We start from the raw sequence: 57,671 nt of genomic DNA, 5'->3' as shown, positions 1-57,671 counted from the left end.
ATTGCTTGTATCATAACATATTGTGACATGCTGTAAAAAGAAATGCAAATGGAAGGGCATTCGTCTAGTCAAAAAATTGCGCGCGACATACACATATAGTGATCACAAAAAGGAGGCTGAATTATATGGGAGCAGGATATTCTAATGGGTTTGCTTTATTGGTCGTGCTATTCATTTTGCTGATCATCGTTGGTGCAGCATATCTTTACTAATTAAATTGCTGTGACAGAAGGGAGCCGTCCTGCCATGCGTGAGGGCGGTTCTTTTTTCAAACGATGACAGGTGCCTAAACGTTTTTTATTTTTCTGCATACACTGAGCTTAGAACAGAGGAAGAACTGGCAGGAGGTGTTTTCACATGGGAGGAGAAGTCTTTGCAGGCGGTTTTGCACTAGTCGTCGTATTATTCATCTTATTGATCATCATCGGTGCATCTTGGATTTGCTAATGAAAATATACACAAAAAGCTGCCCTCAAACTGGCAGCTTTTGCTTTGATCTTAAATAGAAATGGTAATTTCAACAAATGATGAGATAAGTAAGATCAGTATCGATACATTGATAAAGCGAAACACCTTATCTTGCCGTTCTTCAGGAATCTCTCTGACAAGGCATAATGTATTAGTAAGCCTGTTTATTGAATACACAATAAACGCGGCAAAGACGATGAAGTAAAATAAAACTATCGGAGATCCCCCCTCTCTATGCTATTCCCATACTACATTACCAAATTTTTTATGAAAAAGATAGAAGTTGGCTTTAAAAACCTCATGATGAGGAAGTTTGGTCAACTAAAATATCAAACTCGTCTTGAGCTTGATCAATGATGCAGGATTTAGGTGCTTTGAGCAGCTTCCATGCAAATAAAAAGTCAGGCAAACAATAGCCTGCATGTATACTTGCGATGATGATAAAATAGTGTGCGTACATGGGAAAAGCCGCGCCTAACACAAAGTATACCGGTGAGATGACACAAAACGGGCTGAGAAGTGAAAAAAGCATCACTTTCTTAGGCACGCGCTGCCAGCAATTTCGTTTCATAAATAGCGTCATTTTTTTCTTATTTTTCATCACTGGGATCAAGTGAACCACACGGTGGACAAGCAATGTCACAAGTAAGAGCACGGCAAAAAGCGGTGCGTTATGGCTGCTTAGCCTCGTTTCAGGATGAGTCAGTTGAAAACATAAAAATGCCATAATGAAAAAAAGGATAGTAAGACTTATGGCTGAAATCATCATTCTCGTATAACCATAATCCTTTTCAAGATTAATGGTCTTCCAACAATTCATTTTTCATCCTTCCAATCTAAAAATCGAATTGAATATCTCAAGATAATTTACTCTTCCTGAGGATAAAAATCAATGGTTTTGATGAAAAAAAAATAAAATGCTGCCTTCAAATGGAATAAAGAGAGGAAACTTTGGGTTTTTCAAGAAAAAAGAACAGAAGGGGGAGGTTCGTCTCTTTCGTCAATGAGTAATTTCGGCTAAAATAGAAGGACTAAGAGAAAGAGGGAACGTACATGAGTATTGAGGAACGAATGAGCCAGCTTGAATATTATATGGAACTTTTATTGACGACAGCCGATATGAGCCGTTATCCATATTATGCGTTATTGATCAGGCAGCGTGTAACGAAAGAAGAGGCAGAGGAAATTGAGCGTATTTGTGCTGAGCTTTCAGAGGAAATGGATAAGCAAAAAGCACAAGGCTACGTCATGTTTGACGATCTCCTTGCGCTCTTTGCGGGACAGTTAATTGAAAAGCTGGATGTTCATGAGACGATATTTGCTTTGCATGATCAAGGGCTGTTTCAGCCGCTAATGAATGAATTTATAAAGATCATTAAACAATTTGATTTGTTTTAGCCGCTTTTTCTGCTGCCTCAGCTGAGTCTTCAAGTTCCTCAGACTTTTTCGTGACTTTTCCTCGCTCATTCAAAAAGTCTTTCTCAATGTTTGAAAACGATTTCTCAAAAATCTCCATGAAATCCTCACCATAAATGTTTCGGATGATACACATCATTTCTAAAATCTCAGGGAACTTTCCGTAAATGTCATGAAGCGGCTGTGCGCCTTTGACAATACCAGTTCGGGCCGGGTCATAATCTTCGAGTAGTTTATGGAATGTCTCTTCGCCTTTTGGCGTTAGCTCAATATACGTATTGCGTTTATCGTTTAACTTTTTAGAAAATTTTAAAAATCCTCGTTCCTCCAGTTTCTTGGAGAAGTTAAACGCCGTTGATACATGCATGACGCCAAACTTTGCAATTTCTGATATTGAAGCTCCTTTTAACTGATACGCAATCCACAAAATATGATGTTCATTGATATTTAGGTTATACGGTTTGATCCACTGCTGCCAGTCCTTTTCAATGGATTTCCAAAGAGCTTTGCTCAATTGGGCCATTCTTTGACTGAATAAAAGTGCTTCTTTTACATCGAAAGGCTGTTCCGAATGATTCATCCATTTCACCTACTTCTCTTTTTCTTGTAATTCTATTATGCCAATAAAATAAAGATTAATAAAGCTGAAAATTCAAGAATTTTTAAAAGTCATGAAAAACATTGACAAAATAACCTTTTTTCAACAAAAAAAGTGCGGGATACGCACCCCGCACACTTTTGTAAACGAATATTTTTTTGTGAGTATATTAGTTTTGTAAGGTTTTCTCCAGTTGTTTGAGCTTTTCCTCAATTTCCTGAATTTCCTTTTGTAAGTCCTGCTGATGAGGTTTGATTTCTTCGCGCCATTGCTGAATCGATGTTTGCAATTCAGACCCGACTTCTTTAATAACCTCTGCGCTTTCTTTTGCTGTTTCCACAATTTGCTCTTTTAAAGCTTGTCCATCTCTTTTTAATTTTGTCAGCGTATCTTCGAATTTGTCATAGCCGTCTTTCATCTTTCCGCGCACATCTCTGCCAGAAGAGGGAGTCGTCAGGAGCACTGCCGCACCTCCGAGGAGACCGCCTACAAATAATCCTGTTAATAAAGAACGTCCACTAGCCATTCAAATCACCTCTAATCAAATTTTACACATTCGCATGTTCTTTCTGAGCTGACGATCAGCTTCATTGAACTTCCATACATAGCTTGCTTTATTTTAGCATACTTTTGAAGAAAAGGGAGGGGAGAAGGTTGTCTGTCTTTCTGTTCGTTTTTATGTGTATCGGCATCGTTTTTACAGTTGGTTCTATTCATTATGCAAGACAGCTTGGGTATGCAGGGTCTTATCCGCCAAAACATGTATTAAAGCAAAAAGCACTTGTGTGTGCGGCAGGTGCAGGGATTTCGCTCCTCATTTTGCTGCTGACCCTTTTTCTTTTATAAAAGCATGAAAAAAACCTCTTCATCTATCATGAAGAGGTTCGGTTATTCGTTAAGCAACTTCTATCATTCTTGCACGTCTCAGAATGGACTGAGCAATTGGGAAGACAAATACCATAGCAATGGTATTAATCACGGCTGCTGGCAGGACCACGCCCACAAGAAGTGCCGGTAATGCAGCTGGCAGTCCAGTGATCAGTAAAGCGGCAGATAGGAAAATCACACCGGATACGATGGTTCCAATCGCAGTTAACACAGCGGTCAGCACCACTTTGTTCTTTATCTTCAAGCAAGATAGGAAAAGGGCTAGGAAGATAAAGGCTGTTACTGGCTTATCAATCATATTCGGAATTTGTCCGCCTGGAAATCCCGTTGTTAATGCAGAAATGACACCAGTCACTAGCGCAATCACGACGACATGCTGTACCTTTGGAAAAAGGATGATGCTTAAAAACATCATGACCAGCATCATATCAGGTTTCATTCCGAAAAAGATGGGCGGGAAAATCGTATGCAAAACAGCTCCCATTGCTGCAAGCAATGACATAATCACTAATTCTTTTGTTTTCATTTCTATGCTCTCCTCTGCTAAGCTCTTATAGGACTCTCCAATAATATGGCTCATCATTTATTGCAAGAGTCATGACTTTATATTTCTCGTTATTATAACAAATTTATTTCCCTATAGAAAAGCCTTTTTACTCATTTTCTTGCTGGAACTTTTTCATAAAGTCCGCAAGCTTTTGGCAGTCTTCAATTGAGACCGCATTGTAAATAGATGCTCTGCATCCACCGACAGAACGGTGGCCGGCAAGTCCAACCATTTGCTCTTGCTTCGCTTTTTCTACAAAGGATGACGTAAGTGCGTCATCGCGAAGAGTAAAGGTGACATTCATATGCGAACGGCTGTCAGCACGCGCATGTCCTTTATAAAAACCGCCGCTTTGATCAATTGTATCATAGAGAATGCCTGCTTTTTGTTCATTGCGTTTTTCCGCTGCTTCTACACCGCCAGCATGTTTGACATGCTCAAGGACAAGTGACAGCATATAAATCGCAAAAGTCGGTGGTGTGTGATAAAGAGAGCCAGCTTTTGCGTGGGTTGAATATTTTAATATTTTTGGCGTGCTGCTTTTCTCTTTCTCTAATAAACGTTTGCGCGCAATCACAATGGTGATACCAGAAGGTCCTAGGTTTTTTTGTGCCCCGGCATAGATGAAATCAAATGAAGAAACGTCTATTTTTTTGCTGAGAATATCACTGGACATATCCGCAATGAGCGGGAGTGACGTGTTCGGGAACGTTTTCCACTGAGTGCCGAAGATCGTATTGTTCGATGTGATGTGTAAGTAAGCGCCATCTGTTAAACCAGAAGCATCTACTTCTGGAATATACGAGTAGTTGTCGTCTTCACTTGAAGCAAGCACAGATGTCTTACCAAACCCTTTTGCTTCTGACAATGCTTTTTCAGACCAAGCACCTGTTTGAATGAAATGAGCTGTTTCGCCTTCATGTAAAAAGTTCATAGGAATCATCGCAAATTGAAGACTAGCTCCGCCTTGTAAAAAGAGGACTTCATAATCTTCGGGAATGTCCATCAGTTCCACCAAAAGCGCTTTTGCTTTATTGTGTACTTCTTCATATTCACCGCTGCGATGAGAAAGCTCCATCACAGACATCCCAGTTTGTTTAAAATCAACAAGTTCTTCCTGTGCTTTTTGAAGCACTTCTAGCGGCAGTGCCGCCGGACCAGCATTAAAATTCGTCGTTCGCTTCATCACAATCTCTCCCTATTTCTCGCGTTAATGGATCAAAAGATAAAACCATCCTATCACAAATTTGAAGCATTTGGACAAAAAAATTGAATCGTTCAAAATATCTTACTATTAAGAGGTGGCAGCGATGAAAAAGGGGGCAAAAATAAGAAAACCCCATCTGTTAAGATGAGGTAAGCCGCGTGTGGATGGCAGAAGAAATGTCTTTTAAATCCTCTGACGTGTATTGATCTTGATGTGATTTCCATACGGCACCAAAGCCATCCCCTTTGCCGTAACGCGGAATGATATGCATATGGTAATGGAACACCGATTGTCCGGCTTTTTCACCGTTGTTGTTCAGGAGGTTTAACCCAATTGGTTCAAACTCCTGTTTGATCGCCCTTGCAATTTTCGGAATCGCTTGAAAGTAGTGGTTAGACACTTCTGGTGTCATCTCATAGATGTTTTCTTTATGTATTTTCGGGATTACAAGGGTATGTCCTTTTGTTACTTGGCTGATATCAAGAAAAGCCAATACATGCTCGTCTTCATAAACTTTTGCACATGGAATGTCTCCATCAATGATCTTGCAAAAAATGCAGTCGCTCACGCCATGTCACTCCTCATTATTTTTCCTTTATCGTATCACAAAAAGAAGCAAAAAAGAAAACAGGACAAGCGAACTCCTTTGGTCGCTCATCCTGCTCCTGCAGAAGAAATGCTGATGCTTTCATTCGAATGCCTTTTGAATTCTCTATTTACTGAAATAAAGAATTCATATGCCTGCTATTTCTGCCGTAAACACCTCATTTGACGTTTTGGTTTGTCGTATACATATTGTATAGGACACAAAAATCAAGAATCAGTGAAGCAAAACAGAAGCTAAGGTTTTTAGATGAAAAACCAACTTGTCATGCGGTTCTTTGCCTTTAACAAACACCTCATTTACTTATTGGTCATCAAGTTCATTTCTTCTACATACATTATGATGACCAAAGCGCCTATTTTTTATTCATGACTCGTCTATAGGTAAACATTTCAAATTATCATTCGTTTTTGTTACTATAAAGGAAAAAAGAAAGAAAGGAACGAATTCATGTCCCTTCTCACTGTAAAAGATGTAACGGGTGGATATACGAAGAATCCCGTTCTAAAAAATATTTCATTTGAATTAGAAAGAAATCAAATCGTCGGTCTCATTGGCTTAAACGGGGCGGGGAAAAGTACAACCATCCGCCATATTATCGGGCTCATGAAACCGCATAAAGGTGTCATTGAATTGAATGGACGAACCCTTCAAGACGACCAAGAGGCGTATCGTTCACAATTTACGTTTATTCCTGAAACACCTGTTTTATATGAAGAATTAACGTTAAAAGAGCATTTAGAGCTGACAGCGATGGCTTACGGTCTATCAAAGGAACAATTAGACGAACGCCTGCCATCATTGCTGAAAGAATTTCGAATGGAGAAACGGCTGAAATGGTTCCCTGCTCATTTTTCAAAAGGAATGAAGCAGAAGGTCATGATTATGTGTGCATTTCTTGTGGAACCAGAGCTGTATATCATCGATGAACCGTTTTTAGGGCTTGATCCTCTTGCAATCAATGCACTGCTTGAACGGATGAATGCTGCGAAGAAAAGCGGCGCTAGTGTCCTGATGTCAACACATATTTTGGCGACAGCTGAACGTTATTGTGATTCCTTTATTATTTTGCACGAAGGGGAAATCAGAGCGAAAGGAACGCTGGCAGAGCTGAGAGAACAGTTCAATATGAGAGATGCGACACTCGATGATCTTTATTTGGAATTAACAAAGGAAGAAAGCTATGAGTAAAACAACGCAAACCATTTGGAAATCAAGATTAGAGGAACACGTACAGGAAACAAGAAAATACTTAAAATACATGTTCAACGATCATCTTGTCATTGTGCTCATTTTTTTCCTTGCAGGCGGAGCAAGCTGGTACAGCAGCTGGCTTAAACATATTCCGGCTCACTTCCCATCTTACTGGGTGATGGCAGTTGTTTTCTCATTAGTACTCACAAGCTCATACGTACGTACGTTGATTAAAGAAGCCGATCTCGTGTTCTTGCTTCCTTTGGAAGGGAAGATGGAGCCTTACTTAAAACAAGCTTTTAACTTTAGCTTCATTTCTCAGCTGTTTCCTCTCATTGCTGTATCCATTGTCGCACTTCCGCTTTATTCGGCGGTGTCTTCAGGAGGCATCACGGGGTATGTGCTGATACTTGCGCAAATGATTTTGATAAAGGGTCTTAATACAGCCATTCAATGGAGAATCACTTATTTTCAAGGAAAACACGTGAGATGGCTCGATGCAGCCCTTCGTTTTCTATTAAATGTGATGCTGATCTACACCGTCTTACAGGCAGCCTATGCGATTGCAATCGTTTTTTATCTTATCTACGGTGTCTATCTTGTCTACTTAACAAATGCAGTGAAAAAACAGCCCTTTCAATGGGAAATGCATATTTCAGATGAATTAAAACGGAAGCAGCGCTTTTATCGTTTGGCAAACTTATTTACAGATGTGCCTCACTTAAAGAAACAGGTGAAAAGAAGAGCATACATGGACTGGCTTATGAAGTTTGTTCCGTACGATCAGCGTAAAACTTTTTCTTATATGTATGTGAGGGCGTTTGTACGCTCAAATGACTATTTTGGTCTCGTGTTTAGATTAACGGCCGTGTTTGTCCTGATTATTTTGTATACAGGTGCAGCAGGCTGGGTGGGTGCATTACTTGTCTTGTTCACAGTATTTATCACAGGTGTACAGCTTGTGCCGTTAACGAAGCACTTTGCTCATCTTTCATTACAGGCACTTTATCCAGTTTCTCAAAAAGAAAAGGATCGAAGCTTTTTTGTTCTTGTCCGTAATGTGCTGATCATCCAATCAATCTTGTTGAGCTGTGCGGTACTTCCATCAGGAGGCTGGCAGGGAAGCGGACTTGCCCTTCTCATTTCTTTAGCATTTGTGCTTGTCCTCTTTAAGCCTTACGTACAAAGCAGGTTAAAAAAGATGAGATAAGTGGAGATATGTTTTACAGCGAGAATATGATGACATCAAGGAGGGAACCGGATGAATGCAGCTGAACGGGAGTTGTATGAAGAAGCCATTTTTTTTCAAACACGTTTTTTAAGAAAACCATCAAAGATCGAACGGTTTTCAAAAGGAGTTCAGCAGCAGGTGAACCGCCGAATTCCTGCTCAATTTCATCAAGTCATCACAAGTGCGGTCAAAACAATGGTTGAATCCACCGTATCAGGATCACACTTCACTTCATTTTCAGTGATTGATGAACAATTATCTATTGTAGAACGAAATGAACTGGCAAAGGATAAAGTTAAGTATTACCAAAAGGCGGCTGCCATCGAAGGGATTGGAACAGGTGCAGGCGGTTTATTCCTCGGAATGGCAGACTTTCCGCTGCTGCTAAGCATAAAGATGAAATGCCTTTATGAGCTGGCAAGTATATATGGCTTTGATTTATCTCAAAAGGAGGAAAGACTCTTTTTGCTCTGTATATTTCAACTCGCCTTTTCCAGCAGTGCACATCGCCAAAAAATGATGAAGATCATAGATGATTGGGAAACGAGCCGCGAGGAAATGGATTGGTACAGCTTTCAGCAGGAGTATCGAGATTACATTGATCTTGTGAAGCTGTTTCAATTAATGCCGGTCGTCGGAGCCGCTGTTGGCGGGGTGGCGAATCATCAGCTGACAGGACAGCTCGGAGATGTCGCACGCCATGTGTTTCACATGCGAATATTGAAAGAAATGAAATAGAAAAGCCGCTGATGACAGCGGCTTTTTTTTATTCATTGTAGGAAAGAACGGCGTTAGCGAGTACCTTTGCTGCGACAGGCATTGCTTTTTCGTTGATATCAAACTTTGGATGATGATGTGGATACACGTTCTGGCTGTTTTCGGGCATGGCGCCTGTGTAGAAGAAGGTACCAGGGACATGCTGAAGGTAGTAAGCAAAGTCTTCTCCGCCCATTTGGGTTTCCGCTTCTTTTACTTCTGTGACACCTTCTGTCTGGTTTGCGATGCCAGCAATATATTCAGTCGGCTTTGAATGATTTTTGACAGCAGGGTATCCTCTTACGTATTCATATGTGTAGGCAGCATCATGCATCTGGCACACCCCTTTTACCACCTGTTCAATTTCTCGTTCGATGATATGCCGTGCACTTTCTTCAAAGGATCGTGCAGTACCAGTTAAAACAGCTGAATCTGCAATGACGTTAAAGGCATTCTCCGCTACAAAACCTCCAACAGAAACAACAGCAGAATCAATCGGATTGACTTTACGGGCAACGACTTGCTGCAGGTTTGCGACGATTTGTGAACCGATGAGTACGGCATCTTTTGTTAAATGAGGCTGGGCGCCGTGTCCGCCTTTCCCTTGGACTTGAATGGAGAAACGATCGGCAGCTGCCATAAAGTTCCCGCTTTTATAAAGAATCGTGCCACAAGGCTCTGAAGACCAAAGGTGCGTACCGAATATCACATCGACACCGTCTAAACAGCCGTCTTCAATCATTGGTTTTGCACCGCCGGGAGCATATTCCTCCGCATGCTGATGAATGAGGACGATCTTCCCTTTTAATTGATCACGATGCGTATGCAAGATTTTTGCTAATACAAGAAGTGTCGCAGTATGCCCATCGTGACCGCACGCATGCATCACACCAGGCTTTGTTGATTTGTAAGGCACATCCTTTTCATCGTGGATGGGAAGTGCATCAAAATCAGCTCTGAGGGCAATGGTTGGCCCAGGAGAAGCTCCTTCAATAAAAGCGAGTACGCCATGGCCGCCCACCTGAGTACGTGTAGGGATTTGTAAAGTATCATAGTAGCTGGCGATGAAAGCGGCTGTTTCTTCTTCCTGAAAAGAAAGTTCAGGATTCATATGGAGATGGCGTCTAATTTCAACCATTTCCTCATAATGTTCATCAAGACGTTCATTGATGCTTTTTTGTAAAGTGGATATTGTCATTGAATCGAAAACCTCCTTCATGCTCTTTTACTGATTGTATGGTAATTGTTAGAATCTTTCAACAGAAGAGGATTTCGTGGTCAGTATCAAAAGGTCATTTTACATAAAAGTCGAAGTTGATAGAAGCAGGGAAAGGGAGGCGTAGCGTTGGGAAGCTGTCCGAATTGTTCAAAAACATTTTCTTTCGTCGAAAAATTTCATTTATCACATACGAAAATGATGATGTGTCCAAGCTGCCGGCATCAAATCAAAGAAACATTTGTCTCAAAAATGAGTTTTTTCATGATCTGCTTGATTCCGCTATTGGTGCTGTTGATTCAATTGAAAGGTGCTTCACCGATGTTGAAGTGGCCGGTCTTATTAGGTTGGATATTGCTGAATTTCTATGTGCTTCAGCCGATCATTCATCGGTACGAGCTAAAATCAAGCTCATAAAATGAAGAGCCCAGCGACTGGGCTTTTTTTGATGAAAAAAAGAAGTGCTGAGAGCAGCACTTCCTTAATTGTCTGTGACGGCATGGTAGGATGTGAGGTAAGCTGGACGAGAGAAAATGGAGCCTGTATCCTCGTGTGGCTGAAAGAATGCTTCTGATTCTTGAAAGTCTTGAAATAAGTCCTCTGATTCCCAAAGTGTCAAAATCAAATAAACTTCTTCATCTTTTTGAGGTCTTAAAACGCGAATAGCCTGGAAGCCGCGCTGATGTTCTGAGATGTTCGTCTTTTTCTGAAAGGTGGATTCAAACAGTGCTCTGCTTTCAAGCTTAACAGGGATATGATTCAAGGTGACGAAACCAGATTGGACAAGCTCGCCTTTCGCATAAATCACATCATAGGCATGAGGGGCTTTAAATACAGTCTCACCCTCCGTTTCATGAAAAAGAGCTGCTTGTTCTTTTCCAACCATATAAAGCAGATTTTCCAGATGATGTTTCTTTGCGATTTTATGCAAAAAATCTGCTGTTCCATATGTAATATAGAAATTCATCTAAACCGCCTCCTGCTTGATAGTATAACAAAAGAATGATATATAATTCTTTGGCAGTCAATCCATAAAACATATTATGAAGCAATACATCCCATACTATCCGTATAAAGGAATGAGGTGACCTAATTTGAAGAAAAAGAAGATAATCATTCCATTAGTCATTGCAGGAAGTACAATCGTACTCTCATTTATTGGCTATCTGACGATTTTATTTTTAGGACATTATGTCATAGATGAAAAGAAGCTTGTTTTTCACGCTTCCTCCAAAATCATTGATCAGAATGGAAAAGAACTCACAAGCATGTATTCAGAAAATCGGGACCCTGTGTCCTTAAAAGAAGTGCCTGATAAAGTAGCGAAAGCTTTTGTGGCTGTCGAGGACAAGCGTTTTTATGAGCATCACGGAATTGATGCACAGTCTATTTCAAGGGCGGTTTATCGAGATATATTAGCAGGAGGAAAGGTAGAGGGCGGCAGTACAATTACTCAGCAGCTTGCAAAAAATATTTTTCTCACAAATGACAAAACCTTTCTTCGAAAAACGAAAGAAGTCATTATTGCCATTAATTTAGAAAGAGATTATTCAAAGGATAAGCTGCTTGAGATGTATTTGAATCAGCTTTACTTCGGACATGGTGTTTATGGTATTCAGGCAGCGGCCAATTATTACTTTAGTAAGGATGTCAAAGATTTAACGGTCAGCGAAGGTGCTTCTCTCGCTGCAATGCCAAAGGCACCATCTTCTTACTCGCCTGTTTTACACCCTGATAAAAATAAACAAAGGCGGGACACCATCCTGAATTTAATGAACGAACAAGGGTATTTGTCTTCAACAGAAACAGTAGAAGCAAAAGGGAGAACACTAGGTATTCATTTGAAAAAGAAATCAGAAACCCCTTGGGTGGACAGCTATGTTGATCTCATCATTAAAGAAGCAGAATCAGAGTATGCCATTTCACATGAACAATTGCTTCAAGGCGGCTATACCATTACAGTTCCGATTGATATGAATCTGCAAAAAACCGCATATGATGCGATGAAGAACAACCGTTATTTCCCGGGAAAAAGCGGTTCTCCGGAAGGCAGCGCCGTATTTATTGATAACGAGTCTGGCGGAGTGAAAGCAGCCATCGGAGGACGAGAATACCAGGCAAGAGGCTATAACAGGGTGACGGCTGTTAGGCAGCCGGGATCTGTTTTTAAGCCGATCGCGGTCTACGGTCCGGCAATGCAGGAGAAAAAATTTAGACCTTATTCATTGCTTGAAGACAAAGAAAAAAGCTATGACGGCTATTCACCTAAGAATTACGATGGGCAGTATGAAGGCAGGGTTACAATGGTGGATGCCCTCATGAAAAGTAAAAATACTGCTGCGGTGTGGACGTTAAGCCAGCTTGGCATTGATACGTCGAAATCATATCTTGAGAAAATGGGGATAGATATCTCGGATAAAGGACTAGCCATGGCGCTTGGCGGTTTAGAAAAAGGGGTTTCTCCATTACAGATCGCTGGAGCCTTCCATACATTTGCAAATGAAGGCGTATATAAAAAGCCTTTCTTCATTCAGAAAATCACCAATGATGAAGGAGAAACTGTAGAAAAGAATCGTGGTCAGCAAGAACGAGTGTTTAGCGTGCAGAATGCTTGGAATATGACAAGAATGCTTCAGCAAGTTGTCAAAGGCGGGACAGCCCAGAGCGGTTCATACGCTGGAGATTTAGCAGGTAAAACAGGTACCACCACATATTCGGGTGTGAAAGGTGCAACAAAGGATGCTTGGTTTGCCGGCTATACGCCTAGTACGACGGGGGCGATTTGGATGGGGTATGACAAAACCGATAACAGCCACTATTTAACTGGGGGCAGTCAATACCCAGTGCAGCTGTTTAAAGATATTTTAACAGCAGCTCAAATCACCAATGAAACGTTTGAAAAACCAGAGGGGGTTAAAGAACTTCAATCTCCTATCCATTTAGAGGGACTATCAGGATTTGAAGCCCGCTATGCGTTTAAAATCAAAGGATTGTTTACATTAGAACTGTCTTGGGACAATCAGGAGGATAAACGCGTTGAATACCGTATCTATGAAAAGAGAAATGGAAGCGAGACGCTGATCGACACAGTGACAGGCGTGGGCAGCTATACAATGCCGTATGCCAATGTGTTTTCGAATGCAGAGTATAAGGTTGTTCCATATAATACCCAAACGCAAGAAGAAGGCGAAGGCAGTGAGTATGTCAAGCCAGAGGCTTTTGGACGTTAATATTCGGCGATTTTTTGAACATTGAGCCGCTTTAGTATACCGTTCCTTGAAAACACGGTATAGTAAAAGCAGTGTTTGAGCCTTATACAAAGAGAGTGTAAGGCGAAAGGTGGAATGAAAGGTAATGGGAAAAACGAAGGTTTTTAATGACACGTTCTTAAAGGCGTGTAAAGGGGAAAAAACAGACCATGTACCAGTTTGGTATATGAGACAGGCAGGACGCTCACAGCCTGAATATCGTGCCCTTAAAGAAAAATACGGGCTATTTGAAATTACGCATCAGCCAGAGCTATGTGCTTATGTAACAAGACTTCCTGTAGAACAATATGGTGTAGATGCCGCTATTTTATATAAAGATATTATGACCCCGCTTCCGGCTATTGGAGTGGACGTTGAAATTAAAAATGGAATTGGACCTGTGATTGATGCACCAATTCGATCAAAAGCAGATATCGAACGTCTTGGGGAACTTCATCCTGAAGAAGACCTGCCATATGTGCTTGATACCATTCAGCTTTTAACGAAGGAACAGCTGAATGTCCCGCTCATCGGTTTTGCTGGCGCACCATTTACGATGGCAAGCTATATGATTGAAGGCGGCCCATCTAAAAATTATCATAAAACAAAGGCACTGATGTACAGTGATCCTGAGGCATGGATGCTGCTCATGAACAAATTAGCTGATATGACGATCACGTACATACGCGCGCAGGTAAAAGCAGGGATCAGTGCATTTCAAATTTTCGACTCATGGGTTGGTGCTTTAAATGCAGCAGATTACCGGACATTCATTAAGCCTGTCATGCAGCGAATTTTCACAGAGCTGAAGTCTGAAAACGTCCCAATGATTATGTATGGAGTTGGTGCAAGCCATCTAGCGAAAGACTGGCATGACCTGCCGCTTGATGTGGTTGGACTGGATTGGCGTATGAGTGTAGACGAAGCGAGAAAAGAAGGGCTCACAAAAACGTTACAGGGGAACCTTGATCCAACAATTTTACTTGCTCCTTGGGAAGTCATTGAAGAAAGAGCAAAAGATATTTTAGATCAAGGAATGAAATCAGATCACTTTATCTTTAACTTAGGCCATGGGGTATTTCCTGATGTTTCACCAGATACGTTAAAGAAGCTGACAGATTTTATTCACGATTATTCAGCGAAACATAAAAAATCATCCATCTAAACTATTTCAACTGATCTGAAGGAGTGTTGGTTGTGGAGAAAAAGAAAATGGGACTTCTTGTCATGGCATATGGCACCCCATATAAAGAAGAAGATATTGAACGTTATTATACACATATCCGCAGAGGCAGAAAGCCGGAGCCAGAGATGCTGCAAGATTTGAAGGATCGCTACAAGGCAATCGGCGGTATATCTCCTTTATCAAAAATTACCGAACAGCAGGCAAATGGTTTGTGTGATCATTTGAACGACATCCAAGACGACATTGAATTTCATGTCTACATTGGTTTAAAACATATCGAGCCGTTCATTGAGGATGCAGTCGCAGAGATGCACCGGGACGGTATTACAGAAGCAGTGAGTATTGTTCTTGCGCCGCATTTTTCAACCTTTAGCGTGAAATCGTATAATAAACGTGCACAAGATGAGGCAGACAAGCTTGGCAATCTGAAGATTACGTCTGTGGAAAGCTGGTACGATGAGCCGAAGTTTGTGGACTATTGGGTGAAACAAGTGAAGGATACGTATGCATCGATGAGTGAAGAGGAAAGAGAATCAGCCGTACTCATTGTGTCTGCACACAGCCTTCCTGAAAAAATTATCGCAGCAGGAGATCCATATCCTGATCAGCTCGCACAATCTGCCAAAATGATTGCAGAAGGTGCAGGAATTGAACATTATGAAATTGGCTGGCAAAGTGAAGGCAACACGCCTGATCCATGGCTTGGACCAGATGTTCAAGACTTAACACGGGACCTATTCGAACAAAAAGGCTATAAAACGTTCGTATATGTGCCTGTTGGGTTTGTCGCTGACCATCTTGAAGTGTTATACGACAACGATTATGAATGTAAAGTCGTAACAGATGAAATCGGTGCAGCCTACTATCGTCCAGAAATGCCAAATGCGAAACCAGCATTTATTGATGCTCTCGCAACTGTCGTATTAAAGAAGCTTGACGAAAGCAAGTAATTATATAAAAGAAGGCGATCCTATGCATGACAATCAAAAACACCTTGTCATCATTGGCGGTGGCATCACTGGTTTAGCCGCCGCCTTCTATTTGGAAAAGGAAGTCGAAGAAAAAGGTCTTCCAATTCAAATATCTCTTATTGAAGCGAGCCCTAGGCTAGGTGGAAAAATACAAACATTATATAAAGACGGCTACATCATTGAACGTGGACCTGATTCATTTTTAGAAAGAAAGGTCAGTGGACCGCAGCTGGCGAAGGATGTGGGGCTCGCAGATCAGCTCGTCAATAATGAAACAGGGCAAGCATATGTACTAGTCAATGAAACACTTCACCCGATGCCAAAAGGCGCTGTCATGGGTATTCCAACTCAAATCAGCCCATTCATCACAACCGGTCTTTTTTCAGTTGCAGGAAAAGCGAGAGCCGCAATGGATTTCGTACTGCCAAAAAGCAAACAGACAGAAGATCAGTCGCTCGGTGAATTTTTTAGAAGACGTGTCGGTGATGAAGTAGTTGAGAATTTAATCGAGCCTCTTCTATCAGGCATTTATGCAGGTGACATTGACCGCCTAAGCTTAATGTCCACCTTCCCGCAGTTTTATCAAACAGAACAGAAGCATCGCAGTTTGATTCTTGGGATGAAAAAATCACAACAGCATGCGAAAGCGCAGCAAGTGACAGCGAAAAAACAAGGGCAGTTCCAAACGATCAATCAAGGGCTTCAAGCGCTTGTTGAAGCAGTGGAAAGCAAGCTCAAGCTGACAACGGTTTATAAAGGGACAAAAGTGAAGAAGATTGAAAAAACAGATAGAGGCTACGGCGTACAATTAGACAGCGGTCAAACGCTTTTTGCCGATTCAGCCATTGTGACAACTCCGCATCAATCGATCTATTCCATGTTTCCAAAAGAAGCAGGGCTTGAGTATTTGCATGATATGACATCTACTTCTGTTGCAACGGTTGCACTCGGTTTTAAAGAAGAGGATGTTCATAATGAATATGACGGCACTGGTTTTGTCATCTCAAGAAACAGTGATTTCTCTATTACAGCCTGTACGTGGACGAACAAAAAATGGCCGCATACAGCTCCTAAAGGAAAAACGCTATTGCGTGCATATGTAGGGAAGGCTGGCGACGAATCAATTGTCGAGCAGTCAGACCATCAAATCGTCAGCATCGTGCTGGAGGATTTGAAAAAAATCATGGATATTAAAGCAGATCCAGAACTGACGACAGTGACTCGCTGGAAGACCAGCATGCCTCAATATCACGTCGGTCATCAAAAAGCCATTTCGAACATGCGAGAAACGTTTAAGCAATCATATCCTGGTGTTTATATCACAGGTGCTGCTTTTGAAGGTGTCGGAATCCCTGATTGTATTGATCAAGGAAAAGCTGCTATTTCAGAAGCTGTATCTTACCTATTTTCATAAAACAAACTCCCTTTTCTGTCAAGAAAAGGGAGTTTTTCATGTTCGAATATTTCAAAAAGAGTTGTGAATCATAAAAGTGAACAAAGTTGTTGCATCTGGAGAAAAGGATGTGGTATATTACTTTCTGTACTTAATGACCAAAACGTTCAAATAGTCATTTTGGGAGTGAGATCATGAGTGTTGATAGGAGACAAATGATTTTAGACGGGGCCACGAAGGCATTTACTCAATTCGGGTATAAAGCCACCACAATGGACCTTGTGGCGAAGCTTGCCAACGTCGGAAAAGGAACCATTTATACCTTTTTCAAAAACAAAGAAGAGCTGTTCGATGAAATTTTTACATCCCTTTTAATGGAGATGAGAAAAATTGCGGATGAAGCAATGGATGAGGAGAAAAGTTTCTCTGAAAACCTTCACTTAGCACTCTTTGCAATATTGGAATTTCGAAAAAACCACCAGCTCACAATTAAAATCTTTCAGGAAAATGCGGAGCTTGGCACGTCAGCGGTCAAGGAAATGATTGAGAAGATGGAGCAAATGATCATTCGCTATATTAAAACGAAAGTAAAAGAAGCGATTGATAAAGGCGATATTAAGCCATGTGATCCTGAATTGACTGCATTTGTGATGGTGAAACTATATATTGCACTTATTTTTGATTGGGAAAAGCGATACGAGCCTTTAACAAAAGAAGAGGTGGCCGAGTCGCTGGAGCTTTATGTACTCAAAGGACTTTTAGCAGCACCATAATTTTTTTTAAGTTCAAATGACCAAATTCTAAATTTAGTCATTCATCTATGGGAGGAAAACAGCAATGAATTTAATTCGGAATCAATGGAAAGACATTGTGACGAGCAAAAAACTACTGATCCCGATTTTAGCTGTCTTATTTATTCCGCTGATTTACAGTGGTGTATTTTTAAAAGCGTACTGGGATCCATATGGTACAGTTGATCAATTGCCTGTAGCGGTGGTCAACTTGGATGAAGGCAGTCATTATGACGGGAAAACACTGCATGTCGGCGATGATTTAGTGAAGGAATTAAAGAAAAACGATAATTTCAAATGGAACTTTGTCGATAGTGAAGAAAAGGCAGTGAAGGGATTAAATAATGAGGATTATTATCTCGTCGTGGAAATACCAAAGGATTTCTCGAAAAATGCAAGTACAGTCCTTGATAAACATCCCAAAAAATCGAATCTGAAATATTATACGAATCCAGGCGCCAACTATGCGGCGTCACAAATTGCGAATAATGCCATTATCAAATTAAAAGATTCAGTTTCAAAGGAAGTCACAAAAAATTACGCAGAGGTCATTTTTGATAACTTCAAAACGATTGCAAAAGGTTTAGATCAAGCAAGCGATGGTGCGAAGAAAATTGATGACGGAACAAAAAGTGCAAAAGATGGCAGTAACAAGTTAAAGGACAATTTAGCAAAATTGGCTGAAGGAACATTAACCTATAGCGAAGGTGTTCATCAGTTTGCTGGTAAAATGGGTGAATTGAACACAGGGATACAATCTCTTGACAGCGGACTTGGCCAGCTCTTAACAGGCTATCAAACCATCGATCAGAAATTTGGAGAGCTTGGTACAGGGATTGATACGTTGACTGAAGGGTTAAACACAAGCCGTGAAGGTCATCAGCAGCTCGCTTCTAAAATGCCGCAATTCACAGCGGGCATTGAGCAGCTAAACAACAAAGCACAATCTTTTTCAGAAAAAATTGAAGCAGTAGAAAAAGTCTTGTCGTCACCAGAATTAGCGAATCTTCAAAAGATGGCGCCTAAACTCGATCAGGTGAAAAAAGACGCAAAAACGTTTAGTACAAAACTTGCTTCATTAAAAGAAGCGCTATCGAATCGAGATGCTAAAGTAAAAAGCATCATCCAAAACAGCTCCATGACAGATGAAGAGAAAAAGGCGGCAATGGATCAGCTTGACAGTCTGCCTAAAATCGAACTGCCTGATCTGTCTGGACTTGAACAAAGCTTAGCGGCCTTGCAGGAACTGCCTGATGCAAGTGAGGTTCAATCTGCGGTTGCTTCTGCAAAAGCTCAGCTGCAGCAAGTCAAACAGCTGCCAAAGAAAACGGAACAGCTCTACACATCTACAGTCGCAATACAAAATGCAATTGATCAAATGACATCTGGTACGAATAAATTGTATCAAGGTGCACTGAAGCTTCAAACAGGTCAAGGCCAATTACAAGATGGTCTGCAGACAGCAAATGGAAAGCTTGATACAGCGAAAAGCGGTGCGGATAAGCTTGCGAATGGTTCAAGCCAGCTGAGCGCAGCATTAAATAAGCTCGAAAGTGGTTCAACGAATATTCAAAGCAACACATCTAAGCTTGCTGAAGGCTCAAAATCACTCGATAAAGGATTGGGCGATTTAAAGAGCGGTACAGGTAAGCTGTCCGATAAATTAAAAAGCGCCGCTGATGAAACAGGAGAAATTGATGCGGGTCAAGACAATTACAATATGATTGCAAGTCCCGTTAAAACAGAAAATGATACAGCGAAAAAGATTGATAATTATGGTACAGGGCTCACACCTTATATTTTATCAATGGGACTCTTTGTAGGGGCTCTCATGCTCACCGTTGTATTCCCAATGAAAGACCCTGCTGGACGCCCTAGAAATGCATTTGAATGGTTTGTCAGCAAATATAGCGTGCTCCTCTTTGTCGGTATTCTGCAAGCAGTCATTGCAAGCTCCATGCTCATCTTTGGGCTTGGTCTTGAGGTGGAAAGCCTCTGGCGCTTCTATCTCTTTGCGATCATCGTCAGTCTGACATTCTTAGCGATCATTCAGCTGCTGGCGACAACGATGGGGAACCCAGGACGCTTCATTGCTGTTATTATCTTGGTACTTCAGCTCGCAGCAAGTGCTGGTACATTCCCGCTTGAGCTTGTGCCGAAATTCTTCCAAGTCATTCATAGTCTGCTTCCAATGACGTATACAATCAATGGATTTAGAACGATCATTGCAAGCGGTGATAACAGCTATTTATGGCACCAAGCAGCGATCCTTGGAACAGTTGCGATCATCATGATGGCAGCAACAACAGCATACTTTGCTTGGAACGTAAGAAAAATGAAACAGGACGAAGCTTAATCCATGAATCCTTTCTCTTTTTAGAGAAAGGATTTTTCATTTGAAATTAGACATCTCGAACCTGAAGCGATATATTTTAAGAAGAGATGCTGAAAAAGGCATACATGGAAGGAATTGCTTTCAGACAAAGGAGGAAATGCCGAATGACAACTGAAGTAAACGAAACCGTTCAGCTGATTCAAAAGCTCGTATCAATCCCAAGTCCATCAGGAAATACAGAAAAAGTGATCGGCTTTGTTGAACGTTTTTTACAAGATTTGAATATTGAGACAAAACGAAATCGAAAAGGCGGATTAATTTCCACAATTAAAGGAACAGATGACAAGGAACACCGCATGCTGACAGCGCATGTCGATACGCTCGGTGCGATGGTTAAGGAAATTAAATCAAATGGACGGCTTCGTCTTGCACTCATTGGAGGCTTTCAGTATAACTCAATTGAAGGCGAATATTGTGAAATTGAAACAGCATCAGGCCATACATACACAGGGACCATTCTTATGCATCAAACGTCCGTTCACGTCTATGCGGATGCTGGAAAAGCGAAACGAAACCAAGAAAATATGGAGATTCGTCTTGATGAAAAGGTAAAAAATGCAGACGATGTCAAAGCACTTGGCATTCAAGTAGGGGACTTTATCTCATTTGATCCGAGAGTGGAAGTGACGTCTTCAGGTTTTATTAAATCAAGACATCTTGATGATAAGGCAAGTGTGGCGCTGCTTTTGCGGCTCATTCACCGGATTCAAAAGGAAAAGATCACATTGCCGCATACGACGCATTTCTTAATTTCCAATAATGAAGAGATTGGCTACGGCGGAAACTCCAATATTCCTGAAGAAACGGTGGAATATCTCGCTGTAGATATGGGCGCGATCGGTGACGGTCAATCAACAGATGAATACAGTGTATCGATTTGTGTAAAGGATTCGAGCGGCCCTTATCACTATGGACTACGCAAGCATTTAGCTGCATTAGCAGAAGAGAACAACATTGATTACCGCCTTGATATTTACCCCTATTATGGTTCTGATGCATCAGCAGCCATTAGAGCAGGGCATGATATCATTCATGGACTGATTGGTCCTGGTATAGATTCCTCGCATGCTTTTGAAAGAACACATGAAGATTCACTTGTCCATACAGCGGATCTCCTTTACCACTATGTCCAATCAACATTAATCACAGCATAAAAAAAGAACCCCTTCTATCGGGGTTCTTTTTGATTAGCTGGAAAGCTGTGTTGGCTCAGGTGCATCTTGTCCAGTCATCACACGATGTCCTTTTTCAGGGTCATACTGCCCTTCCCATTTAGACATGACAACAGCTGCAAGTGCATTTCCTGTTAAGTTCACAACAGTCCGCGCCATATCCATGATACGGTCCACACCTGCAATAAATGCAAGACCTTCAGCAGGTACACCGATTGTTCCTAATGTCGCGAGTAATACAACAAATGAAGTACCAGGAACGGCAGCCATTCCTTTAGATGTTACCATCAGTACAAGAACAAGTGTAAGCTGCTGAACGATTGTGAGGTCAATGCCATATACCTGTGCAAGGAAAAGCGCTGCAATGGCTTGATACAAGACGGAGCCGTCCAGGTTAAACGTATAACCGATTGGGATAACAAATGAAACAATCCCTTTTGGACATCCGATGCGCTCCATTTTATCCATGACCCTTGGTAAAACTGTTTCAGAGCTGGATGTACTAAAGGCAAGAAGCATCTCGTCTTTCATGTAAGCAAGAAATCTGAAAATATTGACGCCAATCATCTTTCCGATAATTCCGAATACAACAATAAGGAAGAGAGCGAGCGCAAAATAAACAAGACCTACAAGCTTACCTAATGAAATAAGAGATTCAAGACCAAATTTTGATACCGTCACACCAATGAGTGCGAATACACCAAATGGCGCAGCTTTCATCACAACATTGACGACATGGAACATGGCATGTGATACACCTTCGAAGAAGGCGAGCACTGGTTTGCCGCGTTCGCCAATGGCTGAAACGCCAAGTGCAAATAGCACAGTGAAGAAAATAATCGCAAGCAAATCACCTTCGGCCAATGATTGGAAGAAGTTCGTTGGAACGATATGAAGGAACGTATCAGCAACTGATTTGCTGCTTTGCTCTTTTTCCGTTTCAACATACTGGCTAATATCTTGTTTTTCCGTATTTCCAAAGTCAACGCCTGCACCAGGTTGTACAAAGTTTGCAAGCACAAGACCAAGGACAATCGCAAATGTTGTGATAATTTCAAAATAAAGAATGGTTCTAAAACCAAGTTTTCCTACTTTTTTACCATCACCCGCACCTGCAACACCTAAAATTAAGCTGGATACGACAATTGGTATGACAATCATCTTGATGAGCCTTAAGAAGAAGTCGCCAATTGGTTTTAAGTATGTCTCGACACCTGGGTTACCAAAAAAGATCGCCCCAACAACGACACCGAGAATAAGACCGATTAGGATTTGAGTAGCCAATCCAAATTTTAATTTTTTCATAGATTTCCTCCCTAACATATTCATTAAAGGAATATTCCCACCATATTAAGTTTTAATATATGAATTAAAGTATAACTAAATTTAAAGAGGTTCGTCCACGATTAAATTATATTAAGAAAATACAAAATTATTAGAAAAAATAGACATTTAGAACCCCCTCCATTGTTTCGAGTCAATAAAAAGTGTCTTCAGAACTAAAACTCATCATATGAAAATACTAAAAAACCCTTTTGTGACAGGGGTTTTACCTTTTTACCTATTTTTCAGAAAAAATAAAAAGCACCTTTGACTCCAACTGATGACGGAGGAAAAAAGTGCTTTTTTATTCAATTTATTCCCTTATTTAAGATAACTTACTTGTGAGCATTCCTCACATTCATTACCGTAACACTCGTGCTGTTCCATTAAATCATTTCCACATTTTGAGCATTTCTTTGAGGGCAAATTTCTAAAAAACTCTGTGATTTTTCCTAGCATTTGTCATCCTCCAATACGATTTGTTGCTATCATTGTATTATAACAGATTAGTAATTGTCAATCTGTTTTGTAACAATAGGCAGGAAGAATGCTTTTTCCTTGAAAAATGGGTATATTGTAAGAAGGGGATTTTTAGAAAAGGAGGGAAAAATGACGATGAAATTAACCGTGATTGGATGCTATGGAGGGTTTCCGGCAGCTGGTGAAGCGACATCAGGCTACCTTTTTGAATCAGATGGCTTTCGTCTTCTTGTAGACTGCGGAAGCGGTGTTCTTTCAAAGCTGCAGCAATACATTGATATAGAAGAACTAGATGCTGTTCTCCTTTCTCATTATCACCACGATCATATTGCTGATATCGGACCACTCCAATATGCGAAGCTAGTGGGATATCATTTAGGAAAAAGCAGCGGCCCGCTTCCGATCTATGGACATGCAGGTGATCAAGAAGCATTTGGACGGCTTTCTGATGATGTACATACAAAGGCAAAGCCTTACCAGCCGGAAGAAGGGATTCAACTCGGACCATTTCAAATTGATTTTTTGAAAACGGTTCATCCGGCAGAATGCTATGCTATGAGAATTCACGCAGAGGATGCTGTGGTCGTGTATACAGCAGACTCAAGCTATCAGGACGCATTTATTCCATTTAGCAAGGGGGCAGATCTGCTCATTGCCGAAAGTAATTTTTACGCTGGACAGGACGGATCAGGTGCAGGACATATGAACAGCACGGAAGTAGGGAAGATTGCAAAGGAAGCAAATGTTGAGGGACTCATCATAACCCATCTGCCCCATTTTGGCCGTCATAAAGACCTAGTCAATGAAGCACAGGCGTTATATACTGGCAGTATACAGCTTGCCCATTCAGGGCTTAGATGGAACAAGGAAGGAAGATAGAGATGCTGTTTATCGATAACGAACAACATTATGATCCAATGATTAATTTGGCAATTGAAGAATATTGCTTAAAATATTTAGATCCAGAAGAAACATATTTACTGTTTTACATCAATCAGCCGTCGATTATTATTGGAAAGAACCAAAATACAATAGAAGAAATCAACACGAAGTATGTGGAAGACAACGGAATTAAAGTCGTGCGCCGCTTATCCGGCGGTGGTGCAGTTTACCATGACAAAGGAAACTTAAACTTCAGCTTTATTACAAAAGATGATGGGGACAGCTTCCATAACTTTAAAAAGTTCACGGAGCCAGTCATCAAAGCGCTTGAAAAGCTAGGCGTTAAAGCTGAATTGAGCGGCAGAAATGACATCATGGCAGATGGACGTAAAATTTCTGGAAATGCCCAGTTCGCAACAAGAGGACGTATTTTCAGCCATGGCACACTGCTATTTGATTCAGAAATTGAACATGTCGTTTCGGCTTTAAATGTGAAAAAAGAAAAGATTGAATCAAAAGGCATCAAATCGATTAGAAGCAGGGTCGCCAATATTAGTGAACTGATGGATCAAAAAATGACAACAGAAGAATTTAGAAAAATTCTTTTAAGCTACATTTTTGATACAAATGGGGACGTGCCTCAATATCGCCTGACTGAAAAGGATTGGGAAAAGATTCACGAAATTTCCCGAGATCGCTATCAAAAATGGGAATGGAACTACGGTCGTTCACCGAAATTTAATTTGCAGCATTCTAAGAGATTCCCTGCAGGCTCCATTGATTTGCGATTAGAAGTGAAAAAAGGGATGATTCAAGATTGCAAAATCTTTGGTGATTTCTTTGGCGTTGGAGATATTGCCGATATTGAGAAGCGGCTCATTGGACAGCAATATGATCGTAAAACGATCAGCGACGTCTTAGAAGATATGGACATGCGTCACTATTTCGGCAACGTATCAAAAGAGGATTTTCTTGATTTAATTTATTAATCGCGGGAAAGCACGGCTAGGGATAGCGGTGCTTTTTTGATTGAAAGAAATGAAAGCGATTTACATTTGATCTTGTGGATTTTTTCGATTGTCTATTATAATAGAAAGGAGGAATGTTTGGCTATAAAATGAATGGTCATTCATTCATTGATGACACGTAAGGGGTGGGAGAATGGATTTGATCAAAAATCTTCAGCAGACGGCGATGACGAAGGGAGAAAATATCGCACTGATCTTTGAAGGAAAGAAGTGGACCTATCGAGAGCTGATGACAAGTATCGAGCGTTTTGCAGATGGATTAGTCAACGAAGGGTTTCAAGCTGGGGATCATATCGCGCTAATTTTAGGAAATTCACCGCATTTTGTCATTTCTTTTTTTGGCGCATTAAAGGCAGGAATTGTCGTTGTACCTATTAATCCAACATACACACCTAGTGAAATTGGATATATGCTCGTCACAGGCGATGTAAAAGGCATTGTGGCGCCTGAACAGCTTCTGCCAGTGTACGAGCAAGTGTATGAACAGCTTCCGTCCATTGAAAGAGTCATTATTTGTGCAGAAAATGAATCGGCGTGCAGATCAAGCTTTAAGGAAGTATCTGATCGGCTTGTTTTCTTTGGGAAACTTGTATCAGGTGCTGCGAATGAAAACGTACATCCTTCCATTCAGCCAGATGATACCGCAGTTATTTTATTTACATCTGGCACGACAGGAAAACCAAAAGGCGCCATGCTCACTCATCTCAACCTTTATTCAAATGCCAGAGACACCGCTGAGTATTTATCGATTGACGAAAAGGACAAGGTCATTGCCGCTTTGCCAATGTTCCATGTTTTTTGTTTAACAGTCTGTATGAATGCACCGTTAATTCATGGCGCGACGATTTATGTCTTGCCGCATTTCAGCCCATCAGAGCTTTTGCACATGATGGAAAAAGAGAAGCCAACGCTATTTGTTGGTGTTCCTACCATGTATAACTATTTGTACCGCCAGGAGGGGCATAATGAAGCGATGTCTTCTGTGAGGATCTGTATATCAGGCGGTGCCTCAATGCCTGTTGCCTTACTCCATGGATTTGAGAAAAAGTTCGGAGTTACGGTCCTTGAGGGCTATGGGTTATCAGAGGCATCTCCAGTGACTGCATTCAATCCTCTTGACGGAAAAAGAAAACCGGGTTCTGTCGGGACTGACATTATGAATGTGAAGAATAAAATTGTGAATGAACTTGGAGAAGAAGTCGGTCCTAATGAAGTCGGAGAGCTGATAGCAAAAGGGCCAAACATCATGAAAGGCTATTATCAAATGCCAGAAGATACGGAAGCTGCACTAAGAGACGGCTGGCTGTATACTGGTGATTTGGCGAGAAGAGATGAAGAAGGATATATTTATATTGTCGATCGGAAAAAAGATATGATTCTTGTTGGCGGTTATAATGTTTATCCAAGAGAAGTAGAAGAAGTACTTTATCAACATGAAGCAGTAGCAGAAGCCGTTGTCATCGGTGTGCCAGATCCAAACACAGGAGAGGCAGTCGTCTGTTACATTTCCCCTAAGAAACATGCTCACATTAATCAAGAAGACATCATCACACATTGTTCACGCTATTTAGCGAAATATAAGCAGCCCCAAACGATCCATTTCATAGATGATATTCCAAAAAACACAACAGGTAAAATTTTAAGAAGAGCGCTAAAGGAAAAGTATCAAGCAGAAGAAAGTAAATAAAAAAGGGAGTCTCTGATGAGGAGGCTCCCTCAGCATGTAGACACCCCCTCGCATTCAAAGTTTTCTCTCAAAGATCATTTTAGCTCTTTTGAATGGCTTCTTTTAACTGTCTCTGAAAAGATTTCGACTGGTTTTGATTCAGTTCATAAAACGTCCCATCTACTAAAAAAACGACCTGTGATCGGTTGGTCCAAAGCTGAAAGGTGGTACCATTTGTTCGTCCGAACATCACCTTGGCGATATAATCGGGCTTTTTTAAATTTTTCTTGAGATGATTGCTTGTTTGTTTGCCTTTATTTAATTCTTCAATTAAATCTTCTGCTGTGTCCTTATCATCTATTTCATAAGAGATGGATTCATTCGCTGGGGAGAGTAGCAATTTTTCTGCTCGATTCTCATCAAAGATTTCGCTCGTCCGGCTGAACACATAAAAGAAGGTGATTAATAAAAGTCCAAAAATCACAACTCCTGCAAGGATTTTCTTCATTTTGATCCTCCAACTCACTGTTTTACATGTAGCTTCTCCGATTTTTGAGCCGCATAATCATTTTTTTCGCGAAAGCTTTTTCAGATGGGGCATGCTATGATGGAGCCACATGAGACAGGTTCTAAACGAAAAAATGCGTGATTAGAATAGAGAGAGGAATGGAAAGGAGGCTGGCCTGTGCGAGTACGCAAGTGGGTAGCTCTTGCAACGGTAGCATACATATTGTACGGTCTTTTTATTTATTCTTATTTGTTTTTAATGGGGGATTCATCTGTTCCTGAAAGTGTGAAAGGGACAAGTGCAGACCCGCATACCTTTATGACAAACCATGAGCTTGTGATTAGCGAGAATTTCTCGAACATACGAAACCTGCTGTATTTCATAACAATTCCATTAGATTGGTATGTCTTTTTCCTTTTGCTCATTTCAGGGTTTTCACGGAAAATAGCAGACTGGAGCCTGGCAGCAGCTCGTTTCACGTTTTTAAGTAAACTTGTGTATGTGTTTGTGCTGTCGCTTCTAACAATGCTCATTTCATTGCCAATTAAGTGGATTGGCTATCAGCTGTCTTTGCACTACGGAGTATCTGCACAAAGTACGGCAAGCTGGTTGAAAGATCAAACACTGGATTTTTGGATTCAATATCCGCTCCTTGCCCTTTGTGCTATTGTGTTCTTTTGGCTGATTCAAAAAAGAAGAAAGCGCTGGTGGCTGTATGCGTGGTGTTTGACAGTCCCAGTCACGCTGTTTCTCTTCTTTATACAGCCGGTCGTCATTGATCCGTTATATAACAATTTTTATCCACTAAAGGATCAAGCTCTTGAGAAGAAAATATTAACGCTGGCAGACAAAGCGCATATTCCGGCAGATCATGTATATGAGGTCAATATGTCTGAGAAAACGAACACGATGAACGCATATGTCACAGGAATTGGTGAAAATAAGCGTATTGTCTTATGGGACACAACACTGCAAAAGCTGAAAGACCGCGAAATTTTATTTATCATGGCACATGAAATGGGACATTACGTCATGAAACATGTCTATATTGGGTTAGCAGGATACTTAGTGCTGTCACTGGCCGGATTTTTTGCCATCGACCGTCTTTATTTTTATCTTTATCAAAAAGGAGCAGCCTCATTTCGACTCAAGGTGTCACACGACATCGCTGCTCTTCCGCTTCTTTTAATCATTGTATCGATGCTGTCATTTGCAGCTTCACCTTTTACAAATGCGGTGTCAAGGCATCAAGAACGGACAGCCGACGAATATGCGGTGAACATGACAAAAGACGGGGAGGCAGGCGTAACGTCTTTTCAAAAGCTTGCAAAATCAGGGCTGTCCCAGGTAAATCCACCGTTTTTAGTGAAGATCTTCCGCTATGGACACCCCACGATGATGGAGAGAATCATGGATATGGAAAAAGCGGCGGAAAAAGAGGATGCATCGAAAAAGCAATAAACAAAAAATCCGGCTCAGTCAGCCGGATTTTTTGTCACAATTATTTTAGTTAGAAGCCGCTTGAACGTTGATTAACCCTTTTCCATAATAGAATGAGTCACCAAGCGGTGTCGCTGTATTTTCTAAGCGCTGGCGAACCTGTGAATTTGTTAGGTTCGGGTTTTTAGAAAGAATAAGCGCTGCTGCTCCTGCTACATGAGGAGACGCCATAGATGTTCCAGTATAAGAAGTGTATCCGCTGCTTGGTACTGTACTTAAAATAGAAGTACCAGGTGCAGAAACATCTAATTCAGGACCTGCGCTAGAAGATGAGTTTCTGACATTGTTACTGTTTACATTGGCAACAGCAATTGTAGAATCGTATTTTGCTGGATAGCCAACGGTGCTAGTAGAACCAAATGAACCTGAATTTCCTGCTGCGGCAACGACAACTACTCCGCGGTTATTCGCTGTGTCAACAGCATTTTTAAGTGCTGTGGAGCCGTTTGGTCCGCCTAAGCTCATATTGATGACATCCATGTTATTCGCTACAGCCCATTCAATACCGCTAATAATCCAGCTGTATTGTCCGTCGCCATTACGGTCTAATACTTTCACAGCATATAGGGAAGCGCTTGGAGCGACCCCGAGTACACCAATTGTGTTATCAAGGGCAGCAATGGTTCCAGCTACGTGAGTTCCGTGTGATTGAAAGTCTTGGGTGGCATTTGGCTCTGAAGGGACAAAGCTCGCACCGCCTGCAACATTTAAGTCAGGGTGTGCTGCGTGGATTCCAGTATCAAGGACAGCTACTTTGACATTAGCACCTTTATAACCTTGAGCGTGTACAGCTGGAGCTTTGATTTGAGGGATTCCATAAGGGACGGTTTGTGCATATGCTTCTGCTTTATGGTCTTCTTCTACGTAAGCAATGCTAGGGTCATGTTCAAGTTTTTTGGCGGCTTGTTCGGACATTTTCACTTGTGCAGCATTAATGAGGCGGTATTGTTTTTCTAGTTTTCCACCATTTTGAATGACAGCTTGTTTCTTAGAGCTGTTTGTGGTGGCAGAGGCTTTAAAACCAACAATATAGCTTTTTTCACTATCTGTTTTGGAGACCGTCTCGGCATTTGCCATGGATCCTCCAAACCCTGCTGAAAACAGAAGAGGGACAGCCAATAAAACACTTGTCATCACATTTTTCTTTTTCACGCACATTCCACATCCCTTTTTTCTTATTTCAGAATAATCATCCGTAGTCTATAAGAATGACCCGTTTGATTATTCTGTATATTCAGTTTAAGGGAAGTAGGCAAATAAGAGTAGACCCGAATTTTTGTGAAAGTCCTAGCGAAAATTGGGGAATTAAGCCACTTGGAATCGATGGTAAAATATGTTTATTCTATCATTTCAGCGATGATCTATTAAAAAGGGAGTGTGCTTTTTTTCTCATGATCCATTTCCGGTTAAATATTCGATACCCGAAATGCCATAAAATAGGTAGAATCGTCTAGCATCTATTTCGAATTTCGATATAAAAAAATATTATTTTATCATTGTTTTTGTCATGAAAAAAAGAACCTGCTAAGATAACAGGCTCTTTAAGAAGGGGCGGATTGAGTTAAATGGCTGACCACGTTGTAATCACGGACCTTCCATTTACCATCTGTCCATTCCACATAATTTAAGCAAGCATTGACAAGTCTCGTGTTCTGTAGACCCATATGTTCATCAGCCAAAGTGGTGAGTAAAGCATGGATAGCAGCACCGTGAGCCACGATCAGGACATGTTGATCTGGATAGGCTGCTCTGACTTTCTCAATTCCTTCTAACATTCGGTTTTGAATCGTCTCTAGTGGTTCCATATTTGGATACTGTTTATCTGGAAACAGCTTTTGCCGCTCCTCAAACGACATGCCTTCAGCGTCACCGTAATCTCGTTCAATGAAATCATCCATGATGACAAGTGGGGCATGAACATAATTTAAAATCAAGTGTGCCGTTTCTTTTGCCCTTGTTAGTGGACTGGAAATGACAACATCCCAATGGACATCCTTTAAGTAAAGTCCAGTTTGTTCAGCCTGCCATTTACCTGTGTCGTTTAAAGGGATGTCTGTTCGTCCTTGAATTCGTTTCGCTGCATTCCAATCTGTTTCCCCGTGTCTGACTAGGCAAATTGTTGTCAATCAAATCCCGCCTTTTCTATCTTTTCTTCTATTATACTAAAGCAGAAGAAAAAAGACTGTATTAGCGATTTGTCAGGCTTGTTAAGGATTCGACGGAGCTTGCAACTTGAGACACCGTTTGTTTGACTTCCTTCAATTCGTTAAGGAAGGTCTGAAGGTCAATTTCAATTTTTCCGTTTTGGTTTTTGCTTAAGTTCATGCTGCTGACGATATCATCGAAGAGTGAATTGATTTGTGTCATTTTTTCTTTACTGTCTGTCACAAGTAAATTCACGTCTGCAATGTGCTGAGACACAATGGCGATTTGTGAATTGGTATTGTTGACGAGTTCAGATACAGTTGAAACCGTTTTCTTTGTGTCCTCAGATAATTTGCGCACCTCGTTTGCAACGACAGCAAAGCCTTTTCCATGTTCTCCTGCTCGTGCAGATTCGATTGAGGCATTTAAAGATAACAAGTTCGTCTGTTCTGCAATGCCTGTGACAATCCCAAAGATTTGTTCAATTTGTTTGGCGATTTCTTCAAGGCGCTTAATTTCTGTTTCAATCTTTGTCATGCTGCCATCAATTTGATTCATTTGTGTTTGCTGAATTTCTAATTCTTTTTTACCGCCGATTGATTTTTCTTCGACCTGTGCTGAAATTTGTGTTCCAGCTTGTGACATGTCCGCCATCTCATCCGATTTTGAGACAAGCTTGTCGACTGCACTTGTTGTGTTTGAGAAGAGCGAAGCAAGCGAATTTGAAGTCTCCGTGATTTTTGTATGAAGCTCCTGCTGCTGCTCTTCTGCTTCATCACGAATTTTAGAATACTCATTTTGGAATGTATCTAGCACAAGCTGCTGCTCTAAATTTAAAATTTTCGTCGTCGCTTTGACTGCTGTCTGATATTCTTTGAAATCTTGGATATGATGAGCGAATAAATCCATAATTGATAGCAGAAGGTCTTGGAATGCTGCCATATACCATTTAGGCTGGAGACCAATCCGTAAATGAACTTGCGCAATTTTAATGCGTTTTGCCACATAGGTTTCGTCAATCACACCTGCAAACATTTCGCTAATATGAATGCGGAGTGTTTTTTTCAAACGATCGACAGAACTATTGTCTTGAATGATATGCATCAAGGAAGACTCGACTTCTAAATTTTTATAAAACTTATCAACAATATGTGCAATATCATCCTGAACAATTGGATTGAGCTGCTTTAATATCAATAGGTCATGCTGCGTCAGGTCGATCATTTTGATTTGTTTGGCGATGTCCGTATTGTTCGAGAAGTTGATTCGTTTTATCTCATCATCCTGCTGTGTGAAAAAAGCAGTGTTTTTTCTTTTCGGTTCTTTTTTAAATAACAATGTGTTTGTCCCCCCATAATCATCACAAATATCAGACTTTATGTTTTTTATCGGATAATATTGGATTTTTTAAAGGGAAACGAGTGAAATTTTACTGTTCTGTATATGACCTTTTTAGTGGTTTCTTTGCAGGCCCTTCTACTACTTCTCCAGTAATGGAAAAACGTGAACCGTGACATGGACAATCCCAAGTACGGTCACTATTATTCCAAGCGACTTCACAGCCTAGATGAGTACACGTTGTGTCGACAAGAAAGACATTCCCATCCTCTGATTTAAAGGCGCCGCACTTTTTATGTTCATACGAGATAATGCCGCCCTCGCCAGGTTTTAAATCATCGATTGTTTGATCAGTTCGTTTGAATTTACCACTGATCAGTTTAGCAGCGACATTGGTATTTTCTTTAACGAAATCTTTGACGAAAGTGTCAGTAACAGCTCTAGAAGGCGTAAAGATTGATTCGTACGGATTCGATTTTCCTTCAATTAAATCACCGATAAGAGTAGCTGCGACGTGGCTTGTGGTCATGCCCCATTTTCTAAAGCCAGTCGCTACAAAGATATTCTGGTGGTGTTTGGTCAGGCGGCCAATGTAAGGGATTTGATCCATTGTGACCATATCGTGTGTCGACCAGCGATACAGCACTTCTTCTATTCCAAGGGTGGCGTCTCCAAACGTTTCTAGTCCTTCATAGTGAGCGGATTCATCTCCGCCTTGTCCTGTTTTATGGCCTTCTCCTCCGATGAGGACTACTTCTTCACCGTGCCATTCTGCCGTTCTTAAAGAGTGAGCAGGCTGGTCAATTCCTAAATACATTCCGTCTGGGAGCGGTTTGGTTGTTTTAGCTGCTACGACATAGGACTGCTCTGGATGAATTCGGGTGAAATAAAGTCCTTTCCCATCATAAAAAGGAAAGTGTGAGCATGAAATGACATAGCGCCCTGTCAGATGATGTCCGCTTTTTGTGACGACAGCAGGCCGGTTCCCTTCTTTTACATCAACAGCGGTTGTTTGTTCAAAGATACGTACACCTCGCTCTAGGAGCTTGTCGATTAGTGCATTGAGATAATGAAGGGGATGAAACTGTGCTTGCTTGGTCATTGCAAGGGCTGCTTTGATGTCAGCGTCAAAAGGAAGCTTTGTTTTCCATTCCCGGTCAATACCAAGCTGTTTGTAGGCATCTAATTCCTTCTTTAACTTTTTTACACCGCTTTCTTCCTTTGTATAAAGGTAAGCATCTTTTATCTCTAATTGACAATCGATGTCGTGCTCTTTGACACGAGCTTGAATGAGGTCTTTTGCTTTCTCATTTGCTTCTACATACAAACGTGCTTTCGGCATCCCAATCTGTTGAATCAGCTCATGGTAGTATACATCATGCTGTGAGGTGATTTTAGCTGTTGTGTGTCCGGTCGTGCCTTGCAGCAATTGATCGGCATCAATGATGATCACTTCTAGTCCTCGCTCTGTCATTTCAAACGCCGCCGCGATACCGGTAATACCGCCGCCGACAATGATCACATCTGCTGTGAGATCCTCACTGACAGCAGGAAAAGAATGTTTCTGACTGTCCGCCAGCCATAGCGATTTTGCCTGTTCCATTCCTTTATGTTCTTGTTCCATGTTGTCGCCTCCATTGACTTGTTGTGTATAATTTTTCCACAATGCTGAAAATCATACATCTGAAAGGAAATAGGGGCGCCATACATAAAAAAGCAGCCAGCACATAAAAATAAACAAGATAAAAGGAAGGAGTGGACTAACGTGTCAACAAAGCAGCCGAAGAAAACATTGCCGCCTCAGCACCAAAATGAACGTCCGGGTCTTGAATATAAAATGAACCCTAGACCTGTCTTTGATCGTGAGGTGCAGGACAAAAAGTTAGCAGGAAAAACAGCCATTGTGACCGGAGGAGACAGCGGGATCGGAAGAGCAGTCTCTGTCTTATTTGCGAAGGAGGGAGCCAATGTCGCCATTGTTTACTTAAGTGAACATCGCGATGCCGAGGAGACGAAGGACTATATTGAAAAAGCGGGAGGCCGTGTCATCTTAATTGCAGGTGATTTAGGGGATGAGGCTTTTTCAAATGAAGTCGTCAAAAAAACAAAAGATGCCTTCGGTTCCATTGATATTTTGGTGAATAACGCCGGGGAACAGCATCCGCAAAAAAGCATTGAGCAAATTACCTCGCATCAGCTTCTTCGGACATTTCAAACGAATATTTTTGCCATGTTTTATTTAACAAAAGCAGTTCTTCCTCATTTAAAAAAAGGAAGCAGTATCATTAATACAGCATCTGTCACCGCCTATAAAGGGCATGAAACATTGATCGATTATTCATCTACAAAAGGGGCGGTCGTCACCTTTACGAGATCATTATCCTTATCGCTCATTAAACAAGGGATTAGAGTGAACGGGGTAGCACCCGGCCCTATTTGGACACCGCTGATTCCATCAACCTTTACGGAAAAAGAAGTTTCTGAATTTGGCGGAGATGTCCCGATGGAACGTCCTGGTGAGCCAGTAGAGCTTGCGCCAAGTTATTTATTTTTAGCGAGCGAAGACTCATCTTATATGAATGGACAAATGCTGCATGTGAATGGCGGGACCATTTTAAATGGATAAACAAAAAACTTGCGGTAAAGAGACGAGTTGCTGTCTCTCTGCCGCAAGTAAAATCATCATGATTGATGTAAGCAGTGTTCTGCATATTGAGCTGACAGGTCATTGAATCGCTTTTCATCACGCTGATCCAGTGCCTTATCAATCTCTTCTCTTAGGAAGGTTAAGCGCTGTTTATAAAGCGCTTCATCTAAAACCATTTGAATATAGATGTCTAAAATGGTGACGCCGTTTTCTTCGGTTTTTTGGGTGTTGCGGGACTTCATGAGCTCAGCATACGTTTTTTTCTCTTTCATAAAGAATCCCCCCGATGCCTTTTTTATAGTATATGGATTGGCGGAGAAAAAATCAACAAGAATTTATAATTTTTAGACAATTTATTTTTGAGCAGAATCGACACCTCTTGTCCAATCGACAGGATGTGATATATCTTTAAAAATGACTTTTCGATAGATCGAATGGACTAAAAAATATGATAAAAAGATGATTTTTAATAAATTTTGAAAAAATCCTGTCGTTTCTTATATGTTGGTGATAGATTAATAGTATCTTAATAACCAAATATTAACACAGGAGGAAATGAAGTGTCAGGAATTAGTGAAACACCTTTAGATTCATACGTCATTAATCAAACAACAATGGCGGTCCTTCCAGTTGAAGAAGGAAAAAGAGTATATTCAAAAGTCATAGAAAGAGAGACAAGCTTTTACGTTGAATTAAAGCCCCTGCAAATTATTGAACGCAGCTGCAGATTCTTCGGCTCAAGCTATGCAGGCAGAAAAGCGGGAACATACGAAGTAACAGGAATTTCTCACAAGCCTCCAATTGTGATTGACTCATCCAATCACCTGTATTTCTTCCCAACTTATTCATCCAACCGTCCTCAGTGCGGCTGGATCTCCCACAAATACATTCATACCTTCCAGGAATCATCCCTCGGAGACACGGTGGTCACCTTTACAAATGAGCAAACTGTCAAACTTGATGTCTCATATAAATCATTTGAGAGTCAGGTGCACCGGACAGCATATCTCCGAACGAAATTTCAAGATCGTCTTGACGGAGGTCTTCCTAAGAAACAAGAATTTATGCTGTATCCAAAGGAACAGCAGCTCAATCTCGTATACGATTTTATATTAAGGGAGCTTCGTAACAGATATTAGTCAAACGCCAGCGGCAGAGCAGCCGCTGGGCCTCTTATCAAGCGTGGGTTTAGCATATATGGATTTAATGCAATGCAAAAAGGCGCCAAAAGGGGGGAATGCATCATAAAGATAAATCCATTGAAACCAAATACGTATGTCTCGTCGTCTATTGGTTGTATTGGAAAATGACAGGGGAATGTGAATCCTTAGACGTATTTTCATCCATTTACTCATAAATCACAGAAGTGACACGAGCTTGTCTGTTACAATAAAAGAAATCATTTCTTGCAAAGAATTCTTATGTGGTAAAGGATGCATATATTTGACCGATATGAACGAATGGGATAAAGAAATGGAGGCTCTGTATGAAAAAACAATCACATTTGGTGCTGCTATTTATCCTAACAGTGACATTACTAGCAGCCTGTCAGCAAGCAGGTCAATCGCCTTCAAAGCAAGACGCAAAAGAAGCTGCTTATGAACAATGGGTTCAGTCTTATATGGATGAGTTAAATGAAGCATATGAAAAGATGACCGATCAGTTTATCTCAGATGGACATGGAAAGATCCAAACAAATAAAAAATTGACAGAAGCGACGAAAGCATTTGATCGTGTGATTCAAAAAGGGCTTGATCATCAAGAAGTTCCAGCCGCTTATCAAAAGGCTGATCAACAATTAAAGACAGGCCTTGCTTCCTTTGAAAAAGGGGTCAGTAAGGTGGAGAAGCTCTTGAAGCATCCCGATCAAGAGAAGCTGTTTATTTCCGCTACCCATCATTTTCAGGATGGCTTGCAGCAGACAGCCGCATTTATTGAAGAAGTAGGTCAGATTCAGCAATCATCCTAAAAAAGCTTGGAAGGTTTACTTCCAGGCTTTTTTAGATGTGAATTATTTTCTTTAAACGGCGAACGCCTTCTTGAATCATGCTTTCGTCGGTACAGGCGAATCCTAGCAGTAATCCCTTTCGATTGCTTTCAAAACAATAAGGACTTAATGGATAAATGCCAACGCCAGCTGCTTTTGCTGCCTCAATGCTCCCTTTTTCATCAAAGTCTTGCGCTCCTTCTAAAAAGACATGAAGGCCCGTATCGGTTCCATAGATACGGAAGTGTTTGTCAAAGTGATGTGTCATAAGGGCATTCATCATGGCTGCCTGTCTTTTTTTATATAGCTGTCTCATTCGCCTGACATACCGCGTGAATTCTCCTTCTTTGAAAAAAGAAGCGAGTGTGATTTGTTCCATAATGGGCAGCTGTCTTTGAATGAGTGATTGCAGTGCGGCCATTTCTTTCATGACTGCTTTGGAGCCGATAATGGCAGCCAGGCGGATGCCAGGTGCCAGCACTTTTGAGAAGCTTAAGATGTAAATCACATGCTCGGGTGCTTCTGAAAATAGGGAAGGGAGCGGCCCGCCATGGTAACGATAATCCCCATCAAAATCATCCTCTAATATATAAGACTGATGGCTGACAGCAAACGTCAGCAGCTGCTGCCTTCTGTTTACACTCATACATACACCAGTTGGACGCTGATGGGAAGGCGTCACAGCAATCAGTTTTGTTCGCCGGGGCAATGTATTCACCACCATTCCTTCTTCATCAACTGGTGCGGGGTGAATGTTCATTTCGCGATGCATAAACGACAGCCTTGCCCCAGGGAAACCTGGATCTTCAACAGCCACTGTATCACCTTTTTTAAGCAATACCTGTGAAATTAAATCAATGGCTTGCTGCGTGCCACCCGTTAACACCATTTGATCTTCTTCTACATCGATCCCGCGTTCAACAGATAAGTATTGGCGTATTTCTGAACGCACTTCCCATAATCCATGCGGAGAGGAATAGCCCCAATCCTTCATATCTAATCGCTGTAATGCTTTCATGAGCGAGCGTTTCCATATGTTTTGAAAGTGGTCGTCGATGGCTGGCTCCTGATGACGAAAATCAATATCAAGCTTCTCATGAAATTGATTGGCTGACAGCCAATGATCCATTTGTTTTTCGGCCTCTTCAAAGTGAGGTCTTATCGGAGGTGAGAAAGGCGGTTCACTTTGATGGGGAGGGGAAGCTGTATATTGATCACTTGAAATGACCTTTGTACCACCTCTTCTAGATGTGCTGACGTAGCCTCTTGCCAGCAGCTCATCGTAGGCAAGCTGTACGGTTGATCTTGATACATTAAGCTCCTGTGCTAACACTCTTGTCGGTGTTAACTGATCGTCGGGATGCAGTTTTTGTGAATGAATTTTTTGAATGATCTCAGTCACGATTTGCTGCCAGAGCGGGGTAGCGCTTGAACGGTCTAAATGAATATACATCGTGCACCTTCTCTCATTGTCACGTCATAACATGATGATGACACGGAATTATGGACTGGTCAATAGTGTCATTTTTGGATATAGGAAGTAAGCCAAATGATGTGTACACTGTTCTCATATGCAATGATATAGAGGAGAGAGTCAAATGATCCCAGCATCCAAAGAAGAAACGGCACACCTATCCATCATTCCATTTATTTTCGTTTTACTTGGTCTTTTTATGATAACGATTGCTGTGAATCTGCAAGTGCCCCTTTATACGGCGTATGCAGAACAAGCAGGGTACGGAAAGGCGGCAACAGCACTTGTATTTGCCGCGTATGTCTTCGGACTCATTCCAGTTTTGCTTTTTCTTGGCGGCATTTCTGACCGGGCAGGTCGCAAACCGATTTTATTGGTCGCCCTTAGCTTTTCGTTATGTGCCACCTTGTTGATGATTGTGCATCCTTCCATCCAGATGCTCTTTGCTGCCCGGCTGCTGCAAGGTGTCGGACTTGGTCTTAGTGTTGGAACATGCACCGCATATTTGATTGCTTTATATCCAGAGAAATCAGGCTGGATTCCAACTTTTATTACGCTATGCAGTTCGGTTGGATTTGGGGGCGGTGCTCTTTTTACGGCACTTCTATCTTTTCAGCGTGTGTCACTCACGCCGCTTAGCTATTGGATTGTGCTGGCCTTTTTGATCTTAACCATTGTGGTTGTCTTCTTTTTCGTGCCGCCTGTACAAGGAGATTCAGGTAAACCGATGATGAACATGCCAAGATTTCCAAAAGGAACAATGCCGGCGAATGCAGCCATTGCTATCGCGTGGTCGGTGTGCGGCCTTGTCATTTCGATTTTGCCAGCACAGCTTAAATTAAATGGTTATGAATTGTGGGTAGGGCCGGCGCTCTTTTTAATTAATATGGCAGGTGTCCTGATGCAGCCCTTTGTGCGCAAGATGAATAGCAGTATAGCGCTCCTTGCGGGGTTTATCTGTCTTCCATGCGGATATGGCCTCTTGCTATACGGTGCAAGCAGCGGGTCTATTTTCCTTGTGCTTGCCGGAACGATGCTGGCGGGTACTGCCTGCTATGGATTTACTTATTTAGGTGGACTTCAGCTCATTGTTGAGCGAGGGAAAAAGGAGGCGGCTAGAGCCGTTGCAGGGTATTACTTGTTTGCCTATTTAGGACTTGGTATTCCGAGTGTTTTTGTTGGCCTCTTCGCTGATATTTATGGTACTCAGCTCGTATTAAACCTCTTTTTCTTGCTCGTTTTGGCTGCCTGCCTCATTCTATTGATCTCAGGTGTCAGACAGAAACAAAAGTAAGATGTCCATCTTTCTCTTTCTCCTCCAATTCGTTTAAAATATAGGGAAGAGAGGGGAAGATGAACATGAAAAAAGTGCAGCTTGATGGCGCAGCGTGCAGGTCGCAAGAAGAGCTTCATGACCAGCTAAAAACAGTTTTACACCTTCCTGACTATTACGGAAAAAATCTTGATGCCCTTTGGGACTGTTTGACAGGAGAGGTGACTCTTCCAGTAGAACTAACATGGGTGAATTTTCAAACGAGCAAAGACGCTCTTGGTGATTATGCTGAGAGCTTGCGTCAGTTATTTCAAGAAGCAGAAGGGGAATTGAAAGGACAATTCCAATTTGATATTCAATCATGATGAAAAAGCAGCCGCTGCCGCAGGCTGTTTTTTTGATTTTGATTGGTTTATAGATGAGCCGGCTGATATTTAAGTGATTTTTATTGTGGATTCATAAAAATATGTTGCGTGAAGGAAACTTTCTTCGAATTATGTTATAGTGGAACCTACATTGATAGACTAAGATAGAGTGAGGGTTCGGAAAGGATGAAGGAAAAAACAAGATCAAAAAGAAGACTGAGACCTTGGGTAAAAGCCGTGCTGTTTATGATGGCATTTGTCATGGTGATGGCAGTGTCCGTGACTGGATACGCATACTATAAAATTTCAAAAGCGTCGAACAAGGCGCAAGTATCATTAGAAAGAGGAGACACCTCGCAAAAGCGTGTGAAAGCTTTTGATCCAGGAAAGGACAGCTTTTCGGTGCTGCTGCTTGGAATTGACAGCCGTCCAGGTGAAACGGTAGACGAAGCAAGAAGTGATGCGGTCTTACTGGCGGCGGTGAACCGAACAGACAAAACCATTAAGCTTCTCAGTATTCCTCGTGATTCCTATGTGGATATACCGGGAAGAGGATATGATAAAATTGCTCACGCCCATGCGTTTGGGAGTGCAGATTTGTCAGTCAAAACGGTCGAAAGCCTATTGAACATTCCTGTAGACTATGTGATTTCAGGGAACTTTAAGGCGTTTCAAGACATTGTGGATGAGCTAAATGGAATTGACGTAACGATTGAAGATGAAAGCATCGCAAAACAAATGAAAAAGGATTCAAAGGGAAAAGTTCAAGTGCAGACAGGCACTCATAGACTGAATGGCGAAGAAGCTTTAGCCTTTGTGAGAACGAGAAAAGCAGACAGTGACCTCATGCGCGGAAAGCGCCAAATGGAAGCACTTCAAGCCATCTTTGAAAAATCTAAATCGATTTCTTCGATCCCGTCATACGACAACATCATTGATACGCTTGGTGATAATGTCTCAACCAATCTTTCCATGAAACAGTTCATCGGTCTTTTTCCATTACTGAGCTCATTGAAATCAGTGGATACCATTCAGCTAAAGGGCCATGATTATCAGCCTGGGAATGTGTATTACTTTGAGTTAGATGGACCAGGATTAGAAGAAGTTAGAACAGAGCTGAGAAAACAGCTTGAATTATCATAAATAAGAAGGAGCCTGCCGCCGCGGCAGGCTTTTTTCTTTGAATGGGTACCACGCCGTATTTCAGCAAGAAGTTAATTTGCTTGATGCAGAAAATATCCAGTCAGCAGTTCCTCTACTCGATGTCGTATACGCGGATTAAAGTATTTATGCTTTTCTTCATAGCCATTTATGATAAATAGATACGTTGTAAATCCTTCGTCGTGTTCAATTTGCTGTACCTTCATGTTTTCTTTACGTAAATGCTGCTTCAGTTCGTAAAGTGCTTTCTGTGCTTCCTTTAACACAGAGGTCACAAGCTGAATGTATGGTTCATTTAGTTTAAATGTTTGATGTTGTTTTAAGTGTGTCAGATCACGATTGAGGATGGAGATGACCATAGGAAGAAAGATGGCCTGTTCCATCATTTGAAGCTGTATTCTTGATAGTCTCGTCATGTCCAAGCCTGCTTTCTTTATAAATAGAACAAGTGTTCTTGTTTTATTATATCGAATGAGTCAAACAATCTCAAGGGGGAGAGTGGGATTCATTTGTATATTTTTATGTTTTCCATGTAAAATGAAATGTAGACAAACCTTGAAGGAGTCAAACAAGTTGACATCATTTCTTTCTCTATTTACTCATGAAAATATCACATCATTTTTTGAAAGCTACAAGGCCTTTGGACCAATTGTCGCTATATTGCTTCCTATGATTGAAGCATTTCTTCCGTTTTTACCACTCGTGGCGTTTGCGGTGGCCAATGCAAATGCATTCGGCCTTTGGGAAGGCTTTTTATTAACCTGGATCGGTGCAAGTGCAGGGTCTATTCTTGTCTTTTTACTGATCAGAAAATTTGGACAGATGAGAATGCTGAACTTTATCAGCAGACACCCTTATATTAAGAAATTGATGCTCTGGGTGGAGAAGCGGGGATTTGGTCCGTTATTTATTTTACTCTGCTTTCCTTTTACACCTTCTGCTGCCGTCAATGTTGTCGCAGGCTTATCAAGAATTAGCATGTGGCAATTTTCACTAGCTGCTTTAGCTGGTAAGTGTGTCATGCTCTTTATCATTAGTTTTATCGGTTATGATCTTTCTGCTTTAGTAAAGAATCCGTTAAGAAGTGTTTTTGCGGTTCTAGTTATCGTTTTATTATGGTATGTTGGAAAGAGAGTAGAAAATAGGTTAAACATTCGAATGAGCAAGCGTGAGGACAAAGGAGGCTCTTAATGAAAAAGAAGCCATTGCTATGGTTGATGATTATTACATGCATCGTCTTATTGTTCCAGGTAAAGAATTTCATGTTTGTGAAGTATAAAGTAGAAGGGGTTAGTATGGACCCGACATTTACAGATGGAACAGAATTATTAATCAACAAGTTCTCACCAAAACTCACGAAAATTAACCGGTTTGATTATGTGTTATTTCACGGACCCAAAAATCAAATTTTGATTAAACGGGTCATTGGGCTCCCAGGAGAATCGATCAAGTATGTCGATGATCAGTTATTTGTCGATGGTGCAAAATGGAAAGAGCCCTATTTAAAAGAGCAGAAAAAACATAAAATGGGGAATGTCCTGACAGGAGATTTTCAGCTGAAAGCCATCACAGGACAAGATAAAATCAAAAAAAACCATTACTTCGTGATCGGAGATAACCGAATACATAGCTTCGACAGCCGGCATTTTGGAACGATTTCAAAGGATCAAGTAGTTGGTGTCAAAAGAAATCATGGTGAATAAAAAAGAGGCGCTCTGCACATGCAAAGCGTCTCTTTTTTTATTTTGCGGCTTTATAATCAGGATGTTTTTTTGCCCAGACATGATGTAAGAATCGAAAAAACGATGGCAGCATAGCAATGACAAGAATGATTCTAACAACTTGTACAGCCACTACAAAGGTTGAGTCCTCATGGAGTGTAACTGCTGTTGTTGCCATTTCTGCAATACCGCCAGGCGAAAAGGCGAGAATGGCTGTAATGACAGAAATGCCTGTGACCTCTGCAATGGCAATTGAACTGAGAACCGTTGCAGCAATCAGTCCAGCTGAGCTGACGACGGCTACAATTAACGTGTTTTTAAGCCCGACAAACATCTGTTTATTCATTTTTGAACCGATGGTTGCACCTAGAAATACCTGTGATGCGATATTCGCTTGTGCTGGCCAGTAAGGAATTAAATCATGACCTATGAGCGCACCTGCACCTACTTGAAGAGCTGCAACTCCTAACATGCTGCCAATCAGCCAAGGGGCAGGGAAATGAAGACGAACCGCCAAGCGTGACATAAGCCAGGCACCTAAAATAAGTGCAGCAGTCCATGAGATATTTGACAGGGTGAAAACGCCGGATGAAAAGGCGCTCCCTTGCACGCCGGCAGCTGCATCCGCTGAATTTTTTGTATTTAAATAGAACACCGTAAATGGGATGGTGAGTACGACCATTAATACACGTGTTGTTTGTACGAGACTGACAACGGCGGTATTTGCTCCAACCTCCTGGGCAATCCCTGGCATAGCAGATAAACCGCCTGGTGCTGTTCCGACAAAGCTGGTCAGCATATCTGTTTTACTCAGCTTCCATAAGGCAAAGCCAGAGAGCATCGCCAGTAGAATAGAAAAAACGAGCATGAAACTCACAGGGAGCCAATGTTCAGCGAAAATATGAAGAACTTTCATGTTCATTTTTTGTCCGAGTTCGATTCCGAGAATAAATTGACCAAGGAGTAGCCATCTGCTGTGAATACGCAAGGTGTTGTTTCCTTTACGCTGAAACAGGGTTGGACGTCGCATGGCAATAAATGCAGCTGTGATTAATGTACCGACCATCCAGCCAATAGACATTCCTGTTAAAGACAAAAGAAATCCACCTAAACCGCTTATCGCGATCAAAATGAGATCGGTTCGAAGGCTGTTTCCTTGTTTCATCACATGTAAACCTTCTTCCTATAAATTTGTTCAGTAAGTGAAATGTTGTTATCTTCACTATAATACAAAAGTCTCTATAAATAAAATACGAATTTTTTTACCATTTTCATAAGATTATCTTATCATGAATCGGATAGCCTATTGATATAAATAGGGATATAATTTTTACCAAAAAGCAAGGTAATATGCAACGATTTTCCCCTATTTTAGTTATCTGTTGACTATCATTTTCAATTACACTACAATCCTTAGTGTGAGGTGATGACATGAAGATTCCTTCTTTTAAATATAATGAAAAGGGATTGAATCGTTTTTTCGGTCCTTTAGAGGGAAGAATTATGGAGATCCTTTATCAAGGTGAGGATATGCCGATTAAAGAAGTGCAGCAGAAGCTGTCAGATGAAAAGCCGATTAATTTCAACACGGTGATGACTGTGCTGAACCGCTTAACCGAAAAGGGAATTGTCGAGAAGAAAACAAAAGGGCGTTCATCTATTTATAATCCCATTTTAACAAAAGAAGAATTTCTAAATGAGCAGACAAAATGGATTACGCAAGGGCTGATGGACGATTTTGGTCCACTGGCAGTGAATCATATGGTGGATGCAATTGAAAGTGCTGACCCTGAATTACTCAAAGTGCTTGAAGCAAGGCTGGCATCTAAAAAAGAGGAGCAGCAAAATGAATAAAATGAAATCGAGTCTGCTGTTTTTAGGCGGTATATTGATTGGTTTAACGATTTTTTATCAGATGGGGTATTACGTGCTTTCAAGCTTTTTTGGCTGGAATCAAGCATATAATCTCATTCATGTATGCCAGTCTGTTCTCGAATTCTATGGATTCACTCCTTTGAAATATTTTCTAGATGCTTTAGTCATCTACACATTGGGATTTGCGATTTTCTATATGACGAAGCAAATCAAAACGTACATTCAATTCAAGCAAAATCTGATGCTTGCAGTCGATCACCAGTCGACCGAATCTTTATCTGAGAAATATGCAAACGACATCATTGTGTTTCATTGTCATGAACCGCTTGCTTTCGCCATGGGGATGCTTCACCCAAAGGTCTACTTATCAACGTCTCTCATGGACATGCTGGATGAAGAGGAGATTGACGCTGTTGTTCATCATGAATTGCACCACAAATACAGCTATGATCCTTTAAAGGCCTTCACATTCTCAATGCTCACAAAAGTTATTTGGTACATTCCAGTGTTAAAGCATATGAGACAAAGCTATTCCGTTTTTCGTGAAGTGATCGCAGATGACTATGCTATTCGGCAGACAGGCACTGAGCTTGGAGTAGGGCAAGCCCTTTTGAAACTCATTAAAAAGAGAACTCAATTTCAAAAACAAACGAAGTTTGCGGTATCCTTTGGAGATCGGGCATTGAATTTAAGAATACAGAAGATCTTAAATCCAACTTACAATATTCCTTTCAATGTACCCATCATTCCCATTGTCACATCAACCATTCTCATGGTGGTCTTAATGATTATGCTTAACCTAAATTACTAATTTTTTTACTTATTAACATTACATTATGTAGTGTAAAAACAGGAGGAAATCACTATATGAAAACGAATCAAGAAATAGGAACACTTTTCGTACGTGTTATTTTAGGTATTATCTTCTTTCTACACGGACTTCAGGCATATCAAGGAGGTCTGGGAGGAACAGCTGCATTCTTTGGACAAATCGGAATACCGGAATTTATGGCCTATATTGTGAAGACAATTGAACTGGTCGGTGGTATCGCCTTGATTTTAGGTCTAGGAACACGTATTTTTGCAGCATTATTTGTACCAATTATGGCTGTGGCGATTATTACGGTTGGTTTTTCTAAAGGATTTGTTGGCGGTTATGAATTTGAACTATCGCTGCTCGTCATGGCGCTTTATTTAACACTTAGCGGCAGTAAGATGCTGTCCATTGATGGGATGCTAAAACATCAGCAGCAAAGCAATGAAGCAAAATTTCATTAAACGATCATGAAAAAAACTCCTTCTGCTATTTGTGGCAGAGGAGTTTTTTTATTTATCAAATTGTCGTTTTCACATTTGAAAAAGTGAAAGAGATGAGAGATTTGCTGAGAATAGTACTTTATTTTATAGATTGAATGAATAAAAAGACAATTTCATTTTTTGACGGAACATACGATCTCCTATTAAAATAGGACTATCTAAGACACATGGTGCGTTAAAAGATATAAAAACCATACAGCATGCTGCTGTTCATCTTGAGCGATACGTTTCATCAGCTCTTTTGTTCCTTGATCCCGGACATAATCTGATACCGTTAAGTAAAAATCGACCGTTTTTTGTTCATCTTTAAATGCGAAAACAAGCCCTTCTCTAAATTGATCTGGACAAGGTTCTGTTACGCTTGGTTTGTGGTTTTTACCTGTTAAAGAATAATATAGCTTTGAAAATAGTTGATAGTGTCTGACTTCATCCTGGCGTATTTCTTGAATGATTTTTTTTGCCTCAGGAGTTTTTGCTCTTTGGGCAAGTTTTTCGTAGCATTGGATCGCAGAATATTCACCATTGATTGCTTTTTCAAGGTCTGAAATGATTCTTGTGTTTTGGCGCATGTCATATGGCGAGTAGTCATAATAACCGTAATACATGATATTGCCAGCCTCCTTTGAGTTCATGATGGTTTATGATATGAGAAGAGTGAGGAAAGGTGCCTATATCTTTTTTAGGAAGGAGAAGGGGAAAATAGCTATTTACTTTTATTTTCGCTAGAATATGAGTACATAAGAAAGGTGTTGTGGAGCGTGGAGATTCAGTTTTTAGCAGGCAGATCGGGGAGTGGAAAAACGACTGCAATCTTAGAGGAAATCAAAGAACAGCTTCGGCTTGATCCGTTGGGTCCGCCAATCATTTTTTTAGTCCCGGATCAAATGACATTCTTAATGGAATACGAGCTTGCAAAAACGTCTGAAGCTGGCGGGATGATCAGAGCCAAAGTATTTAGTTTCACGCGTCTTGCTTGGTCTATTTTACAGCAGACTGGCGGAGCGAACCGGCAATTTGTGACAAGCACAGGAATTCAAATGCTTTTAAGAAAAGTGATTGAAGAGGAGAAAGAAAAGTTTAAGGTATTCAAAAAAGCGAGTGATAAGCCGGGGTTTGTGGAGCAAATCGAAAAGACGATGGCTGAGTTCAAAAGATACTGTATGCTGCCGGAGGATATTGAAAAAATTTCATTATCGAGCATGCATTCAGAGCATACAGAAGAAAGACGGGCAGCCGATAAATTGCATGATCTGCATGTTCTTTATCAGCAGATGGAGCAGCATTTACAAGATGAATATGTGCACTCCGAAGACTATTTGACGCTTCTCACGCAGCAAATTCCTTTATCTGAAGAAATTAAAGGAGCACACATTTATATAGATGGTTTTTATCAATTTACACCGCAGCAGCTTCTCGTCATTGAACAGCTTCTGCTGCATGCTGAGAAAATAACGGCTGCTTTCACAGTGGATCGTTCCTATCATGATAAGCAGCCAAATGAACTTGATTTATTTCGTATGACAGGTAAAACGTATTTCCAGCTCTATCAGCTTGCCAGAGAGTGCGGAGCAGCCATTTCTGAGAACATTTTGGAGGGAAATAACCGTCATCTTCATACGCCGGATCTTGCTTATTTAGAACGCCAATATGAGCAGAGACCGGTGCAGCCATATCAGGAAGTAACCCCTCATCTCACAGTATCTAAAAGTGCAAGTAAACGAGCTGAAATTGAGGGAGTAGCGAGAGAAATTCTTCATTTAGTGAGAGAAGAAGGACTCAGACTGCGAGATATTTCGATTGTAGCGCGGCATGTAGACGACTATAAAGATACGTTAAAAGAGGTTTTTCGAGATTACGATATTCCTTTTTTTATTGATGGAAATGAATCGATGCAGTATCATCCGCTCATTGAATTGATTCGTTCGAGCTTGGATGTCATAAAAGGAAACTGGCGGTATGAGGCTGTGTTTCGCTGCGTGAAGACAGAGTTCTTATTTCCGCTCGAACTTGCCAAAAACAAAGCGAGAGAACAAGCAGATCAGCTTGAAAACTACTGTATTGCTTATGGTGTAAAAGGAGAACGCTGGACAAACGGCTCCCGTTTCCATTACAGACGATTCCAATCCTTAGATGAGGATTTTGGACAAACAGATCAAGAAATTGAAATGGAACAGATGCTGAATAATGTAAAGGAATGGATCGCACCCCCGCTTTTCCAATTGCAAAAAAGGCTGAAAAAAGCGCAAAAGGTCAAAGACATGGTGGAGGCAGTCTATGTCTTTTTAGAGGAAATACAAGTGCCGGATAAACTTGAAAAGGCCAGGCTGGAGGCTGAGGAAGCAGGTAGATTAGCTGAATCCATGCAGCATGGACAAGTATGGGATGCTGTTATTCAATTAATGGATGAATTTGTTGAAATGCTCGGTGAGGAGGAGCTCTCATTTCCTTTATTCCAACAGATGATGGATACAGGATTGGCCTCTCTAAAATTCGCTTTAATTCCGCCTTCACTCGACCAAGTATTTATCGGAAGTATGGATTTATCAAGAATGTATCAAGTGAAGTGTATGTTTATCATTGGGGTAAATGATGGCGTTATTCCCGCACGCCCTTCTGATGAAAGTGTTTTGTCTGAGGATGACCGGGAATGGTTAAAACGAGCAGGAGCAGAGCTGGCAGAGACAGGAAAGGAACGGCTGCTAGATGAGCAATTTTTAATTTACCAAGCGCTGGCGAGTCCATCCTATCATTTGTATCTGTCTTATTCGGTGTCAGATGAAGAGGGGCGCTCTCTATTGCCTTCGACTCTTATCAAGTATTGTCAGGAGCTTATGCCGAATCATCAGCATGCTTTGTATGTGTTAGACCCGGAACAGCTGGATGACGAGGAGCAATTAAAATTTGTAGCGAATGAGCATGTCTCGTTATCTTATACCGTCTCGCAGCTGCAGCAATGGCTCAACCAATATCCCATCAGTGGTGTATGGTGGAGTGTCTATAATTTTTTGATGACGTCATCTCATCGGGATGTATCAAAAAACATCTTGTCGAGTTTGTTTTTTACAAATCGAGCGAAGCGCTTAAAACCAAACGTCACAAAAGAACTTTACGGTGATCACATTCAAGGCAGTGTTTCAAGAATGGAGAAATTCAATGCGTGTGCGTTTTCTCACTTTGCTTCCCACGGGTTAAAACTAAAGGACCGGCAATTTTATAAATTGGAAGCACCCGATATCGGCCAGCTGTTTCACTCAGCTTTAAAGCATGTTTCAGATACGCTTGTTGAACAAAAAAAGGATTGGAAAAACCTAACGAAGGAAGACTGTGTCACTTATTCAAGACATGCAATCGAACAGCTTGCTCCGCGTCTTCAAAAGGAAATTCTATTAAGCTCTAATCGGCATGCTTATATTAAAGAAAAGCTCCAGAAAATCTTGATTCGAGTCTCTTCTATCTTAAGTGAGCATGCAAAAGTGAGTGGATTTTCTCCCGTTGGACTTGAATTAGGCTTTGGCGGTCAAGGACCTCTGCCGCCGTTTACTTTTCAATTGAAAAATGGCTGCACGATGGAGCTTGTCGGAAGAATTGACCGGGTGGATAAAGCAGAAGGTTCAAAAGGACTGCTGTTGAGAATCGTCGACTACAAATCGAGTGAGAAAGGTCTTGATCTAGCAGAAGTATACTATGGGCTGGCCTTGCAAATGCTTACTTACTTAGACCTGACCATTACGTATTCGAAGGAATGGCTCGGCGTAGAAGCAACGCCAGCTGGCATTTTATATTTTCATATTCATGATCCGCTCATTCAAGCTCCGATTCCGCTTGCAGAGGATGAAATTGAACAGGAAATATTCAAGAAATTTAAAATGAAAGGTCTATTGCTTGAAGATGTAGAAGCGGTAAAGCTAATGGATCAAACGCTTGAATCAGGAAGATCACAAGTCATTCAAGCCGGCTTGAAAAAGGATGGGTCTTTCCGTTCTGACTCTGCTGTTTTAAGTGAAGATCATTTTCATATACTCACACAGCATGTTCGGCGCACGTTTGAAGAGGCAGGCGAAAGAATTACAAATGGCGAGGTAGCCATTAATCCATATAAATTGAAGGATCAAACACCATGCCGCTTTTGTTCATTTAAGTCTATTTGCCAATTTGATGAATCAATAGAGGATAATGAATTTAGAGTGCTTTCATCTGAAAAGGATGATGTTGTGATAGACCGGATCAAAAAAGAAGGGGATCAGTATGCAAATACCAAAACCGAATAACAGTACTTGGACGGATGACCAGTGGGAAGCCATCGTTTCAGAAGGACAAGATATCCTTGTTGCGGCGGCGGCAGGGTCAGGTAAAACAGCTGTTTTGGTTGAACGGCTGATTCGAAAAATGACCCGTCCTGAAGATCCAGTTGATGTGGATCGTCTGCTCGTTGTGACTTTCACAAATGCATCTGCGGCAGAGATGAAGCATCGGATCACAGAAGCACTTGAAAAGGAATTAGCCAAGAACCCCGGGTCCCTTCATATGAGAAGACAGCTGTCACTCATGAATCGTGCCAATATTTCTACCTTGCACTCCTTTTGCCTGCAGGTTCTGCGCACCTTTTACTATGAGATTGACCTTGATCCAGGCTTTCGTTTGGCTGATCAAACAGAAGGAGAATTATTAGGAGATGAAGTGTTAGATGAACTGTTTGAGGATGAATATAAGGCTGGAAAGCCAGCGTTCTTTGAACTGGTTGATCGTTACACTTCTGACCGTCATGATTTAGACTTGCAATGGCTTGTGAAGAGAATTTATGAGTTTTCCAGATCTCACCCTTTACCTGAGCAATGGATGAGGGCATTCCTTTCTCTTTATGATGTAGATGCTCAAACAAAAGTAGAACAATTACCGTTTTACCCATATATCAAAGAGGATCTTTCTCTCGTTTTTCGAAGCTGTCTGGAACTGCTCGAACGAGCTCTCGCTCTATCAAAAGAACCGGGCGGCCCAGCACCGAGAGCAGAAAATTTTATAGATGATTTAGAGCAAGTCAATGAATTGATTAGGCATCAAGATGATTTTGAGAAGCTTTACGAGCTTTTGCCAAACATCAATTTTAAAAGGCTCAAAACATGTAAAGGGGACGAATATGACCCTGTGCTGTTAGAAAAAGCCACAGATGCACGCAATCAAGCAAAAAAACAATTAGAAAAGCTCAAAGATGAATACTTTATGCGAAGTCCCGCCCAGCATTTGAAAAGCTTAGCTGAAATGAAGCCGGTGGTCGAAACACTTGTGGAGCTTGTCATCCAATTTGGACAGCGTTTCGAAAGAGCGAAGCAAGAAAAATCAATCGTGGACTTTTCTGATTTAGAGCATTATTGCTTACGCATTTTAGCGGAGCAGGACGCGGAAGGAAATTTGATCGAAACAGAAGCGGCCAAGTACTATCAACAGCAGTTTGAAGAAGTGCTCGTTGATGAATACCAAGATACAAACCTTGTACAGGAAACGATTTTAAAGCTTGTATCTAAAGGGGAACATTCTGCAGAGGGCAACCTGTTTATGGTTGGTGATGTAAAGCAGTCCATTTATCGTTTTAGACTGGCTGAGCCCATGCTCTTTTTAAACAAATATAAACAATTTACACCAGATGGCAAAGAAACAGGGAAGAGAATTGATTTAAATAAAAACTTCCGCAGCCGTTCAGATGTGTTAGACAGTACGAACTTTTTGTTTAAACAGCTGATGGGGGAAACAGTTGGAGAAATTGAATATGATGAACAAGCTGAATTAAAGCTTGGAGCGAGTTATCCAGAAAGTAAAGATACAACGACAGAAATGCTCCTTGTTCATTTAGAACAACAGGAAGCAGAAACTGACGAAGAGCGAGAAGAACTAGAGACCGTACAACTAGAAGCGAGAGTCATTGCTAAAAAAATAAGACAATTGGTAGAGCAGCCATTTCAAGTGTACGATGCAAAACAGCAAATGACCCGTAACTTGCAGTATCGGGACATTGTGATTTTGCTCCGCTCTATGCCGTGGGCCCCTCAAATGATGGAGGAATTGAAGAAGCAGGGAATCCCTGTGTATGCGAATCTTTCCTCCGGTTATTTTGAAGCAACAGAGGTGTCTGTGATTCTTTCTCTGTTAAAAGTCATCGATAATCCATATCAGGATATCCCGCTTGCAGCTGTATTCAGATCACCAATTGTTCATTTAGACGAAAATGAAATGGCACTAATCCGCACGAGTGATAAAAAAGGCACTTATTATGATGCTGTGAAGGCATTTATGAGTGTGACTCATTCAGATCACCCTACATGCAAAAAACTAGAACGGTTTTTCAGGTTGCTGCGTAAGTGGCGTGATTTCTCCATGAATCATTCAGTTGCGGAATTGATTTGGGAAGTATACCGCGATACGCAGTATCTAGATTACGTCGGCGGGATGCCTGGAGGCAAGCAGAGACAGGCGAACCTCCGTGCTCTTTATGATCGAGCGAAGCAGTATGAAAAAGCTGCCTTTAGAGGGCTGTTCCGTTTTCTTCGCTTTATTGAAAGAATGCAGGAGCGTGGAGATGATCTTGGCGCGGCAAAAACGTTCAGTGAAACAGAGGACGTTGTTCGCATGATGACGATCCACAGCAGTAAAGGATTAGAATTTCCAATCGTCTTTACCGCAGGACTCGGCAGGAACTTTAATATGAGGGACTTAAACCAGTCTTACTTGCTTGATAAAGAATTAGGCTTTGGAAGCAAATATATTCATCCAGAGCTGAGAATTAGTTATGCAACATTACCGCTTGTGGCGATGAAAAAAAAGATGAGAAAAGAGCTATTATCTGAAGAGCTGAGAGTTCTATATGTGGCGCTCACAAGGGCTAAGGAAAAATTATTTCTGGTCGGCTCTGTCAAAAATCAGGAGAAAGCATTAAGCAAATGGAAAAATGCTGCAACCGGAGAGGACTGGCTGATCCCTGATTTTGAACGTTATCAATCGAAAACATACTTAGATTTTATTGGTCCTGCTCTTATCCGTCACCAAGCAATGTCATCTATTTTAGAAGAAACAGGTGATGTTGTTCTGTCGCATCCATCAGCATTCACGATCTCATTTACTCAAGCTTCCGATCTTCTAAAAGAAGATATGTCACTTGAAAAGAAGCAGCAGGACGAGGTGGTACAAGCATTGATGGACGGTCTGCCTGTTGAAGGATATGGTGATGCTGATGAGAAAGTAGCAGAGAGACTTTCATGGAGATACCCATATCTAGCGGCCTCACAAGTCGGCACAAAGCAGTCTGTTTCTGAGATAAAAAGAATGAAAGAAATACAGGATGAGTACAGTGTTCCTTCTTCTCTTCGAAAAGCTCGTACAACGTTGTATGACCGGCCGGCTTTCATGAAGAAAAAAGCACTCACTGCTGCAGAGCAAGGCACCGCAATGCACACAGTCATGCAGCATATTCCGCTTCCTTATGACGAGCCCTATGATGATTTACGTATACACCAGCTGCTCGATTCCTTACAGCAGAGAGACTTGCTAACAAATGAGCAAGTCCAGTCAATTGATCAAGAAGGAATTACAGCTTTCTTCTCTACATCTATTGGTCAAAAGCTGCAAAAAGCGGACTGGGTGAAACGAGAAGTGTCATTTAGTATGGTGTTACCTGTTAAAGAGGTATACAGCCATATTGATGCAGAGGGGGAGCCTGTCCTTATTCAAGGGATGATTGACTGTTTATTTGAAACGGACGGAAAGCTATATTTACTAGATTATAAAACCGATAGAGTGCAAGGCAGATTTACAGGCGGCCTTGAAGCAGCTGCACCTATATTGAAAAAGCGCTATGAAACTCAAATAGCGTTATATGCAAAAGCAGTAGAACGTTTAACAAACAGAACATTAGAGGAGAAAATTCTTTATTTCTTTGACGGGAATTTAGAAATTTCTTTATAAATGTATCGGAATGAGAGGTGAATCACATGAGGATTCTGCATACGGCGGATTGGCATTTAGGAAAAACCCTTGAAGGCCGAAGCCGGCTTGATGAGCAAGCACAGTTTTTAGATGAGCTGTATCAAATCGTGAAAGACGAACACATTGATGTCATTGTGATGGCTGGAGACGCCTTTGATACAGTGAATCCGCCTGCTAGAGCAGAGCAGCTTTTTTATGAAAGTCTATCCGCCTTATCTGATAAAGGAAAACGTCAGGTAGTGGTCATCTCAGGCAACCATGATAATCCGGATCGCTTATCCGCCGCATCCCCTTTAACAAATGATCAGGGGATTCATTTAATTGGATATCCGACAAATGATATCATCCGTGTCGATGTTCCTTCTTCGAGTGAACGTTTATCCATTGCAGCTCTTGCTTATCCGTCTGAGGCGAGATTAAACGAGGTGCTGGCTGAAACATTTGAAGAGAAATTGCTTCGTGATCATTACAATTTAAAAATACAACAAGCATTCCAACATTTAAGCACTCAATTTCAAGCGGGTACGGTCAATATCGCAACGAGCCATATTTATGTGGCAGGAGGAAGTCAAACAGATTCAGAAAGACCGATTGAAGTAGGCGGCGCATATACCGTTGCGGCTGAAAGTCTGCCAGAAGCAGCCTGCTATGTTGCCCTTGGTCATTTGCACCGCCCGCAAACCATCAAACGTGCCAAAACGATTGCCCGCTATTCCGGGTCACCTCTTGCTTACAGCTTTTCTGAATCAGGATATGCCAAATCAGTCACGATTGTAGAGGCAAAACCTAATGAAAAAGCAAGCTGGAAAGAAGTGTTGTTATCAAGCGGAAAACCACTTGTGAAATGGAAGGCAACTGAGGGACTGAGTCAAGTACACGAGTGGCTGGATGAAAAACGGGATCTTCAGGCATGGATTGATTTAGAGATTCATTTAACAGATCAGCTCTCTATAGAAGAGATCCATCAGCTCCGAAAGCAGCATAGCGGGTTTGTCCACATTAGACCAAAATTTAAAGAACTGCAGCAAATGGAAGAACAAAAGCAAGTCGAAAAGCTCTCAATCGAAGAGCGGTTCGTGAAATTTTATGAGCGCCAGACAGGCGGCGGTCTTCCTGATGAAAAAACAGTCAAGCTGTTTTTGGAGCTCGCCAATGAAATGCAAGAGGAGGAAGCGATTTGAAGCCGATTACGCTAACCATTAAAGGACTTCATAGCTTCAGAGAAGAGCAAACAATTGACTTTAGCTCATTATGTGATGCAGGTGTGTTTGGCATTTTTGGACCGACAGGAAGCGGAAAGTCGTCCATATTAGACGCCATGACCCTGGCACTCTATGGCAAAGTGGAACGTGCGTTAAATAATACACATGGTATTTTGAACCAAGCGGAAGAAAAGCTGTCAGTTTCCTTTACGTTCGCTTTGCAAAAGGAACATCACATTTCTTATAAAGTCGAACGTGCTTTCAAGCGGGCAGATGAAATGAAAGTCAGAACGACACTATGCCGTTTGATTGAAATTAGTGATACGCAGACAGTTCTTGCAGATAAAGCGAGTGAGGTCAATCGTAAAATAGAAGAATTACTCGGGTTAACCATTGATGATTTTACGCGAGCGGTTGTCTTGCCTCAAGGGAAGTTTGCAGAATTCCTTTCCCTAAAAGGAACCGATAGACGACAAATGCTACAGCGTTTGTTTAACCTGGAAAAGTATGGGGATCAGCTCGTCAAACGTTTGCGCGCGAAGGCGCAGAATCAATATGGACAAAAAAATGAACTGCTTGCTGAGCTGAATGGTTTAGGTGAAGCTGGCCCAGACGCGCTGGCAATGGCAAAGGAAGCGGCTGAGCAGGCAAAGGCTATTTTTCATGAGAAAAAACAAGCGCGGGATGAAGCGTTCACTGCTTTTACAAAGGCGCAAACGATTTGGCAGTATCAAAAGGAACAAGAAGCCTATGAGACGGAACTTGACCATCTGAATCAACTGGCACCATCAATGGAAGAGAAAAAGGCCAAGCTTCATATTGCTGAGCAGGCAGAGGCATTAAAGCCCTATGCGGATGCATTAACAAAGGCTGAAAATCAGCTTTCTCAAGCATTAAAAGAAAAGCAGGAAGCAGAAAATCAGCTTCTGCATCAACGAACGATCTATGATCAAATGACGCAGGACTATGAGCAAGCCAGACAAAAGAAAATAGAAACTGAGCCAGAACTTCTTCAAAAGAAAGAGCAGCTGATTCAGCTAAAGGAAATTGAACGGAAAAAAGAGGCGGCTCTTCAGGAAAAGACGTCAATCGAACAGCGAAAAAATAATACAGCGCAGCAATTATTACAAAAAAAAGAAGAAGCAGACAATCTCCAATCTTTGTTAGAACGTGCACTGGCAAAACAAACACAGCTGAAGCGTGAGCTGGAGCAATTGCAAGTCTCTGTAAAAGAACGGAAAAGTGTACAGGATGCTTTGCGTTTAAGCGAAAATGTTCAAAGAATACATCAGAGCATACACAAAGAAGAACAAAAGATGGAGGAGCTCAAAAAGCGATCATCACAGACTGCAGCAGCATATGAAAAGCTTCAAAAACAGCAAAAAGACCATCATGAAAAAATAGACCAATCGTTTCAAGCGATTGAACAGCTCTATTTCTATGTATGTGAATTCGAACGCGCTTTTACAGAATGGAGTAAAAGAGAACAAAGTCAGAAGCTCGAAAAATTAAAACAGCGTGACGCTGTTAGGGCGGCAGAATTAAGAAAAGAATTAGCAGCAGAGCTCGTAGATGGTGAGCCATGTCCTGTTTGTGGATCGATTCATCATGATCCAAAGGCATTGGAAAACAATGATCATGAAGAAACTGTGGCACAAATTGATGAAGTGATTCAAAGGATGGACAAAGAGCTCAAGCTGGCAGAGGAATATGCAAGAGACATGTATGCCGCCAAGCAGCTATTAGAAACGCACGCCAATCAATTAGTAAAGCAGTTTGCCTTTTTATCTCAGAAAGCGCCTGGTGCAGAAGTTGCTGCAGCAGTAGAAGCAGTGCAAAATCCGGAGTCCTTGCAGTATCTCATGCAAGAATGGAAAGGCTTGAAACAAGATATTCAAGAAGTTGAACATAAACGAGCTCGCTTAATGGATGAAACACATGATCAAGCAGCTGAGATAAGCAAGATGAAAGATCAAATGACATTTGAACAGCAGCGAATCGAAGAATTAGACAGGCTGATCAAGGAGCTTCAATCTGAGCTGACAGAGCAAACGTCTCAATTTAAACAGACCTTCCCGCACTTTACATTGCATCAAGTACAAGAGATGCAAAAGCAGATCGATGAAAAGGACCAGCAAGCGGAAGGCTATAAAGAGCGTATAGAGAAAAGTATTTCATTTTTGGAAGAAAAGCAGCAGGCAAAAGAACAGCTGCAAACAGCCATATACGATGTAGAGAAGGAACTTGATATACTAGCGCATCAGCTAGAAAGCCAGCAGCAGCTCATTCATCAATATGAAACAGATTTAGGGAGGTATCCATTAAAAGCTGTCTCTATTTCTGATGAACTGATCGAGGTTGAACACATGCTTGCTCGTCTTAAAGAAATGGAACAGCAATCGTTCAAGCAATTACAGCACGCGCAGGAGCTCTTTAGTGAAGCACAAAGTCATTTTTCAAGCTGTGAGCGTCAGCTTCAAGAGGCTGACCGGAGAAAACAAGAAGCAAGTGCAGCATGGGCTAAAGA

At 41.3% G+C, this 57,671-nt stretch carries 55 protein-coding genes and 1 pseudogene (1 of these 56 only partly in view); 34 read left to right on the top strand and 22 right to left on the bottom strand.

The genetic code is table 11. The features are described from left to right. The first annotated feature begins 125 nt into the window (after positions 1–125). Complete coding sequence (locus NSS92_RS09445) at positions 126–212, top strand: YjcZ family sporulation protein (RefSeq protein ID WP_008361129.1); 87 nt, start codon at positions 126–128, stop codon at positions 210–212. Positions 213–357: 145 nt separating this feature from the next. Then, complete coding sequence (locus tag NSS92_RS09440) at positions 358–447, top strand: YjcZ family sporulation protein (RefSeq protein WP_017360317.1); 90 nt, start codon at positions 358–360, stop codon at positions 445–447. A 51-nt stretch (positions 448–498) separates the two neighbouring features. Here NSS92_RS09440 and NSS92_RS09435 read toward each other — a convergent pair whose 3' ends face one another. Next, positions 499–684 carry a hypothetical protein gene (locus NSS92_RS09435; protein WP_072368131.1) on the bottom strand — a complete coding sequence of 62 codons (186 nt, stop codon included), beginning with the start codon at positions 682–684 and terminating at the stop codon, positions 499–501. A gap of 82 nt (positions 685–766) precedes the next feature. Then, the gene (locus tag NSS92_RS09430; protein WP_340867467.1) at positions 767–1,288 is read right to left on the bottom strand and encodes a DUF3267 domain-containing protein; all 522 of its coding nucleotides are present in this window, start codon (positions 1,286–1,288) and stop codon (positions 767–769) included. 233 nt (positions 1,289–1,521) lie between these two features. On the opposite strand from NSS92_RS09430, the gene NSS92_RS09425 reads away from it, so the two are divergent. After that, complete coding sequence (locus NSS92_RS09425; RefSeq protein WP_267585935.1) at positions 1,522–1,866, top strand: YhaI family protein; 345 nt, start codon at positions 1,522–1,524, stop codon at positions 1,864–1,866. Here NSS92_RS09425 and NSS92_RS09420 read toward each other — a convergent pair. Together NSS92_RS09420 and NSS92_RS09415 are read right to left on the bottom strand one after the other, a co-directional pair. Then, a complete protein-coding gene (locus tag NSS92_RS09420; RefSeq protein WP_048238392.1) occupies positions 1,844–2,464 on the bottom strand; it encodes an HTH-type transcriptional regulator Hpr in 621 nt (206 codons plus the stop codon). The two genes, NSS92_RS09425 and NSS92_RS09420, sit on opposite strands and share 23 nt — an antisense overlap. A 187-nt stretch (positions 2,465–2,651) precedes the next feature. After that, the gene (locus NSS92_RS09415) at positions 2,652–3,008 is read right to left on the bottom strand and encodes a YtxH domain-containing protein (protein WP_048238393.1); all 357 of its coding nucleotides are present in this window, start codon (positions 3,006–3,008) and stop codon (positions 2,652–2,654) included. 128 nt (positions 3,009–3,136) lie between these two features. Here NSS92_RS09415 and NSS92_RS09410 point away from each other — a divergent pair, with 128 nt between their 5' ends. Beyond that, positions 3,137–3,328: a hypothetical protein gene (locus tag NSS92_RS09410; RefSeq protein WP_041117013.1), complete on the top strand. Its 192-nt coding sequence runs from the start codon at positions 3,137–3,139 to the stop codon at positions 3,326–3,328. A 49-nt stretch (positions 3,329–3,377) separates the two neighbouring features. Here the strand turns inward: NSS92_RS09410 and NSS92_RS09405 are convergent, their stop codons facing one another. The 3 genes from NSS92_RS09405 to NSS92_RS09395 all read right to left on the bottom strand — a co-directional run bounded on the left by NSS92_RS09405 (position 3,378) and on the right by NSS92_RS09395 (position 5,692). Beyond that, the gene (locus tag NSS92_RS09405; protein ID WP_024425455.1) at positions 3,378–3,896 is read right to left on the bottom strand and encodes a tryptophan transporter; all 519 of its coding nucleotides are present in this window, start codon (positions 3,894–3,896) and stop codon (positions 3,378–3,380) included. A 127-nt stretch (positions 3,897–4,023) separates the two neighbouring features. Then, complete coding sequence (gene serC / locus NSS92_RS09400; RefSeq protein WP_267585937.1) at positions 4,024–5,103, bottom strand: 3-phosphoserine/phosphohydroxythreonine transaminase; 1,080 nt, start codon at positions 5,101–5,103, stop codon at positions 4,024–4,026. Between the two features lie 160 nt (positions 5,104–5,263). Then, positions 5,264–5,692 carry an HIT family protein gene (locus NSS92_RS09395; RefSeq protein ID WP_024425457.1) on the bottom strand — a complete coding sequence of 143 codons (429 nt, stop codon included), beginning with the start codon at positions 5,690–5,692 and terminating at the stop codon, positions 5,264–5,266. 486 nt (positions 5,693–6,178) lie between these two features. Between NSS92_RS09395 and NSS92_RS09390 the strand changes: the two genes are divergently transcribed. The 3 genes from NSS92_RS09390 to NSS92_RS09380 are packed head-to-tail and all read left to right on the top strand — an operon-like array spanning position 6,179 to position 8,891. After that, positions 6,179–6,919: an ABC transporter ATP-binding protein gene (locus tag NSS92_RS09390; protein WP_073979228.1), complete on the top strand. Its 741-nt coding sequence runs from the start codon at positions 6,179–6,181 to the stop codon at positions 6,917–6,919. Beyond that, on the top strand, positions 6,912–8,132 hold the full coding sequence (locus NSS92_RS09385) for an ABC transporter permease (RefSeq protein WP_340867458.1): 1,221 nt from the start codon (positions 6,912–6,914) through the stop codon (positions 8,130–8,132). Before NSS92_RS09390 ends, NSS92_RS09385 begins: the two co-directional genes overlap by 8 nt. Positions 8,133–8,183: 51 nt before the next feature. Beyond that, positions 8,184–8,891, top strand: a complete 708-nt coding sequence (locus tag NSS92_RS09380) for an EcsC family protein (protein ID WP_340867456.1) — start codon at positions 8,184–8,186, stop codon at positions 8,889–8,891. 28 nt (positions 8,892–8,919) lie between these two features. Here NSS92_RS09380 and NSS92_RS09375 read toward each other — a convergent pair whose 3' ends face one another. After that, complete coding sequence (locus NSS92_RS09375; RefSeq protein WP_340867454.1) at positions 8,920–10,107, bottom strand: M20 family metallopeptidase; 1,188 nt, start codon at positions 10,105–10,107, stop codon at positions 8,920–8,922. A gap of 282 nt (positions 10,108–10,389) precedes the next feature. Here NSS92_RS09375 and NSS92_RS09370 point away from each other — a divergent pair, with 282 nt between their 5' ends. Beyond that, a complete protein-coding gene (locus tag NSS92_RS09370; RefSeq protein WP_224426392.1) occupies positions 10,390–10,542 on the top strand; it encodes a hypothetical protein in 153 nt (50 codons plus the stop codon). 64 nt (positions 10,543–10,606) lie between these two features. Here the strand turns inward: NSS92_RS09370 and NSS92_RS09365 are convergent, their stop codons facing one another. After that, positions 10,607–11,092: an antibiotic biosynthesis monooxygenase family protein gene (locus NSS92_RS09365; protein ID WP_024425462.1), complete on the bottom strand. Its 486-nt coding sequence runs from the start codon at positions 11,090–11,092 to the stop codon at positions 10,607–10,609. 127 nt (positions 11,093–11,219) lie between these two features. Between NSS92_RS09365 and NSS92_RS09360 the strand changes: the two genes are divergently transcribed. The 7 genes from NSS92_RS09360 to NSS92_RS09330 all read left to right on the top strand — a co-directional run bounded on the left by NSS92_RS09360 (position 11,220) and on the right by NSS92_RS09330 (position 21,263). Then, positions 11,220–13,355 (top strand): transglycosylase domain-containing protein, encoded by a 2,136-nt coding sequence (locus NSS92_RS09360; RefSeq protein ID WP_267585941.1) that lies wholly within the window; start codon positions 11,220–11,222, stop codon positions 13,353–13,355. A gap of 124 nt (positions 13,356–13,479) precedes the next feature. Next, complete coding sequence (gene hemE, locus NSS92_RS09355) at positions 13,480–14,538, top strand: uroporphyrinogen decarboxylase (protein WP_111290207.1); 1,059 nt, start codon at positions 13,480–13,482, stop codon at positions 14,536–14,538. A 32-nt stretch (positions 14,539–14,570) separates the two neighbouring features. Continuing rightward, a complete protein-coding gene (gene hemH, locus NSS92_RS09350) occupies positions 14,571–15,509 on the top strand; it encodes a ferrochelatase (RefSeq protein ID WP_048238403.1) in 939 nt (312 codons plus the stop codon). Positions 15,510–15,531: 22 nt separating this feature from the next. Continuing rightward, positions 15,532–16,944 carry a protoporphyrinogen oxidase gene (gene hemY / locus NSS92_RS09345; RefSeq protein ID WP_340867445.1) on the top strand — a complete coding sequence of 471 codons (1,413 nt, stop codon included), beginning with the start codon at positions 15,532–15,534 and terminating at the stop codon, positions 16,942–16,944. A 173-nt stretch (positions 16,945–17,117) separates the two neighbouring features. Further along, a complete protein-coding gene (locus tag NSS92_RS09340) occupies positions 17,118–17,696 on the top strand; it encodes a TetR/AcrR family transcriptional regulator (protein WP_267585945.1) in 579 nt (192 codons plus the stop codon). A 64-nt stretch (positions 17,697–17,760) separates the two neighbouring features. Beyond that, the gene (locus NSS92_RS09335; protein ID WP_267585946.1) at positions 17,761–20,070 is read left to right on the top strand and encodes a YhgE/Pip domain-containing protein; all 2,310 of its coding nucleotides are present in this window, start codon (positions 17,761–17,763) and stop codon (positions 20,068–20,070) included. 143 nt (positions 20,071–20,213) lie between these two features. Next, positions 20,214–21,263: a M42 family metallopeptidase gene (locus NSS92_RS09330; protein WP_340867442.1), complete on the top strand. Its 1,050-nt coding sequence runs from the start codon at positions 20,214–20,216 to the stop codon at positions 21,261–21,263. Between the two features lie 33 nt (positions 21,264–21,296). On the opposite strand, the gene NSS92_RS09325 is transcribed toward NSS92_RS09330, so the two are convergent. Both NSS92_RS09325 and yhfH read right to left on the bottom strand, forming a co-directional pair. Continuing rightward, positions 21,297–22,586 carry a cation:dicarboxylate symporter family transporter gene (locus NSS92_RS09325; protein ID WP_142944432.1) on the bottom strand — a complete coding sequence of 430 codons (1,290 nt, stop codon included), beginning with the start codon at positions 22,584–22,586 and terminating at the stop codon, positions 21,297–21,299. A gap of 339 nt (positions 22,587–22,925) precedes the next feature. Then, on the bottom strand, positions 22,926–23,063 hold the full coding sequence (gene yhfH, locus NSS92_RS09320; protein ID WP_081279451.1) for a protein YhfH: 138 nt from the start codon (positions 23,061–23,063) through the stop codon (positions 22,926–22,928). A gap of 156 nt (positions 23,064–23,219) precedes the next feature. Here yhfH and NSS92_RS09315 point away from each other — a divergent pair, with 156 nt between their 5' ends. The 3 genes from NSS92_RS09315 to NSS92_RS09305 all read left to right on the top strand — a co-directional run bounded on the left by NSS92_RS09315 (position 23,220) and on the right by NSS92_RS09305 (position 26,681). Continuing rightward, positions 23,220–23,963, top strand: a complete 744-nt coding sequence (locus NSS92_RS09315; RefSeq protein WP_340869973.1) for an MBL fold metallo-hydrolase — start codon at positions 23,220–23,222, stop codon at positions 23,961–23,963. Positions 23,964–23,965: 2 nt separating this feature from the next. Beyond that, positions 23,966–24,955: a lipoate--protein ligase gene (locus tag NSS92_RS09310; RefSeq protein ID WP_024425472.1), complete on the top strand. Its 990-nt coding sequence runs from the start codon at positions 23,966–23,968 to the stop codon at positions 24,953–24,955. Between the two features lie 172 nt (positions 24,956–25,127). Beyond that, entirely contained in the window at positions 25,128–26,681 is a 1,554-nt protein-coding gene (locus tag NSS92_RS09305; protein ID WP_267585948.1) for a fatty acid--CoA ligase family protein, read from the top strand. 79 nt (positions 26,682–26,760) lie between these two features. On the opposite strand, the gene NSS92_RS09300 is transcribed toward NSS92_RS09305, so the two are convergent. Then, the gene (locus NSS92_RS09300) at positions 26,761–27,168 is read right to left on the bottom strand and encodes a sporulation protein (RefSeq protein WP_142944435.1); all 408 of its coding nucleotides are present in this window, start codon (positions 27,166–27,168) and stop codon (positions 26,761–26,763) included. 177 nt (positions 27,169–27,345) lie between these two features. Here NSS92_RS09300 and NSS92_RS09295 point away from each other — a divergent pair, with 177 nt between their 5' ends. Beyond that, on the top strand, positions 27,346–28,629 hold the full coding sequence (locus NSS92_RS09295) for a M48 family metallopeptidase (protein ID WP_340867432.1): 1,284 nt from the start codon (positions 27,346–27,348) through the stop codon (positions 28,627–28,629). Between the two features lie 45 nt (positions 28,630–28,674). Here the strand turns inward: NSS92_RS09295 and NSS92_RS09290 are convergent, their stop codons facing one another. The 5 genes and pseudogenes from NSS92_RS09290 to NSS92_RS09275 all read right to left on the bottom strand — a co-directional run bounded on the left by NSS92_RS09290 (position 28,675) and on the right by NSS92_RS09275 (position 33,775). Further along, a complete protein-coding gene (locus NSS92_RS09290; RefSeq protein WP_267585950.1) occupies positions 28,675–29,820 on the bottom strand; it encodes a serine alkaline protease SapB in 1,146 nt (381 codons plus the stop codon). 389 nt (positions 29,821–30,209) lie between these two features. Then, entirely contained in the window at positions 30,210–30,794 is a 585-nt protein-coding gene (locus NSS92_RS09285) for a histidine phosphatase family protein (protein WP_267585951.1), read from the bottom strand. Between the two features lie 61 nt (positions 30,795–30,855). Next, the gene (locus tag NSS92_RS19475) at positions 30,856–31,371 is read right to left on the bottom strand and encodes a methyl-accepting chemotaxis protein (protein ID WP_394336034.1); all 516 of its coding nucleotides are present in this window, start codon (positions 31,369–31,371) and stop codon (positions 30,856–30,858) included. A 240-nt stretch (positions 31,372–31,611) separates the two neighbouring features. Then, positions 31,612–32,151 (bottom strand): annotated as a pseudogene (locus NSS92_RS19470) (protoglobin family protein); the annotation flags it as partial. Positions 32,152–32,242: 91 nt separating this feature from the next. Next, positions 32,243–33,775, bottom strand: coding sequence for an FAD-dependent oxidoreductase (locus NSS92_RS09275; RefSeq protein ID WP_340867424.1), 1,533 nt, complete (start codon positions 33,773–33,775; stop codon positions 32,243–32,245). Between the two features lie 141 nt (positions 33,776–33,916). Between NSS92_RS09275 and NSS92_RS09270 the strand changes: the two genes are divergently transcribed. Beyond that, positions 33,917–34,777 carry an SDR family oxidoreductase gene (locus NSS92_RS09270; RefSeq protein ID WP_024425480.1) on the top strand — a complete coding sequence of 287 codons (861 nt, stop codon included), beginning with the start codon at positions 33,917–33,919 and terminating at the stop codon, positions 34,775–34,777. A 56-nt stretch (positions 34,778–34,833) separates the two neighbouring features. Here NSS92_RS09270 and NSS92_RS09265 read toward each other — a convergent pair whose 3' ends face one another. Continuing rightward, the gene (locus NSS92_RS09265; RefSeq protein WP_008348804.1) at positions 34,834–35,070 is read right to left on the bottom strand and encodes an IDEAL domain-containing protein; all 237 of its coding nucleotides are present in this window, start codon (positions 35,068–35,070) and stop codon (positions 34,834–34,836) included. A gap of 288 nt (positions 35,071–35,358) precedes the next feature. On the opposite strand from NSS92_RS09265, the gene NSS92_RS09260 reads away from it, so the two are divergent. Together NSS92_RS09260 and NSS92_RS09255 are read left to right on the top strand one after the other, a co-directional pair. Further along, the gene (locus NSS92_RS09260) at positions 35,359–35,937 is read left to right on the top strand and encodes a competence protein ComK (protein WP_024425481.1); all 579 of its coding nucleotides are present in this window, start codon (positions 35,359–35,361) and stop codon (positions 35,935–35,937) included. Between the two features lie 347 nt (positions 35,938–36,284). Then, positions 36,285–36,767 carry a hypothetical protein gene (locus NSS92_RS09255; protein ID WP_267585954.1) on the top strand — a complete coding sequence of 161 codons (483 nt, stop codon included), beginning with the start codon at positions 36,285–36,287 and terminating at the stop codon, positions 36,765–36,767. Between the two features lie 31 nt (positions 36,768–36,798). On the opposite strand, the gene pdxR is transcribed toward NSS92_RS09255, so the two are convergent. Beyond that, positions 36,799–38,238: a MocR-like pyridoxine biosynthesis transcription factor PdxR gene (pdxR, locus tag NSS92_RS09250; RefSeq protein ID WP_340867420.1), complete on the bottom strand. Its 1,440-nt coding sequence runs from the start codon at positions 38,236–38,238 to the stop codon at positions 36,799–36,801. Positions 38,239–38,383: 145 nt separating this feature from the next. Here pdxR and NSS92_RS09245 point away from each other — a divergent pair, with 145 nt between their 5' ends. From NSS92_RS09245 to NSS92_RS09235, 3 genes are all read left to right on the top strand, one after another. Then, positions 38,384–39,553 (top strand): MFS transporter, encoded by a 1,170-nt coding sequence (locus NSS92_RS09245; protein WP_340867417.1) that lies wholly within the window; start codon positions 38,384–38,386, stop codon positions 39,551–39,553. Between the two features lie 65 nt (positions 39,554–39,618). After that, positions 39,619–39,897, top strand: coding sequence for a barstar family protein (locus NSS92_RS09240; RefSeq protein ID WP_267585957.1), 279 nt, complete (start codon positions 39,619–39,621; stop codon positions 39,895–39,897). 186 nt (positions 39,898–40,083) lie between these two features. Further along, entirely contained in the window at positions 40,084–41,040 is a 957-nt protein-coding gene (locus tag NSS92_RS09235; protein WP_267585958.1) for an LCP family protein, read from the top strand. A gap of 71 nt (positions 41,041–41,111) precedes the next feature. Here NSS92_RS09235 and NSS92_RS09230 read toward each other — a convergent pair whose 3' ends face one another. Further along, positions 41,112–41,474 carry a hypothetical protein gene (locus NSS92_RS09230; protein ID WP_024425491.1) on the bottom strand — a complete coding sequence of 121 codons (363 nt, stop codon included), beginning with the start codon at positions 41,472–41,474 and terminating at the stop codon, positions 41,112–41,114. A 157-nt stretch (positions 41,475–41,631) separates the two neighbouring features. Between NSS92_RS09230 and NSS92_RS09225 the strand changes: the two genes are divergently transcribed. Then, positions 41,632–42,249, top strand: coding sequence for a TVP38/TMEM64 family protein (locus tag NSS92_RS09225; protein WP_267585959.1), 618 nt, complete (start codon positions 41,632–41,634; stop codon positions 42,247–42,249). Next, the gene (lepB, locus tag NSS92_RS09220) at positions 42,249–42,761 is read left to right on the top strand and encodes a signal peptidase I (RefSeq protein WP_267585960.1); all 513 of its coding nucleotides are present in this window, start codon (positions 42,249–42,251) and stop codon (positions 42,759–42,761) included. The genes NSS92_RS09225 and lepB overlap by 1 nt, the downstream gene beginning before the upstream one ends. 37 nt (positions 42,762–42,798) lie before the next feature. On the opposite strand, the gene NSS92_RS09215 is transcribed toward lepB, so the two are convergent. Next, positions 42,799–43,944, bottom strand: a complete 1,146-nt coding sequence (locus tag NSS92_RS09215) for an AbrB family transcriptional regulator (RefSeq protein ID WP_340869970.1) — start codon at positions 43,942–43,944, stop codon at positions 42,799–42,801. 266 nt (positions 43,945–44,210) lie between these two features. On the opposite strand from NSS92_RS09215, the gene NSS92_RS09210 reads away from it, so the two are divergent. The 3 genes from NSS92_RS09210 to NSS92_RS09200 are packed head-to-tail and all read left to right on the top strand — an operon-like array spanning position 44,211 to position 45,932. After that, positions 44,211–44,633, top strand: a complete 423-nt coding sequence (locus tag NSS92_RS09210) for a BlaI/MecI/CopY family transcriptional regulator (RefSeq protein ID WP_024425495.1) — start codon at positions 44,211–44,213, stop codon at positions 44,631–44,633. Continuing rightward, positions 44,626–45,465 carry a M56 family metallopeptidase gene (locus NSS92_RS09205; protein WP_340867412.1) on the top strand — a complete coding sequence of 280 codons (840 nt, stop codon included), beginning with the start codon at positions 44,626–44,628 and terminating at the stop codon, positions 45,463–45,465. Before NSS92_RS09210 ends, NSS92_RS09205 begins: the two co-directional genes overlap by 8 nt. Positions 45,466–45,521: 56 nt before the next feature. Then, complete coding sequence (locus NSS92_RS09200) at positions 45,522–45,932, top strand: DoxX family protein (RefSeq protein ID WP_025093362.1); 411 nt, start codon at positions 45,522–45,524, stop codon at positions 45,930–45,932. Positions 45,933–46,129: 197 nt separating this feature from the next. Here the strand turns inward: NSS92_RS09200 and NSS92_RS09195 are convergent, their stop codons facing one another. Further along, positions 46,130–46,576 carry a ferritin-like domain-containing protein gene (locus tag NSS92_RS09195; RefSeq protein ID WP_267585962.1) on the bottom strand — a complete coding sequence of 149 codons (447 nt, stop codon included), beginning with the start codon at positions 46,574–46,576 and terminating at the stop codon, positions 46,130–46,132. A gap of 153 nt (positions 46,577–46,729) precedes the next feature. On the opposite strand from NSS92_RS09195, the gene addB reads away from it, so the two are divergent. The 4 genes in view from addB to NSS92_RS09175 are tightly spaced (at most 26 nt apart) and all read left to right on the top strand, a layout consistent with a single transcriptional unit that may run on beyond the window. After that, positions 46,730–50,239: a helicase-exonuclease AddAB subunit AddB gene (addB, locus tag NSS92_RS09190; protein WP_340867409.1), complete on the top strand. Its 3,510-nt coding sequence runs from the start codon at positions 46,730–46,732 to the stop codon at positions 50,237–50,239. Beyond that, positions 50,217–53,921 (top strand): helicase-exonuclease AddAB subunit AddA, encoded by a 3,705-nt coding sequence (addA, locus tag NSS92_RS09185; protein WP_340867408.1) that lies wholly within the window; start codon positions 50,217–50,219, stop codon positions 53,919–53,921. Before addB ends, addA begins: the two co-directional genes overlap by 23 nt. Before the next feature lie 26 nt (positions 53,922–53,947). Continuing rightward, positions 53,948–55,123, top strand: coding sequence for an exonuclease subunit SbcD (sbcD, locus tag NSS92_RS09180; protein WP_340867406.1), 1,176 nt, complete (start codon positions 53,948–53,950; stop codon positions 55,121–55,123). Beyond that, positions 55,120–57,671 carry the 5' portion of an SMC family ATPase gene (locus NSS92_RS09175; RefSeq protein ID WP_340867403.1) on the top strand. It continues 844 nt past the right edge of the window, so only the first 2,552 of its 3,396 coding nucleotides appear in the window; it begins with the start codon at positions 55,120–55,122; the stop codon falls past the right edge of the window. Before sbcD ends, NSS92_RS09175 begins: the two co-directional genes overlap by 4 nt.

Origin of the sequence: Bacillus sp. FSL M8-0166 (genome assembly GCF_038008825.1) — a bacterium.
GTDB lineage: Bacteria > Bacillota > Bacilli > Bacillales > Bacillaceae > Bacillus > Bacillus safensis.
Note: the sequence above shows the minus strand (reverse complement) of the source record. Positions and strands in the feature narration are given on the sequence as shown.

What these genes read in the sequence shown, in the direction of transcription:
- NSS92_RS09240 (WP_267585957.1), top strand. Translation starts at nt 39,619, where the DNA reads ATGAAAAAAGTGCAGCTTGATGGCGCAGCGTGCAGGTCGCAAGAAGAG.
- NSS92_RS09310 (WP_024425472.1), top strand. Translation starts at nt 23,966, where the DNA reads ATGCTGTTTATCGATAACGAACAACATTATGATCCAATGATTAATTTG.
- NSS92_RS09405 (WP_024425455.1), bottom strand. Translation starts at nt 3,896, where the DNA reads ATGAAAACAAAAGAATTAGTGATTATGTCATTGCTTGCAGCAATGGGA.
- NSS92_RS09300 (WP_142944435.1), bottom strand. Translation starts at nt 27,168, where the DNA reads ATGAAGAAAATCCTTGCAGGAGTTGTGATTTTTGGACTTTTATTAATC.
- NSS92_RS09245 (WP_340867417.1), top strand. Translation starts at nt 38,384, where the DNA reads ATGATCCCAGCATCCAAAGAAGAAACGGCACACCTATCCATCATTCCA.
- NSS92_RS09365 (WP_024425462.1), bottom strand. Translation starts at nt 11,092, where the DNA reads ATGAATTTCTATATTACATATGGAACAGCAGATTTTTTGCATAAAATC.
- NSS92_RS09275 (WP_340867424.1), bottom strand. Translation starts at nt 33,775, where the DNA reads ATGGAACAAGAACATAAAGGAATGGAACAGGCAAAATCGCTATGGCTG.
- NSS92_RS09445 (WP_008361129.1), top strand. Translation starts at nt 126, where the DNA reads ATGGGAGCAGGATATTCTAATGGGTTTGCTTTATTGGTCGTGCTATTC.
- hemY (WP_340867445.1), top strand. Translation starts at nt 15,532, where the DNA reads ATGCATGACAATCAAAAACACCTTGTCATCATTGGCGGTGGCATCACT.
- NSS92_RS09430 (WP_340867467.1), bottom strand. Translation starts at nt 1,288, where the DNA reads ATGAATTGTTGGAAGACCATTAATCTTGAAAAGGATTATGGTTATACG.
- NSS92_RS09230 (WP_024425491.1), bottom strand. Translation starts at nt 41,474, where the DNA reads ATGACGAGACTATCAAGAATACAGCTTCAAATGATGGAACAGGCCATC.
- NSS92_RS09200 (WP_025093362.1), top strand. Translation starts at nt 45,522, where the DNA reads ATGAAAACGAATCAAGAAATAGGAACACTTTTCGTACGTGTTATTTTA.
- NSS92_RS09315 (WP_340869973.1), top strand. Translation starts at nt 23,220, where the DNA reads ATGAAATTAACCGTGATTGGATGCTATGGAGGGTTTCCGGCAGCTGGT.
- NSS92_RS09370 (WP_224426392.1), top strand. Translation starts at nt 10,390, where the DNA reads ATGATCTGCTTGATTCCGCTATTGGTGCTGTTGATTCAATTGAAAGGT.
- NSS92_RS09425 (WP_267585935.1), top strand. Translation starts at nt 1,522, where the DNA reads ATGAGTATTGAGGAACGAATGAGCCAGCTTGAATATTATATGGAACTT.
- pdxR (WP_340867420.1), bottom strand. Translation starts at nt 38,238, where the DNA reads ATGTATATTCATTTAGACCGTTCAAGCGCTACCCCGCTCTGGCAGCAA.
- NSS92_RS09375 (WP_340867454.1), bottom strand. Translation starts at nt 10,107, where the DNA reads ATGACAATATCCACTTTACAAAAAAGCATCAATGAACGTCTTGATGAA.
- NSS92_RS09210 (WP_024425495.1), top strand. Translation starts at nt 44,211, where the DNA reads ATGAAGATTCCTTCTTTTAAATATAATGAAAAGGGATTGAATCGTTTT.
- NSS92_RS09235 (WP_267585958.1), top strand. Translation starts at nt 40,084, where the DNA reads ATGAAGGAAAAAACAAGATCAAAAAGAAGACTGAGACCTTGGGTAAAA.
- lepB (WP_267585960.1), top strand. Translation starts at nt 42,249, where the DNA reads ATGAAAAAGAAGCCATTGCTATGGTTGATGATTATTACATGCATCGTC.
- hemE (WP_111290207.1), top strand. Translation starts at nt 13,480, where the DNA reads ATGGGAAAAACGAAGGTTTTTAATGACACGTTCTTAAAGGCGTGTAAA.
- NSS92_RS19475 (WP_394336034.1), bottom strand. Translation starts at nt 31,371, where the DNA reads ATGAATCAAATTGATGGCAGCATGACAAAGATTGAAACAGAAATTAAG.
- NSS92_RS09335 (WP_267585946.1), top strand. Translation starts at nt 17,761, where the DNA reads ATGAATTTAATTCGGAATCAATGGAAAGACATTGTGACGAGCAAAAAA.
- NSS92_RS09340 (WP_267585945.1), top strand. Translation starts at nt 17,118, where the DNA reads ATGAGTGTTGATAGGAGACAAATGATTTTAGACGGGGCCACGAAGGCA.
- NSS92_RS09325 (WP_142944432.1), bottom strand. Translation starts at nt 22,586, where the DNA reads ATGAAAAAATTAAAATTTGGATTGGCTACTCAAATCCTAATCGGTCTT.
- sbcD (WP_340867406.1), top strand. Translation starts at nt 53,948, where the DNA reads ATGAGGATTCTGCATACGGCGGATTGGCATTTAGGAAAAACCCTTGAA.
- NSS92_RS09330 (WP_340867442.1), top strand. Translation starts at nt 20,214, where the DNA reads ATGACAACTGAAGTAAACGAAACCGTTCAGCTGATTCAAAAGCTCGTA.
- NSS92_RS09390 (WP_073979228.1), top strand. Translation starts at nt 6,179, where the DNA reads ATGTCCCTTCTCACTGTAAAAGATGTAACGGGTGGATATACGAAGAAT.
- addA (WP_340867408.1), top strand. Translation starts at nt 50,217, where the DNA reads ATGCAAATACCAAAACCGAATAACAGTACTTGGACGGATGACCAGTGG.
- yhfH (WP_081279451.1), bottom strand. Translation starts at nt 23,063, where the DNA reads ATGCTAGGAAAAATCACAGAGTTTTTTAGAAATTTGCCCTCAAAGAAA.
- NSS92_RS09265 (WP_008348804.1), bottom strand. Translation starts at nt 35,070, where the DNA reads ATGAAAGAGAAAAAAACGTATGCTGAGCTCATGAAGTCCCGCAACACC.
- NSS92_RS09385 (WP_340867458.1), top strand. Translation starts at nt 6,912, where the DNA reads ATGAGTAAAACAACGCAAACCATTTGGAAATCAAGATTAGAGGAACAC.
- NSS92_RS09380 (WP_340867456.1), top strand. Translation starts at nt 8,184, where the DNA reads ATGAATGCAGCTGAACGGGAGTTGTATGAAGAAGCCATTTTTTTTCAA.
- NSS92_RS09305 (WP_267585948.1), top strand. Translation starts at nt 25,128, where the DNA reads ATGGATTTGATCAAAAATCTTCAGCAGACGGCGATGACGAAGGGAGAA.
- NSS92_RS09215 (WP_340869970.1), bottom strand. Translation starts at nt 43,944, where the DNA reads ATGAAACAAGGAAACAGCCTTCGAACCGATCTCATTTTGATCGCGATA.
- NSS92_RS09415 (WP_048238393.1), bottom strand. Translation starts at nt 3,008, where the DNA reads ATGGCTAGTGGACGTTCTTTATTAACAGGATTATTTGTAGGCGGTCTC.
- NSS92_RS09420 (WP_048238392.1), bottom strand. Translation starts at nt 2,464, where the DNA reads ATGAATCATTCGGAACAGCCTTTCGATGTAAAAGAAGCACTTTTATTC.
- NSS92_RS09440 (WP_017360317.1), top strand. Translation starts at nt 358, where the DNA reads ATGGGAGGAGAAGTCTTTGCAGGCGGTTTTGCACTAGTCGTCGTATTA.
- serC (WP_267585937.1), bottom strand. Translation starts at nt 5,103, where the DNA reads ATGAAGCGAACGACGAATTTTAATGCTGGTCCGGCGGCACTGCCGCTA.
- NSS92_RS09255 (WP_267585954.1), top strand. Translation starts at nt 36,285, where the DNA reads ATGAAAAAACAATCACATTTGGTGCTGCTATTTATCCTAACAGTGACA.
- NSS92_RS09205 (WP_340867412.1), top strand. Translation starts at nt 44,626, where the DNA reads ATGAATAAAATGAAATCGAGTCTGCTGTTTTTAGGCGGTATATTGATT.
- NSS92_RS09195 (WP_267585962.1), bottom strand. Translation starts at nt 46,576, where the DNA reads ATGTATTACGGTTATTATGACTACTCGCCATATGACATGCGCCAAAAC.